The sequence below is a fragment of the Thioalkalivibrio halophilus genome, from assembly GCF_001995255.1.
Lineage (GTDB): Bacteria > Pseudomonadota > Gammaproteobacteria > Ectothiorhodospirales > Ectothiorhodospiraceae > Thioalkalivibrio > Thioalkalivibrio halophilus.
On record NZ_MUZR01000011.1, the window covers coordinates 1 to 56,641 of the forward strand.

Annotated in this window: 51 protein-coding genes (1 of these 51 cut by a window edge); 19 read left to right on the forward strand and 32 right to left on the reverse strand. The window is 68.6% G+C overall.

Annotated features, from left to right (window positions below; all coding sequences use genetic code 11):
- Positions 1-142: 142 nt before the first annotated feature.
- From B1A74_RS04325 to B1A74_RS04370, 10 genes are all read right to left on the reverse strand, one after another.
- Complete coding sequence (locus B1A74_RS04325) at positions 143-832, reverse strand: electron transport complex subunit E (protein WP_018946220.1); 690 nt, start codon at positions 830-832, stop codon at positions 143-145.
- Positions 829-1,515 carry an electron transport complex subunit RsxG gene (rsxG, locus tag B1A74_RS04330; RefSeq protein WP_077243866.1) on the reverse strand — a complete coding sequence of 229 codons (687 nt, stop codon included), beginning with the start codon at positions 1,513-1,515 and terminating at the stop codon, positions 829-831. The genes B1A74_RS04325 and rsxG overlap by 4 nt, the downstream gene beginning before the upstream one ends.
- Entirely contained in the window at positions 1,512-2,573 is a 1,062-nt protein-coding gene (rsxD, locus tag B1A74_RS04335) for an electron transport complex subunit RsxD (protein WP_077243867.1), read from the reverse strand. Before rsxD ends, rsxG begins: the two co-directional genes overlap by 4 nt.
- Positions 2,573-4,291: an electron transport complex subunit RsxC gene (gene rsxC, locus B1A74_RS04340; protein WP_077243868.1), complete on the reverse strand. Its 1,719-nt coding sequence runs from the start codon at positions 4,289-4,291 to the stop codon at positions 2,573-2,575. Before rsxC ends, rsxD begins: the two co-directional genes overlap by 1 nt.
- A gap of 10 nt (positions 4,292-4,301) precedes the next feature.
- Positions 4,302-4,874: an electron transport complex subunit RsxB gene (rsxB, locus tag B1A74_RS04345; RefSeq protein ID WP_077243869.1), complete on the reverse strand. Its 573-nt coding sequence runs from the start codon at positions 4,872-4,874 to the stop codon at positions 4,302-4,304.
- 1 nt (position 4,875) lies between these two features.
- On the reverse strand, positions 4,876-5,454 hold the full coding sequence (rsxA, locus tag B1A74_RS04350; RefSeq protein ID WP_077243870.1) for an electron transport complex subunit RsxA: 579 nt from the start codon (positions 5,452-5,454) through the stop codon (positions 4,876-4,878).
- A gap of 104 nt (positions 5,455-5,558) precedes the next feature.
- Positions 5,559-6,269, reverse strand: a complete 711-nt coding sequence (locus B1A74_RS04355) for an HAD family hydrolase (RefSeq protein WP_077243871.1) — start codon at positions 6,267-6,269, stop codon at positions 5,559-5,561.
- On the reverse strand, positions 6,266-6,889 hold the full coding sequence (mtnB, locus tag B1A74_RS04360) for a methylthioribulose 1-phosphate dehydratase (protein ID WP_018871177.1): 624 nt from the start codon (positions 6,887-6,889) through the stop codon (positions 6,266-6,268). Before mtnB ends, B1A74_RS04355 begins: the two co-directional genes overlap by 4 nt.
- Positions 6,890-6,968: 79 nt before the next feature.
- Positions 6,969-9,032 carry a methionine--tRNA ligase gene (gene metG, locus B1A74_RS04365; protein ID WP_077243872.1) on the reverse strand — a complete coding sequence of 688 codons (2,064 nt, stop codon included), beginning with the start codon at positions 9,030-9,032 and terminating at the stop codon, positions 6,969-6,971.
- Positions 9,033-9,434: 402 nt separating this feature from the next.
- Complete coding sequence (locus tag B1A74_RS04370) at positions 9,435-10,751, reverse strand: hypothetical protein (RefSeq protein WP_077243873.1); 1,317 nt, start codon at positions 10,749-10,751, stop codon at positions 9,435-9,437.
- Positions 10,752-11,299: 548 nt separating this feature from the next.
- Here B1A74_RS04370 and apbC point away from each other — a divergent pair.
- Both apbC and dcd read left to right on the forward strand, forming a co-directional pair.
- Complete coding sequence (apbC, locus tag B1A74_RS04375; RefSeq protein WP_077243874.1) at positions 11,300-12,391, forward strand: iron-sulfur cluster carrier protein ApbC; 1,092 nt, start codon at positions 11,300-11,302, stop codon at positions 12,389-12,391.
- A gap of 19 nt (positions 12,392-12,410) precedes the next feature.
- Positions 12,411-12,977, forward strand: coding sequence for a dCTP deaminase (gene dcd, locus B1A74_RS04380; protein WP_018946210.1), 567 nt, complete (start codon positions 12,411-12,413; stop codon positions 12,975-12,977).
- A 12-nt stretch (positions 12,978-12,989) separates the two neighbouring features.
- Here dcd and B1A74_RS04385 read toward each other — a convergent pair whose 3' ends face one another.
- A complete protein-coding gene (locus B1A74_RS04385; RefSeq protein WP_026288891.1) occupies positions 12,990-13,949 on the reverse strand; it encodes a patatin-like phospholipase family protein in 960 nt (319 codons plus the stop codon).
- An 11-nt stretch (positions 13,950-13,960) separates the two neighbouring features.
- Entirely contained in the window at positions 13,961-14,392 is a 432-nt protein-coding gene (locus B1A74_RS04390) for a hypothetical protein (protein ID WP_077243875.1), read from the reverse strand.
- Between the two features lie 137 nt (positions 14,393-14,529).
- Here B1A74_RS04390 and B1A74_RS04395 point away from each other — a divergent pair, with 137 nt between their 5' ends.
- Entirely contained in the window at positions 14,530-15,006 is a 477-nt protein-coding gene (locus B1A74_RS04395; protein WP_077243876.1) for a YbhB/YbcL family Raf kinase inhibitor-like protein, read from the forward strand.
- 1 nt (position 15,007) lies between these two features.
- On the opposite strand, the gene B1A74_RS04400 is transcribed toward B1A74_RS04395, so the two are convergent.
- Genes B1A74_RS04400 through B1A74_RS04415 form a run of 4 tightly spaced genes read right to left on the reverse strand, consistent with a single transcriptional unit; the run spans position 15,008 to position 20,018 of the window.
- Entirely contained in the window at positions 15,008-16,117 is a 1,110-nt protein-coding gene (locus B1A74_RS04400) for an RNA ligase (RefSeq protein WP_077243877.1), read from the reverse strand.
- On the reverse strand, positions 16,099-17,799 hold the full coding sequence (locus tag B1A74_RS04405) for a Na/Pi cotransporter family protein (protein WP_077243878.1): 1,701 nt from the start codon (positions 17,797-17,799) through the stop codon (positions 16,099-16,101). The genes B1A74_RS04400 and B1A74_RS04405 overlap by 19 nt, the downstream gene beginning before the upstream one ends.
- A 57-nt stretch (positions 17,800-17,856) precedes the next feature.
- Positions 17,857-19,254, reverse strand: coding sequence for an MBL fold metallo-hydrolase RNA specificity domain-containing protein (locus B1A74_RS04410; RefSeq protein ID WP_077243879.1), 1,398 nt, complete (start codon positions 19,252-19,254; stop codon positions 17,857-17,859).
- A gap of 41 nt (positions 19,255-19,295) precedes the next feature.
- A complete protein-coding gene (locus B1A74_RS04415) occupies positions 19,296-20,018 on the reverse strand; it encodes a hypothetical protein (protein ID WP_077243880.1) in 723 nt (240 codons plus the stop codon).
- Positions 20,019-20,088: 70 nt separating this feature from the next.
- Between B1A74_RS04415 and B1A74_RS04420 the strand changes: the two genes are divergently transcribed.
- The 5 genes from B1A74_RS04420 to B1A74_RS04440 all read left to right on the forward strand — a co-directional run bounded on the left by B1A74_RS04420 (position 20,089) and on the right by B1A74_RS04440 (position 26,744).
- On the forward strand, positions 20,089-21,354 hold the full coding sequence (locus B1A74_RS04420; RefSeq protein ID WP_077243881.1) for a methyltransferase domain-containing protein: 1,266 nt from the start codon (positions 20,089-20,091) through the stop codon (positions 21,352-21,354).
- Between the two features lie 55 nt (positions 21,355-21,409).
- On the forward strand, positions 21,410-23,818 hold the full coding sequence (locus B1A74_RS04425; RefSeq protein ID WP_018946201.1) for a DNA translocase FtsK: 2,409 nt from the start codon (positions 21,410-21,412) through the stop codon (positions 23,816-23,818).
- Positions 23,819-23,946: 128 nt separating this feature from the next.
- Entirely contained in the window at positions 23,947-24,570 is a 624-nt protein-coding gene (gene lolA / locus B1A74_RS04430; protein ID WP_077243882.1) for an outer membrane lipoprotein periplasmic chaperone LolA, read from the forward strand.
- 29 nt (positions 24,571-24,599) lie between these two features.
- A complete protein-coding gene (locus B1A74_RS04435; protein ID WP_077243883.1) occupies positions 24,600-26,015 on the forward strand; it encodes a replication-associated recombination protein A in 1,416 nt (471 codons plus the stop codon).
- Positions 26,016-26,054: 39 nt separating this feature from the next.
- Positions 26,055-26,744: a TVP38/TMEM64 family protein gene (locus B1A74_RS04440; protein ID WP_244269168.1), complete on the forward strand. Its 690-nt coding sequence runs from the start codon at positions 26,055-26,057 to the stop codon at positions 26,742-26,744.
- A 22-nt stretch (positions 26,745-26,766) separates the two neighbouring features.
- Here B1A74_RS04440 and B1A74_RS04445 read toward each other — a convergent pair whose 3' ends face one another.
- The 3 genes from B1A74_RS04445 to B1A74_RS04455 all read right to left on the reverse strand — a co-directional run bounded on the left by B1A74_RS04445 (position 26,767) and on the right by B1A74_RS04455 (position 31,329).
- On the reverse strand, positions 26,767-29,376 hold the full coding sequence (locus B1A74_RS04445) for a putative bifunctional diguanylate cyclase/phosphodiesterase (protein WP_077243885.1): 2,610 nt from the start codon (positions 29,374-29,376) through the stop codon (positions 26,767-26,769).
- A 96-nt stretch (positions 29,377-29,472) separates the two neighbouring features.
- Positions 29,473-30,498 carry an alpha/beta fold hydrolase gene (locus tag B1A74_RS04450; protein ID WP_077243886.1) on the reverse strand — a complete coding sequence of 342 codons (1,026 nt, stop codon included), beginning with the start codon at positions 30,496-30,498 and terminating at the stop codon, positions 29,473-29,475.
- A 24-nt stretch (positions 30,499-30,522) separates the two neighbouring features.
- Entirely contained in the window at positions 30,523-31,329 is an 807-nt protein-coding gene (locus tag B1A74_RS04455; protein ID WP_077243887.1) for a RibD family protein, read from the reverse strand.
- A 104-nt stretch (positions 31,330-31,433) separates the two neighbouring features.
- Here B1A74_RS04455 and ribA point away from each other — a divergent pair, with 104 nt between their 5' ends.
- On the forward strand, positions 31,434-32,579 hold the full coding sequence (ribA, locus tag B1A74_RS04460) for a GTP cyclohydrolase II RibA (protein WP_018946195.1): 1,146 nt from the start codon (positions 31,434-31,436) through the stop codon (positions 32,577-32,579).
- Between the two features lie 18 nt (positions 32,580-32,597).
- On the opposite strand, the gene B1A74_RS04465 is transcribed toward ribA, so the two are convergent.
- From B1A74_RS04465 to B1A74_RS04495, 7 genes are all read right to left on the reverse strand, one after another.
- Positions 32,598-33,857: an adenosylhomocysteinase gene (locus B1A74_RS04465; RefSeq protein ID WP_077243888.1), complete on the reverse strand. Its 1,260-nt coding sequence runs from the start codon at positions 33,855-33,857 to the stop codon at positions 32,598-32,600.
- Positions 33,858-33,921: 64 nt separating this feature from the next.
- Entirely contained in the window at positions 33,922-34,536 is a 615-nt protein-coding gene (locus B1A74_RS04470) for a hypothetical protein (protein ID WP_244269165.1), read from the reverse strand.
- Positions 34,537-34,661: 125 nt separating this feature from the next.
- On the reverse strand, positions 34,662-35,126 hold the full coding sequence (locus B1A74_RS04475; RefSeq protein ID WP_018946192.1) for a glycine zipper 2TM domain-containing protein: 465 nt from the start codon (positions 35,124-35,126) through the stop codon (positions 34,662-34,664).
- Entirely contained in the window at positions 35,123-36,973 is a 1,851-nt protein-coding gene (locus tag B1A74_RS04480; protein WP_077243890.1) for a single-stranded-DNA-specific exonuclease RecJ, read from the reverse strand. Before B1A74_RS04480 ends, B1A74_RS04475 begins: the two co-directional genes overlap by 4 nt.
- Positions 36,974-37,094: 121 nt before the next feature.
- Positions 37,095-37,769, reverse strand: coding sequence for a thioredoxin family protein (locus B1A74_RS04485; RefSeq protein ID WP_244269166.1), 675 nt, complete (start codon positions 37,767-37,769; stop codon positions 37,095-37,097).
- Positions 37,770-37,783: 14 nt separating this feature from the next.
- Positions 37,784-38,230 carry a biotin/lipoyl attachment domain-containing protein gene (locus tag B1A74_RS04490; protein ID WP_077243892.1) on the reverse strand — a complete coding sequence of 149 codons (447 nt, stop codon included), beginning with the start codon at positions 38,228-38,230 and terminating at the stop codon, positions 37,784-37,786.
- Positions 38,231-38,232: 2 nt separating this feature from the next.
- The gene (locus tag B1A74_RS04495) at positions 38,233-38,631 is read right to left on the reverse strand and encodes a hypothetical protein (RefSeq protein WP_077243893.1); all 399 of its coding nucleotides are present in this window, start codon (positions 38,629-38,631) and stop codon (positions 38,233-38,235) included.
- 182 nt (positions 38,632-38,813) lie between these two features.
- On the opposite strand from B1A74_RS04495, the gene hmpA reads away from it, so the two are divergent.
- Entirely contained in the window at positions 38,814-40,010 is a 1,197-nt protein-coding gene (gene hmpA, locus B1A74_RS04500) for an NO-inducible flavohemoprotein (protein WP_077243894.1), read from the forward strand.
- Between the two features lie 426 nt (positions 40,011-40,436).
- Positions 40,437-40,886, forward strand: a complete 450-nt coding sequence (locus B1A74_RS04510) for an Rrf2 family transcriptional regulator (RefSeq protein ID WP_077243895.1) — start codon at positions 40,437-40,439, stop codon at positions 40,884-40,886.
- A gap of 79 nt (positions 40,887-40,965) precedes the next feature.
- On the opposite strand, the gene B1A74_RS04515 is transcribed toward B1A74_RS04510, so the two are convergent.
- Positions 40,966-41,397, reverse strand: a complete 432-nt coding sequence (locus tag B1A74_RS04515; RefSeq protein ID WP_018946187.1) for a DsrE family protein — start codon at positions 41,395-41,397, stop codon at positions 40,966-40,968.
- Between the two features lie 288 nt (positions 41,398-41,685).
- On the opposite strand from B1A74_RS04515, the gene B1A74_RS04520 reads away from it, so the two are divergent.
- The 5 genes from B1A74_RS04520 (at position 41,686) to B1A74_RS04540 (ending at position 47,677) form a co-directional block, all read left to right on the forward strand.
- Positions 41,686-43,800, forward strand: a complete 2,115-nt coding sequence (locus B1A74_RS04520) for a S9 family peptidase (protein WP_077243896.1) — start codon at positions 41,686-41,688, stop codon at positions 43,798-43,800.
- A complete protein-coding gene (gene nudF / locus B1A74_RS04525; protein ID WP_077243897.1) occupies positions 43,797-44,456 on the forward strand; it encodes an ADP-ribose diphosphatase in 660 nt (219 codons plus the stop codon). Before B1A74_RS04520 ends, nudF begins: the two co-directional genes overlap by 4 nt.
- A gap of 100 nt (positions 44,457-44,556) precedes the next feature.
- On the forward strand, positions 44,557-44,856 hold the full coding sequence (locus B1A74_RS04530) for a circadian clock KaiB family protein (RefSeq protein ID WP_018946184.1): 300 nt from the start codon (positions 44,557-44,559) through the stop codon (positions 44,854-44,856).
- On the forward strand, positions 44,853-46,346 hold the full coding sequence (gene kaiC / locus B1A74_RS04535; RefSeq protein WP_077243898.1) for a circadian clock protein KaiC: 1,494 nt from the start codon (positions 44,853-44,855) through the stop codon (positions 46,344-46,346). The genes B1A74_RS04530 and kaiC overlap by 4 nt, the downstream gene beginning before the upstream one ends.
- Positions 46,343-47,677 (forward strand): diguanylate cyclase domain-containing protein, encoded by a 1,335-nt coding sequence (locus B1A74_RS04540; RefSeq protein ID WP_077243899.1) that lies wholly within the window; start codon positions 46,343-46,345, stop codon positions 47,675-47,677. The genes kaiC and B1A74_RS04540 overlap by 4 nt, the downstream gene beginning before the upstream one ends.
- 27 nt (positions 47,678-47,704) lie before the next feature.
- On the opposite strand, the gene B1A74_RS04545 is transcribed toward B1A74_RS04540, so the two are convergent.
- From B1A74_RS04545 to B1A74_RS04565, 5 genes are all read right to left on the reverse strand, one after another.
- Positions 47,705-47,905, reverse strand: a complete 201-nt coding sequence (locus B1A74_RS04545; protein WP_018946181.1) for a hypothetical protein — start codon at positions 47,903-47,905, stop codon at positions 47,705-47,707.
- Between the two features lie 98 nt (positions 47,906-48,003).
- Entirely contained in the window at positions 48,004-49,401 is a 1,398-nt protein-coding gene (locus tag B1A74_RS04550; RefSeq protein ID WP_077243900.1) for a sigma-54-dependent transcriptional regulator, read from the reverse strand.
- Positions 49,398-50,936, reverse strand: coding sequence for a sensor histidine kinase (locus B1A74_RS04555; protein ID WP_077243901.1), 1,539 nt, complete (start codon positions 50,934-50,936; stop codon positions 49,398-49,400). Before B1A74_RS04555 ends, B1A74_RS04550 begins: the two co-directional genes overlap by 4 nt.
- A complete protein-coding gene (locus tag B1A74_RS04560) occupies positions 50,920-51,765 on the reverse strand; it encodes a substrate-binding domain-containing protein (RefSeq protein WP_244269167.1) in 846 nt (281 codons plus the stop codon). The genes B1A74_RS04555 and B1A74_RS04560 overlap by 17 nt, the downstream gene beginning before the upstream one ends.
- Positions 51,766-51,904: 139 nt before the next feature.
- Positions 51,905-52,375 carry an FKBP-type peptidyl-prolyl cis-trans isomerase gene (locus B1A74_RS04565; RefSeq protein WP_077243903.1) on the reverse strand — a complete coding sequence of 157 codons (471 nt, stop codon included), beginning with the start codon at positions 52,373-52,375 and terminating at the stop codon, positions 51,905-51,907.
- 359 nt (positions 52,376-52,734) lie between these two features.
- Here B1A74_RS04565 and B1A74_RS04570 point away from each other — a divergent pair, with 359 nt between their 5' ends.
- The 3 genes from B1A74_RS04570 to B1A74_RS04580 all read left to right on the forward strand — a co-directional run.
- A complete protein-coding gene (locus B1A74_RS04570) occupies positions 52,735-53,724 on the forward strand; it encodes an MBL fold metallo-hydrolase (protein ID WP_024329953.1) in 990 nt (329 codons plus the stop codon).
- Positions 53,725-53,994: 270 nt separating this feature from the next.
- Positions 53,995-55,254, forward strand: coding sequence for a 4Fe-4S binding protein (locus tag B1A74_RS04575; protein ID WP_077243904.1), 1,260 nt, complete (start codon positions 53,995-53,997; stop codon positions 55,252-55,254).
- Positions 55,251-56,641: the 5' portion of a molybdopterin-dependent oxidoreductase gene (locus tag B1A74_RS04580; RefSeq protein WP_077243905.1), read on the forward strand. It continues 1,150 nt past the right edge of the window; only the first 1,391 of its 2,541 coding nucleotides appear in the window; its start codon is at positions 55,251-55,253; its stop codon lies beyond the right edge, outside the window. Before B1A74_RS04575 ends, B1A74_RS04580 begins: the two co-directional genes overlap by 4 nt.

The following is a 56,641-nucleotide window of genomic DNA, read 5'->3' on the forward strand; positions in this document are numbered from 1 at the left end:
CCGATCCGGCGCAGGAGCCGACCCGGCGCAGGAGATTGCCCGGACGCACAATCGGCCGGAGGGCCGGCCTCCTGCCGGGGGGCAGGGTTCCGTCCGTCGTAGGAGGCCAGCCCCTGGCCGACCCGGCGCAGCCGACCCGGCCCTAGCCGGCGGAAGGCCCGGGCTCCGCCGCGGCGTCTTCGGCGGGTTCGGGGCCGCTCTCCATGGCCGCATCGATCCAGTTCTTGACCGCGATCAGCAGGCCCATGGCGAGGAACGCACCGGGCGGCAGCAGCGCCAGCAGGAAGCCGTGTTCCTCGGGGAAGAACTCGATCCGCAGGGCATGCCCCCATTCGCCCAGCAGCAGGTGGAAGTCGGCGAACAGCGTGCCCTGACCCAGCAGCTCGCGCAGGCCGCCCAGCGCGATCAGCACGCCGGTGAAGCCCAGCCCCATCATCAGCCCGTCGAGCGCGGCGCGCGGGACCGAGTTGCGCGAGGCGAAGGCCTCGGCGCGGCCGATGATCGCGCAATTGGTCACGATCAGCGGGATGAAGATCCCGAGGATCAGGAACAGGCCGTGGAACCAGGCATTCATCGCCAGTTCGATCGCGGTCACGATGGAGGCGATGATCAGCACGTAGACCGGGATGCGGATCTCCGAGCGCACGTGCTCGCGGATCAGCGACACGATCACGTTGGAGAGCAGCAGGGTCAGGGTGGTGGCGATGCCCAGCCCCACGGCGTTGACCACCGTGCCGGAGATCGCCAGCAGCGGGCACAGCCCCAGCAGCTGCACCAGGCCCGGATTGTTGTGCCACAGACCGTCACGGATGATGTCGGCGGGCGTGCTCATGGCGTTGTCTCCTGATCATCGTCGGGCGTGAGCGGTTCGGTCACGGCCGCTCCCTCGCCGGGTTCGGTCGCCAGCAGTTCCTCGCGATGGGCTTCAAAGTACTCCAGTGACCGGCGCACCGCATGCACCACCGCGCGCGGGGTGATGGTGGCGCCGGTGAACTGGTCGAAGGCGCCGCCGTCGCGGCGCACGGTCCATTCGTCGCGTGGTGGATCGCCCAGGCGGCGGCCCTCGAACGCGTGGATCCAGTCGGAGCGTCCGGCCTCGATGGCGTCCCCCAGTCCGGGCGTCTCGCGGTGTTCCGAGACCCGCACGCCCAGCAGTTCGCCCTCGCGGTCGATTCCGACCAGCAGATGGATGTCGCCGCTGTAGCCGTCGGGGGCAATCGCGGACAGCACGATGCCGATTACCGCGTCGTCGGCATCGCGTGCGAACCAGGCCGGCAGCTTCGCGCCGCTGAGCTTTTCGTGGGACAGGACGGTGGTGTCTTTCACCGGCTCGTTGACGTAGTCCAGCTCGCCCAGCAGATCGGCGATGCGCTGGCGGTTGACCTCCATCCGGTTGGCCTCGATGCGCGCCTCGGTCCCGCTCTGCACCAGCGCGACCAGACCGGTACCGGCCCCGGCGAAGGCGGCCAGCAGCGCGGTGGTGATCGCGATGTCGCGCGGCTTGAGCCCGGTCACGGCCCGGCCCCCGGCGGTGGCCCGCCTCCGCGCGAATGGCCGTAGATGCGCGGCCGGGTAAAGTGGTCCAGGGTGGGTGCGACCATGTTCATCAGCAGCACGGCGAAGGCCACAGCGTCGGGGTAGCCGCCCCAGGTGCGGATCACGTAGATCAGCAGGCCAATGCCGGCGCCGTAGAGGATGCGCCCCAGCTTGGTGGTGGCCGCCGAGACCGGATCGGTGGCGATGAAGAACGCACCCAGGATCACCGCTCCGCTGAACACGTGGAACGCCGGCGAGGCGTGGGCGTCCGGATCCAGGATCCAGAAGAACCCGGCGGGGATGGCCACGCCGAGGATCAACGCCAGCGGTATCTCCCAACGGATCACGCGGCGGAACAGCAGGTACAGCCCGCCCAGCAGGAAGAAGTTGCCGATCCATTCCCAGCCGGTCTCGGTGAAGCTGCCGAACACCGGGCTGGCGGTGACCTCGGAGACCGTGCGCCCGGACACCAGTCCCTCGCGCAGGGCGTCCAGCGGTGTGGCGCGCGTGATGGCATCCCATTCCATGCCGGCCGGCAGGCTGCCGGTGAGCACCGTCTGCACGCTCTGCCAGAGCCCCAGCGGCATCTGCGGCAGGGTCTCCGGGGCCGGCCACAGCGCCATCTCGCGCGGGAACGAGACCAGCACCACCACATAGCCGACCATCGCCGGGTTGAACGGGTTGTAGCCCAGTCCGCCATACAGGTGCTTGGCGACCACGATGGCGAACGCGATGCCGATCAGGGTGACCCAGAACGGCGCCAGCGGCGGGATGGCCAGGGCGAACAGCCAGCCGGTCACGATCGCCGAGTTGTCCGCCAGGGTGGGCCCTACCGGGCGCCGGCGCAGGGCGACCATGGCCGCTTCCAGGGCCACCGCGAATCCCACCGCCAGGGCGACGTTGATCAGCACGCCCCAGCCGAAGAACCAGGTCATCGCGAGGGTGCCGGGGATCAGGGCCAGCAGGACCTGCTGCATGACCCCGCCCACTGAATGGCGCGGGATGATGTGCGGTGAGGATTCGGTGCGAAAGCGCATCAGCGTCCGTGCTCCTGACTGTCATCCGTGGCGTTCGTGGTATCCGCCTGACCCGTGTCTTCGGAGCGGCCGGGCTCGCCGGTCTCCGCGGGTTCGGTTCCCGTGCCGGTGTCGCCGGGGGTGGGGGAGTCGGCCTCGGGAGCCTCCCCGGTGGAGCCGGCGGAAGAATCGGTGGCGTCCGCCTGGCCCTTGCGCGCCGCCTTGCGTGCGCGCGAGCGTTCCAGCGCCGCCTGGATGGCGGCCTGCTTGTCGTCGTCCTGGCCTTCCTTGTTCTTCACCGCGGCCTTCTTCTTCGCCAGCTTCTCGGCCTTTTCGCGTTCCTCGCGTTCCAGCCGGGCCTGACGGAACTCGTAGCGCTCGCGCGCCACGTCCGACTTCTGGCGTTCCTTCTCGCGGGTCCAGATCTCGTGCTTGGCGTAGCGGTAGTACTGCACCAGCGGGATGTTGCTGGGGCAGACATGCGCGCAGCAGCCGCATTCGATGCAGTCGAACAGGCCGTAGTCCTGGATGGCGTCGAAGTCCTTGGCCTTCGCCTGCCAGTACAGCTGCTGCGGCAGCAGCCGGGCGGGGCACACCGCCGCGCATTCGCCGCAGCGGATGCAGGGCATGCGCGGGCCAGGGGAGGGCGTGTCCTGCGGACGTGTGGCCAGCAGGCAGTTGGTGCCCTTGATCACCGGCAGGGCGTCGTCGTGCACCGCGAAGCCCATCATCGGCCCGCCCATCACCAGGCGGTCGACCTCGGCGTCGTAGCCGCCGGCCGCGGCCACCAGTTCGGCAAACGGCGTGCCGATCAGCGCGTTGACGTTGCGCGGCCTGTGCACCCCGGGGCCGGTGACGGTGACCATGCGCGAGACCAGCGGCCGACCCTGGATCACCGCGTCGCAGATCGCGCGGAAGGTCCCCGGGTTGTGACAGACCATGCCCAGGTCGGCGGGCAGCCCGCCGCTGGGGACCTCGCGGCCGGTCAGGACCTGGATCAGCTGGCGCTCCCCGCCGGTGGGGTAGATGGCGGGGATGGAGACCAGCTCGAGGCGGTCGGCCAGTTCCGCCGGCGTGTTCTCGGTCAGGGCGCGCATGGCCTCCGGCATGCTGTCTTCCACCGCAAACAGGATGCGCTCCACGCCCAGCAGGTGGGCGACGATGCGGATGCCTTCGAAGACCGCCTCGGGCGCGGTGCGCATCAGCATGTCGTCGGCGCTGATCCAGGGCTCGCACTCGGCGCCGTTGACGATCAGGGTGTGGATGTTCTGCCCGGCACGCGGGTTGAGCTTGACCGCGGTGGGGAACGCCGCCCCGCCCAGGCCCACCACGCCCGCCTCGCGGATGCGCTCGCGCAACCGGCGGCTGTCGCGGGTGTCCCAGTCCAGCCATGGCTCCATGCGGGTGTCGCCCCATTCGTCGCGACCGTCGGTGCGGATCACCACGCAGGGGGCGGACAGGCCCGAGGGGTGGGGGACCGGATAGTGACCGATGTCCTCCACCACGCCCGAGGTGGGGGCGTGCACATGGGCCGCGATGTAGCCGGCGGCCTGACCGATGCGCTGGCCCTTGGTCACGCGGTCGCCGACCTGCACGCAGGGCTCGGTGGGATCGCCGATGTGCTGGCACAGTGGCACCGTCAGGCGTTCGGGCACGCCCATGGTCAGCACCGGCTCGGCAGTGCTTGCTTCCGTGTTGTCGGCCAGTTTCAGGCCGCCATGAAAACGGTGCAGCTGCATGGTTGCGGTATCAGGCGGAGGCCCGCGGTGCGTCGCGCGGCCGTTCGATGGGCGAGGGTTCGGGTTCCGACCAGCCCCATTCGCTGATGTCGGTCTCCACCGGCACCATGTAGATGCAGTCCACGGGGCAGGGTTCGATGCACAGCTCGCAGCCGGTACATTCTTCCTCGATGACGGTGTGCATCTGTTTGGCGGCGCCCACGATGGCATCCACCGGACAGGCCTGGATGCACAGGGTGCAGCCGATGCAGATGTTCTCGTCGATGACCGCGACGGCTTTTTCCTGTTCTTCCTCTTCCAGTGCCTTGGGGTCGCGGTCGAGCAGATCGGCCAGGGCCTCCACCGTGGCCTGCCCGCCGGGCGGGCAGCGGTTGATGTCGGCCTCGCCGGCGGCGATGGCCTCGGCGTAGGGCCGGCAGCCGGGGTAGGAGCACTGTCCGCACTGGGTCTGCGGCAGCAGCGCGTCGATCTGGTCCACCACCGGGTTGCTCTCCACGCGGAAGCGCTGCGCGGCATAGCCGAGCACCAGGCCGAACAGGGCGGCCAGCGCGGTGATGGCGAGTATGGCGATCAGGATGTCCATGTCAGGTGGTTACCAGCCCGGAGAAGCCCATGAAGCCCAGCGACATCAGGCCCGCGGTGATCATCGCGATCGCGCTGCCGCGAAACGCCACCGGCACGTCGGCGACCGCGATGCGTTCGCGGATCGCCGAGAACAGGATCAGCACCAGCGAGAAGCCGACCGCGGCGCCGAAGCCGTACAACGCCGATTCGACGAAGTTGTGCGCCTCCTGCACGTTCAGCAGGGCCACGCCCAGCACCGCGCAGTTGGTGGTGATCAGCGGCAGGAAGATCCCCAGCACGTTGTACAGCAGCGGCGAGGTCTTGCGCACCACCAGCTCGGTGAACTGGACCACGGCCGCGATCACCAGGATGAACGCGATGGTGCGCAGATATTCCAGGTCCAGCGGGGCGAGGACGAATTCGTTGATGACGTAGGAGGCTACTGCCGACAGCGTCAGCACGAAGGTCGTGGCCAGGCCCATGCCGGTGGCCGTCTCGACCTTGCGCGAGACCCCCATGAACGGACACAGCCCCAGGAATTTCACCAGGACAAAGTTGTTCACCAGGATCGTGCTGATGAGGATCAGGAGGTATTCCAAGTCGGCTCCCGCCCGCAATTTCCGAGTAACAGGGTCAACAACATAGTATCGACCCCCGTGGATGGCACCTCAACCCTGCCCCGGCCACGGTCATGGCCGGGTGGTCAGGCGGCGGTTCCCCAGCGTTCGGCCAGGGCGTTCAGGCTCAGGGCAGGGTGCGGCTCCCCGTCCGGATCCGCATGGCCGGCGTCGGGCTCCGGCGCCGGGCGGGCGGTCCGGAGCCAGCCCTGGCGCGCGGCATCCAGCTGCCGGCGGTCCGGCGACAGCACCAGAACCTGGTCCGCCTGCAGCCCGGTCTCGGCGACCAGGCGCCCGAAGCTGCCGGCGTCGCGGCGTCCGCCCAGGCGGGTATCGAAGTAGCCCGCCAGGCGGGCCTCGAAGTTGCGGTCCGGGCCACGCCGCAGCCACTCGCGCTGGGTGGTGACCGGGGTGGCGCCAAAGCTGTACAGCGCGATTCCGGCGTCGACCAGGCGGTTCAGTGCCGCCACCGTGTCCGCATCCAGTTCGGGGCGCAGGCCGCCCTGTTCCAGGATCTCGGTCCAGATCAGGCCCTGCAGCTGGCGCAGCGGGCTGATGTCCTGCCCTGCGCGCATCCAGCTGTCGATGCGCACGCGCAGCTCGGCGTCGTCCAGGTCGCGCCCGGCATAGGCCCGCAGGTCGGCGAGGGTACGCTTCACCAGCGGGTCATCGGCGTGCTGCTCGAGGAACGGGCCCAGTTCCTCGCGGGCGCGTGGCTCCAGGGTCTCGGCCAGGACGTCCGCCGGGGCCAGCACGCCCTCGAAGGCGAGCACGATTGCCTGGGGTGCCGGGGTCATGGGTGCAGCTGGCGCGCGAGGATCTCGCACTCGAACATGAACTCGAAGGCCTCGACCCGCTGGATCGCGGTTTCCACGGTGTGGCTCCAGGTGTACAGGCCGTGCCCGGCGATCAGATAGCCGGCCAGATCCGGCTGTCGGCTCATGCGGTCATCGACCTGCGCGGCCAGCTGCTGCACGTTCGGGTCGTTGGCAAACACCGGTACGTCGATGCCTTCGGCGGGGTACTGCACCACCGGCAGTTCACGCAGGACCTCGTAGTCGCTCAGATGCAGCCCGCCCGGCAGCTGGCGCGAGAGCACCGTGGCATTGGCCGAATGGGTATGCAGGACCGCGCCCAGGTCCTTGTCGCGGCGGTACATGATGATGTGCAGGAAGGTCTCCGGCGACGGCGTGCGCTCCGCCGGGGACAGCAGATTGCCGTCGAGATCGACGATGATGAAGTCGTTCTCGTCGAGCATGTCCTTCTGTCGCCCGGGAGCGGAGACCACGATATGGCGGTCGTCCAGGCGCGCGGAAAAGTGCCCGGCGCGGGCCGGCAGCCAGCCGCGTGCCGCGAGACGGGCACCGGCATCGGCGAGCAGGCTCACCTGGGCCTTGAATTCGAGACTGTTTTCCATGCGTCCCTTGTTGGCAAAAGGCGGGCAGCTTACGCGAGCACCGGATGCAAATCCATGACCCGCATCACCGGCATGCGGATCACTTGACACGCATGCCGGGCCGGGCCCCGTCGTCGGGGCTCAGGATCCGGAGTTCGTCGCCACCCGGTCCGGCGGCCAGCACCATCCCCTCGGAAACGCCGAAGCGCATCTTGCGCGGGGCGAGGTTGGCGACCATCACGGTGTGGCGGCCGACCAGGTCCTCGGGGGCATAGGCCGACTTGATGCCGGCGAAGACCTGGCGGCGTTCGCTGCCAATGTTCAGTTCCAGGCGCAGCAGCTTGTCCGCGCCCTCCACGTGTTCCGCGACCTCGATGCGGGCGACCCGCAGGTCGACCTGCGCGAAGGTGTCGAAGTCGATGGTGTCGGCGATCGGCTCCACCGCCGGGTCCGGTTCCGCGGCTCCGGTCGCCGCCCCGTTTGCCGCCTCGTTTGCCGCGGCCTCGCCACCGCCCAGCGACGCCTTCGAGGCCTCCAGCAGGCTCTCCACCGTGCTCCCTTCGATGCGGGTCATCAAGGGCTTGAAGCGGTCGATCGAACGGCCGGTGAAGGCCCGGGTGCGCCCGGCCCAGGAGAGGTCGTCCTCGCGCAGGAAGGCCGCCGCTTCGTCCGCCAGCTTCGGCAGCACCGGTGCGAGGTAGACGATCAGGATGCGGAACAGATCCAGCCCCTGGGTGTTGATGGCCTGCACCTCGGCCTCGCGTCCGGGTTCCTTCGCCAGCACCCAGGGCCGGGCCTCGTCGATGTACTGGTTGGCCTGGTCGGCCAGCGCCATGATGCGGCGCATGGCCTGGGCGAATTCGCGGTTCTCGTAGGCCGCGGCGATCGCCTCGCCCTCGTCGACGAACGCCTGGTGCAGGCCGGGGTGCGGCAGTTCGGCGGCCAGCTGGCCGTCGAAGCGCTTGGTGATGAAGCCCGCGCAGCGGCTGGCGATGTTGACCACCTTGCCGACCAGGTCGGAGTTTACCCGCTGGATGAAGTCGTCGAGATTGAGGTCGAGGTCGTCGACCCCGTCACCCAGCTTGGCGGCGAGGTAGTAGCGCAGGGCCTCGGGGTTCAGATGGTCGAGGTAGTCGCGGGCGCGGATGAAGGTCCCGCGCGACTTCGACATCTTGGCACCGTTGACGGTCAGAAAGCCGTGGCAGAACACCGCCGAGGGCGTGCGATAGCCCGCACCGTGCAGCATGGCCGGCCAGAACAGGGTGTGGAAGTAGGCGATGTCCTTGCCGATGAAGTGGTACAGCTCGGCATCGGAATCCGGCCGCCACCAGGCGCCGAAGTCCTCGCCGTGTTCGCGCGCCCAGGCGCGAAAGCTCGCCATGTAGCCGATGGGCGCATCCAGCCACACGTAGAAGTACTTGCCCGGCGCCTCGGGGATCTCGAAGCCGAAGTAGGGCTCGTCGCGGGAGATGTCCCAGTCGCTCAGGCCGGCCTCGAACCATTCTTCCAGCTTGTTGCGGATCGCGTCCTGCAGGCGTCCGGAGCCCGTCCATTCGCGCAGAAAGGCCTCGAAGTCGGCCAGGCGGAAGAAGAAATGTTCCGACTCGCGCGACTCGGGGGTGACCCCGCTGATGGCCGACACCGGCTCCTGCAGCTCCATCGGGCTGTAGGTCGCGCCGCAGGTCTCGCAGGAGTCGCCGTACTGGTCCTCGGCCCCACATTTCGGGCAGCGGCCCTTCACGAAGCGGTCCGGCAGGAACATCCCGGCCTCGGGGTCATAGGCCTGATCGATGGTGCGGGTGGCGATGTGGCCGGCGTCGCGCAGGGCGCGGTAGATCTCGCCGGCCAGTTCGCGGTTCTCCGCCGAATGCGTGGAATGGTAGTGGTCGAAGCCGATGTGGAACTCGGCGAAATCCGCCTCGTGCTCCTCGCGGACGCGCTCGATCAGGGTCTCGGGTTCGATGCCCTCGGCGCGCGCCTTGAGCATGATGGGCGTGCCATGGGCATCGTCCGCGCAGACGTACACCACCTCGTGGCCGCGGGCGCGCTGGAAACGGACCCAGATGTCGGTCTGGATGTACTCCACCAGATGGCCCAGGTGGATCGGCCCGTTGGCATAGGGCAGGGCACTGGTGACGAGGATCTTGCGCGGCGTGTCGGTCATGGGCCTCGGGATCTGTGGTGTCGGGTCGCGGGTGTCCGGCCACGGACGGTGCAGCCGGCGGGTGATCCGGAAACGGATATTGTCCGGTGTGGCCGGCGGGATGTCGAGCCGCCGGAACGGACGAGGAGGCCGGCTTAATCCATTTCCCGGTGCCGGTCAAGCCGGCCGTTGTCCACAGAACCTGTGGACAACTCTGTGGGAAAAACCGTGGCAGGCGAGCCAAACCCTTGTCAGTGCGTGGCTTGCATCAGATTGGGCAAATATTAACCACCCTGAATAAAATCCCGTCGAAACAAAAACTTGCAATTTTTTCGCGTGTCGTATCCGGCCGTGATGCGTGCCCGGCTGCCGACTCTGCCCGGGGCGTGCCGGTCTGTGCAAAACCGCGCAGGATACAGTGTGTCAGCGGGCGGCACGGACCTCGCGGATTTCGTCACGCTGCAGCCGAATCACGATGAACCCGCCATGCAGTCGCTGGCGCAGGCGCAGGTGATCGTCGCCCGCCTCCAGCAGTCGGCCCGGGCGACGGTGCCCGCGTTCGGTAATCACGATGGCGTATCGGTCGACATGCCCCGGCAGGGCTTCCCAGGCGAGGATTCCGCCCGTCGGGGCGCCCGGTGCGAGCGCGGTTTCAGTCCCGGAATCGGGTGCGGGGAGGGTTGCCGTCTCCGCGGCCGTCGGATCCTGCTCGGGGGCGGGTTGGTCCTCCTCGGGCAGGCCGACAAAGTTCCCCGTGTGCAGGTCCACGGGGCCGATGCGCTCGCCGTTGACCGTAAGGCGCAGGTCGAGCTGATCCAGTAGTTGCACCGGAGAATCCATGCCCCGTGTCTCCCGCAGCGGCTCGCGCACGCGCCCCACCCGGATCTCGACGGACTCGGGGTTCGCGATGAATTCGCGGTAGCCATGCGTCAGGATCGGCCCCGGCTGCAGTCCGGCATCGGCCCATACCTGCAGCCATTCGCCCATGTGGTGCTCGCGCCAGGGTTCTGCCGCCATGCCGCTTTCGCGGATACACAAGTCCTGGAGGGAGGCATAATAGCCCGCATCGCGGTATTCGAAGGTCAGCTCGCGCATCGGTGCCTCCAGCAGCGCTGGGGCCAGGCGGTCCAGATTGCGCGTGCCCGCCCGGGGTTCCAGTTCCATCCGGGTGTGGAAGATACCGAGCCCGCCGGCGTGGTGTTCGCTGCGCAGCTCCATCCGCTCGCCGCTGCCCTCGATACGGTAGGACAGCGCAAGGTCGACCGGCGGACGATCCAGGCCCAGACGGTCGAGAACGCGGGTGTGATCGCTGTCGGCAAGGGCGGCGCAGCCGGCGGTATCCAGGCGCGTGAAAAAACGGGCCAGGGGGGCGTTCGCGTTCGCGCGCGACCATGTCGCGGGGATCCGGAGCTGGTGCACCGAGACGCCCAGGGCCCGCGGCAGACGGTCACGCGCCAGGGTCCGGCGCAGGCGCAGGAGCTCCGGGATGCTTTCGCTCTCCAGGCTGATCCGCTCGGCCTGCAGCCTCCCGGGGAGGGCGTGCGGATCGAAACGGAGCCCTTCCACATGCAGGTGGCCGTTCACGCCGATGCGCACCCGGGAATAGTCCAGCTCGCCCAGGGGGCGCAGCTCGGCCGCGAGATCGTCGAGGCTGCCCTCGATCTGACCGATTTCGTACTGGTGGTAACCCAGTCCGGCAAGCACCAGGACCGCACCGCCGATGGCGACTTGCTTGAGCATTGTTTGTCCGTTTCCGTACCGCTGGCTGCCGACGTCGCATTCGGATGCGCGCCGCGCGAGATTCTACATTAAGGGCTTTGGCCGGGGGATGCACGGCGCGGCATGCACGGCGGGCGGGTTCTGCCGGCCGGGTCACATTGCTGGAGCTATCGGGTGACGGGTGTCAAGCCCCGTGACTGTCCACAGAACCTGTGGATAACTCTGTGGGAAAACCCGTGGCATTTGTCCGCAAGCCTTGTCAGACGGGGCTTTGCCTCAGATTGGTCAAAAAACGACCAACTTTTTAAAAACTATTCATAAACAGGGACTTGAAAAAGTTTTGTCGAGTGTCTTTCCGGCTGTTTTCGCTATCCTGTCCCGCCGGGGTGGCCGATCGCCGCGGATGTGCACAAATCGGACAATCTGTCGGGCTGGGGCCTTGACAGGCCTCCTCTCGGCCCGGATCCGGGGACGCCGAAAGTCGGCCGTGGCGTGCAGTCATTGGCGTCCCGGTCTGCGGGCAGTAGAATCGCGCGATCACACTCCCAATCAACGGAAACCGGGCAACCATGGCTGAACTCTCGCGCGAGCAGATCGAATCCGCCCTGAAGCAGGTGCAGGACAAGTACCTCGAAACCGACCTGGTGTCCGCCAACCAGGTGAAGGATATCCGCATCGACGGCTCGCGGGTCGTGGTGGATATCGAGCTCGGCTACGCCGCCTCGGGCTATCACGAGGAGCTGCGCGCCGCGGTGGAGCAGGCGGTGAGCGGCGTCGCCGGGAGCGCGGCGGTCGAGGTGAACGTCGGCTGCAAGGTCCTGACCCATGCGGTGCAGAAGAGCCTCAAGCCGATGTCCGGGATCAAGAACATCATCGCCGTGGCCTCGGGCAAGGGCGGGGTGGGCAAGTCCACCACCGCCGTCAACCTCGCGCTGGGCATGGCCGCCGAGGGCGCGCGGGTCGGTATCCTCGACGCCGACATCTACGGCCCCTCACAGCCGCGCATGCTGGGGATCAAGGACAAGCCCGAGTCCAAGGACGGCAAGCACATGGAACCGCTGGAGCGCCACGGGGTGCAGGCGATGTCCATCGGCTTCCTGATCGACGAGGACACGCCCATGATCTGGCGCGGTCCGATGGTGACCCAGGCGCTGGAACAGCTGCTCAACGAGACCAACTGGCAGGATCTGGACTACCTGATCATCGACCTGCCGCCGGGCACCGGCGACGTGCAGCTGACCCTGTCGCAGAAGATCCCGGTTTCGGGTTCGGTGATCGTGACCACCCCGCAGGACATCGCCCTGCTGGATGCGCGCAAGGGCCTGCGCATGTTCGAAAAGGTCGAGGTGCCGGTGCTGGGCATCATCGAGAACATGAGCATCCATATCTGCTCGAAGTGCGGTCACGAGGAGCACATCTTCGGCGAGGGCGGCGCGGAGAACATGTCCGAGGAGTACGGCGTGGACATGCTGGGCGCGCTGCCGCTGGACATCCGCATCCGCGAGCAGGCCGACGGGGGCGAGCCGACCGTGATCGCCGACCCCGACGGGCGCATCACCGAGATCTATCGCGAGATCGCGCGGCGCACCGGCGCCAAGCTGGCGGAGCAGGCACGCGACTACAGCTCCAAGTTCCCCAACATCGTCATCCAGAACAACTGATGACCGCGGGCGATCAGGGATGACCATCAAGTCCGACCGCTGGATCCGCCGCATGGCCGAGGCCGAAGGGATGATCGAACCCTTCGAGCCCGGCCAGATCCGCTACCGCGACGACGAGCGCATCGTCTCCTACGGCACATCCAGCTACGGCTACGACGTGCGCTGTTCCGATCACTTCAAGATCTTCACCAACATCAATTCTTCCATCGTCGACCCCAAGGGCTTCGACGAGGGGAGTTTTGTGGATGTGCATGCCGACGTCTGCATCATCCCTCCCAACTCGTTCGCGCTGGCGCATACGGTCGAGTACTTCCGCATCCCGCGCGACGTGCTGACCATCTGCCTGGGCAAGTCGACCTATGCCCGCTGCGGCATCATCGTCAACGTGACACCGCTGGAACCCGAGTGGGAAGGCCACGTGACCCTGGAGTTCTCCAACACCACGCCGCTGCCGGCCAAGGTGTATGCCAACGAAGGGGTGGCGCAGATGCTGTTCCTGCAGTCGGACGAGGAGTGCGAGACCTCGTATCGGGACCGCGGGGGCAAGTACCAGGGCCAGCGCGGGGTCACGCTGCCGCGCACCTGAGGCCGGCCGGCGTCAGCGCTCCAGCGCGAAACGCCGCTCGGCCAGCTCGTAACCCAGGTCGATCATCTCCCGCGCGCGGTGGAAGTCGAACACTCCGCAGGCATTCACGGGCACCTCGATCAGGTGCTCGGGGTTGTAGGCGGCCACGCGGAAACGCGCGATGCTGCCCTGCATGGCCTCGATGGAATGCGAGACCATGTCGATCATTCCCAGCGCCCGCGCCTCCTGTTCCCGGCTCAGCTGCGGGTCCGCCTCGTCCAGGCCCAGACGCCCCTGCCAGTCCTGCAGCCAGGAGCCGATGCGGTCGGGCAGCACGTCGCGCGCGCTGCGCAGGCCGTCGCGCAGGCGAGTGGCGGCGGAATCCCCCTGATGGTCTCCGGGCGAACTGCGTTTCGGACCCAGACGCTCGTCCACCCGTCCGTTGAGGCTGACCGCGATGGTGACGTCGCTGTCGTCGTACAGGGTCGGAGCGATGGGGACCGGGTTGAGCAGGCCGCCGTCCACCAGCAGCCGCCCGTTCAGGCGCACCGGGGTGAATACCGTGGGGATGGCGATGGACGCGCGAATGGCGTCGAACAGCGCCCCCTCGTTGAGCCACACCTCGCGCTCGCGTTCGATGTCCGTGGCCACCGCGGTAAAGCGGATGGGCAGATTGCGGATGTCGGTATCGCCCAGCATCTCGCGGAGCTTCTCGACCAGGCGTTCGCCGCGGAACAGACCGGCCCCGGAGAACGAGAAATCCAGCAGCCGCCAGACGTCCTGGCGCCGCAGGGTGCACACCCATTCCTCGTAGGTGTCCAGCTGCCCGGCCGCATAGATGCCGCCGACCACCGCCCCCATGGAGGAGCCGGCAATCGTCCGGATCTCGTAGTTTGCATGGTCTTCCAGCCAGCGGATGACCCCGATCTCGGCGAGACCGCGGGCTCCGCCGCTGCCGAGCACGAGCGAGACGGTCCTGGGTGGTTGTGGCACGGCGCGGTTCCTCAGTTCCGTTCGGGGTCAAGCAGATGGTCGTGCAGGGCGGTGGCCTGTTCGCCGGCCGGTTCCTCGATGCGGATCTGCCAGACCGCGGCCGGGTGGTCCGGGCTCCAGTCGCTGAAGACCACTAGTCCGGCGTAAGGGCCGGAACCGGTGATGCGGCCGTGGACCAGGCGTCCCTCGGAGTCGGCATCCAGCCGCACGGAGAACTCCGGGGTGGGCGCGGGAAGCGTCCAGGAACCGTCGCGGCCGTGTTCGCGAAAGCCCTCGCTGGAGGGCACCGCAGCATCGCCGAAATGGCGCTGCAGCAGCGGCACCGCCAGGCGGTGCGGCAGGCCCAGCACGGTTTCCACGCCGGCGCGCCCCCGGTCCACCGCGCGCGCGGCGGTGTCCAGCGGATTCCTGCGACGGAACGGATTGCGCAGCCAGCGGATCATCACGCCGGCATGATCAAACAGCCCGTCCGGTGCTGCAAATAGGCACAGGTTTCGCCCGAGCCACCCCCTGGCATCCGGCCGGCAGGGTCGCTACGGTGAAATGGCTACAGGCCACACGAACGTTCCAGGAGGTCCTTATGGGTTTTGCCCTGTCCGACATGCAGCTCATCAGCCCGGAATTCGAGTCGCGCGGGAAGATCCCGGCGCGTTACACCGGCGAGGGCGAGGATGTGTCCCCGTCGCTGGCCTGGAGCGGGGCCCCCGAGGGCACCCGCGGGTTCGCGATCATCTGTCACGATCCCGATGCCCCGCTGGTCAAGCCCGGCGCCTACGGTTTCGTTCACTGGGTGCTGTACAACCTGCCACCCGACGTCACCAACCTGGAGGCCGGCACCTCGCTGGGGACCGCCGGGCACACCGATTTCGACCGCAGCGGTTACGGCGGCCCCATGCCGCCCGGCGGGCACGGCGTGCACCACTACTTCTTCTGGGTGCTGGCGCTGGATGCCGATCTCCAGGCTCCGCCGGGGCTGACCCTGGAACAGTTCCTGGAGCGTGCCGAACCGCACGTGATCGGCATGAACCGGCTGGTGGCCACCTACACCCGCGACTGATTCAGTCGAACTGCGAGTCGCCGCGCAGGGCCGAGGCCAGGGTGCCGGTCATGCGGTCGAAACGCCGCTCCAGATCCACGCGCCAGTAGCCGGCGTGCTCGCCCGTCTCGGGCTGCGGGCTGGCGGGGTCGATGCGGACGTGGCGCCCGCCGGTGGCCCGCATGTGCTGTATGAACCGCTCGGCGTTCGCGCGTGCGCGAAAACGACAGCGGTAGGGGTGCCCGACGTGGCCCGTTTCGCGCCCGGACTGCACCGCGTCGCCTACGCCCTCGAGGAAGGCCCGGCCGAGCTCGCGCTCGATCTCCGGGTCACCGGTGCGGGCGTGCTCGGTCAGGAAGATCGCCAGGCGCATCAGGCGGTGGGTGAAGTACTCCGGGGGCAGGTCCAGCAGCTGGTTCCCGCACACCCGGATGTCGTTGATGCAGGAACGCCCGGTGACGTATTTCGCGCGTCGGTCGCCGTCTTCCTCCTTGAGCACCAACCCCTCGACACTGCGGGCATCCAGCTTCAGTACCAGCTCGCGCAGGGCGTCGACGTCCTGCGGCGAGAAGCGGCCGTGGCGCTGTGCATGCGGCAGGCGGTGCGCCCGTTCCAGGGCCTCCCGCTCGGCATGCGGCAGGAAGCCCGGCCGGTCACGTCGCATCATGTCGAATACGAACAGTTCGACGTCCCGCTCCACCTGGGCGCTCGAACCCTCGAGATAGGGGGTATCCGGGCCGGCGATCTCGGCGCACAGGATCAGGTCGGGCTCGGCCTCGAAGATCGTGGTGTCGACGAAATCGGGGACGCGATCGGTGGCGAACGGGCAGACGAAGCCCCCGCGCGAGAAGGCGTAGACCGCGTCGCCCTCGCGCAGGATGCGCACGTTGAAGCCGTCGATCTTCTCTTCCGCCCGGAACGGCGCAACGAACTGACGGTGCAGGCCGGCCTCCAGGGACTGGATGCGCGCGATGGAGGGGTAGCCCGGGAGTACGCGGCCGCCCGGCAGGACCACGCTCCCGCGCGGATGGCCGTCCACGGCCTCCAGCAGCCGGTGGTAATGCAGCCCCGCGTATTCCTGCGCGCTGGCACGACCTGCCTCCACGGCATTGTTCAGAGTGTTCTGGTCCATGCCCGATCCCCCCTCGCGTTGTTTCGCCGGCTCCCCGAAGCGCCTCCGTCGGACAGGACCCGCACTGCCTGCAGATGTGCCCGTGCCTTGGCGGCCTGGCCGGCCATCCGGCGGGCCAGACTGATGATCCGCAGCTGGCGATCCATCTCGGCCATCGACAGCGAGCCGAAAGTCCCTTCGCGCAGCAGCGCGGCCTTGAGGTCCTGGTAGGCCTCTTCCACCTCGGTCATGGCCTGGTTCATTTCCTGTTCCCCGACGTCGTCTTCGGTTTCCACGCGGCTGCGGTCCAGGGCGTGGATGACCCGACCCTGCCAGGCGCGCCGCCGCGTGCTGATCGCTGGTGTGGCATCGTTGCCAGCCTCCCGGCGCAGACCCGCGATCTCGCCGGCCTGGTCGGCGATGTCCTGGTAGTAGCGGGCGACCCGCACGGTGCCGGCTATCCCTTCCGCGGTCGCATCCGTCATGGTGGTGTGTCCGGTCTGGGTCGCGAACTCGCCGATTGCGCCCGCGAGGTCTTCGACGATGGAATGGCGCAGCTGCATTTTGCGCTCGTCCGGCGGGACCTCGCCGAGGGCCTTGCGTGCCATGCGGTGACTCAGATCGCCGACCCGTTCGGTTTCCATGATCAGCGCCTGCAGCGCCAGCTCCGGCACCCCGGCGCTGGAACGGTCCAGGTAACGGGGGCGGGCCTCGTCCAGATCGGTGCCGCGGAAGCGGCCCTGGAGATAGCGGATCAACGGGCTCGCCAGCGGCAGCATGAGCAGGATGCCCAGCAGGTTGAAGAGGGTGTGATAGAGCGCCAGCAGGACCACCGGCGGGGCGGCCAGGACGCCGTCCTCCGTGGACAGCAGCGTGGCCGAGAGAACTGGCAGCAGCGCCAGGGCGATGACCGTGCTGATGAGCTTGAAGATGACCAGGGCTGCGGCGACGCGCTTGGCGTTGGCGGTCGCACCGATGACCACGATGACGGCTTTCACCGAAGTGCCCAGATGGGCCCCGATCATGGCGGCCGCGGCGGCCTCCAGGGAAATCGCGCCGCTCATGGCCGCGGTGAGTGCCATGGCGATGGCTGCCGAGGAGCTCTGCATGAGCATGGTCAGGCCCAGGCCGGTGGCCATCATCAGCAGGATGCCGGCGAGCCCCGGGCGCGCAATATGCCCCAGGTCCATGGCCTCGCTGACCCCCACGAACGTCTCGCGCAGGACGTCGATGCCGAGAAAGAGCAGCCCGAAACCGGCCAGGGCCAGCCCCAGGTGCCGGGCGCGGGCGCCGCGGGCGAGGATGTATACCAGCCCGCCGATGCCGACGGCCGGCAGGGCCAGTGCCTGGATGGAGAATTCCAGCCCCAGCAGGGAGACCAGCCAGCCCGTCGCCGTGGTGCCCATGCTGGAACCGAAGACGACCCAGACGGACTGGCTGACCGTCAGCAGACCGGCGTTGGCGAATCCGATGATCGACAGGGTGACCGCGCTGGAGGATTGCACCAGCGCCGTGACACCGATGCCGACGCTCAGAGCACGGATGCGGGTCCGGGTCCAGTTGCCCAGAATGCTCTTCAGGGTGCGCCCGCCCGCGGTGCGCAGGCCTTCGGCCATCAGGTGCATGCCGAGCAGGAACAGGCCCAGACCGCCGAGGAAACCGGCGATCAGCGCGAGGGCGCCGGTGTCGGGGGCTCCGGTCATGGTCGTACCCCGATGCCCGTTCCCGAGCCCTTTTCCGGGCCCGGGGCCGGGCGGCGGCTACAGCTCGATGGTGTCGCCATAGTCCGGGATGCGGGCGTCCAGGTCGCGTTCGCGCATCACCTGCGCCAGGGCCTCGCGCGCGGCCGGTTCGCCGTGCACCAGATGGAAGACCGGTCGGTCGCGGAAGCCGGCGGCCCAGTCGACGAGCCGGGACTGGCCGGCGTGCGCGGAGAGCCCGCCCAGGGTATGCACATGGCCCTTCACCGCGATGTCGTCGCCGTGGATCTTGACCGAGCGGGCGCCGTCCACCAGCTGGCGGCCGAGGGTCCCGGCGGCCTGGAAACCGGCGATCACGAGATGCGTGCTGCGTCGTTCGAGGTTGTATTTGAGGTGGTGGCGGATACGGCCGCCGTTGCACATCCCGGCGCCGGCGATGATGATCGCGCCGCCGGAGATGCGGTTGATGGCCATGGATTCTTCCACCGTGCGGGTGAACTCCAGCGGCGGGAGGTATTCCCGCGGGTTCCCGTTGGCCGCCTGATGCAGCCGCTCCAGGTCTTTCGCGTTCAGGGACTGGCGGCAGCGCGCGTACAGCTCGGTGACGCGGATGCCCATCGGGCTGTCGAGGAAGATCTTCTGCTGCGGCACCCGGCCGGCGTGGTGCAGCATGCCGAGGTGGTAGAGGATTTCCTGCGTGCGGCCCACGGCGAAGGCGGGGATCAGTACGTTGCCGCCGTCGTCCCAGGCCTCCTGCAGGATCTGCGCGAACTCGTCGATGGTTTCTTCCAGCGGGCGGTGGTCGCGGTCGCCGTAGGTGCTTTCCAGCAGTACGTGGTCCGCCTGCTCCGGGCGCGCGGGGTCGTTCATCAGCACCGATTCGGGGTTGCCGAGGTCGCCGGAGAAGAGCAGCCGCCGCTCGCGGCCGCCGGACGGCACCACCAGTTCGACGATGGCGGCACCCAGGATATGCCCGGCGTCGTGGAAGGTCAGGCGCGACCCGTCTTCCAGGTGCCGGGGCTGGCCGTAGGAGACCGGCTCGCACAGTTCGAGCGTTGTCTCCACGTCCTGTTCGTCGTACAGCGGCTCCAGCAGCTCGCGGTCGTTGCGCGCGCGCCACTTGTTCTCCCATTCGATGTCCTTCGCCATCACGAAGGCCGAGTCGCGCAGCATGATGTCCAGCAGTTCCAGCGTCCCCGGCGTGCAGAAGATCGGGCCGCGGTAGCCGTCGCGCACCAGTTTCGGCAGCAGGCCCGAGTGGTCCAGATGGCCGTGCGAGAGGATCACGGCGTCGGTGTTCGCCGCCACCTCGGCCAGCGAGGCGCGATTGTGCTCGTCGGCGTCGCTGCCGCCCTGCTGCATGCCGCATTCGAGCAGGTAATGGGCGTGGTCGGTGTCGATGCGATAGCGCGAACCGGTGACCTCGCCGGTGGCGCCCTGAAAGGTAAGCTGTGCCATGCCGCGCAGTGTACCGGCTTTGGCGGGGCGGTCGCAGGGGGTCAGCGGTCGCCGTCTTCCAGCAGCCGCTCGATCTGCTCCGGTTTGAGCCCGGCCACTCCGCGCAGTGGCAGCACCAGCCCGAGGCCGCGTCCGTGCGCGGCGAGTCCCAGTTCGGTGTCCAGCGTGGTGCGCAGGCGTTCGCCGTGGCTGGTCTCCAGGATCGCCAGCAGCAGGGTGCGGGCACCCTCGTAGTGCAGGCTGAGGATGCGCGGGTGATGGTCGGTGGCGGCGTTGCGCGCATCCATGAGGGTGAGTCCGGCGCCGCCGCCCCGGCGCACGATCTCCACCGCGCGGTCGCGTTCGGTGTCGGGGAACATCACCGCCAGCAGCGACAGCGGCAGTCCGGCGGCCGGCGGGGGCGGCGCGTGTCCGGGCGAGGCCGGGGCCTGCGGGCGGGCGCTGGCCATGTCCAGCAGCGCATCGGTGTCGTCGGAGACGTCCAGGGTAAAGGCCAGGCCGTTATAGGGCTGCAGCAGGTCCAGTTCCAGGTTCAGCCGCCGCGCGATGCGTTCACCGCGTGCCGGATCGGTCTTCCAGATGCACACCGATTCGAGTCCCTGGTAGGTCACGCCGAAAAAACGCATGTGCTCCGGAAAGCCGATGCCGAAGCCCTCGTGCAGCGACGGTTTCGGCGCGCCCTCCTCGGCGGCGATATGCACGGCGCGTTCCTCCAGATCGCCGGCAATCACGGCGACGAGCAGGACGGGTGAAGGCTCGGTCATGGCTCCCTCCGGGTGGCCGCGTACGGGCGGTTCGCCGCATGATAACGCAGGGGAACGAAAGGAGAACGGCATGCTGGATCCGTTTGTACCCGAGTCGAACATTGTCGAGATCCCGGCTGCCGGGCCATTGCCGGCGGGAGGGACGGCCGATATTGGCTGGACGCTGGACTGGAACAGCGACGAGGCCCGCCATCGCGAATGCCTGTGCCTCCCGCGCCTGGATCCCGAGCGGGATGTCTGGCCCGCCGGCAATGGTTCCGGCTTGATCGGAAGTTCGCCGGGCGAGGCCTGCGAGTGGTCGGCGGCGCCCCTGGTACCCGCGGCCGATCCCGCAAGGGTGGTGGAGCTGTCGCCGGCGGCCTTCAACCGGCGGTTGCGGCGCCACCGGGTGGTCGAGCCGCGGGCCGGAAGGTTCTATCCACGGGGGTTCATTGCGGGGCACGCCGGGATCGAGAAGGGCGATCGCGCGCTGTTTCGCGTGGGGGCCCTGGAAGAGGCCCGCCTGCTGGCGGACCTGAATCACCCCCTCGCGGGGCGCGAGCTGCGTCTGACCGGTCGGGTGGTGGGCGTACATCCCGAGGGCCGCGAGGGGGCCGCGGTCGACGTGACCGGGCGGCTGACCGAACGCGGGCCGGGGATGCAGGCGCGCTGGCGCGGGGTTCCGACGGATTTCTGGAGTGGCGGTGCCTGCGAGCGGGAGGGCCCGGAGGATGATGCGACGTTCTACGCGCGGCCGCGCATGGTCCACCATCTGGATGCCACCGCGCGCGCCGGGGTCGCGGCACTGTACGCCGCGCTGGTGCCGCCGGGCGCACGGGTCCTCGATCTCATGGCGAGCTGGGCATCGCATCTGGACCGGGTTGCCGAACCGGAGGCCGTCATCGGTCTGGGCATGAATCGGGAAGAGCTGGCCGCCAACCCGGCGCTGAGCCAGGCCCTGGTGCAGGACCTGAATGCCTGTCCCCGTCTGCCATTCCCGGCGGACAGCCTGGACGTGGTGGTCTGTACCGCTTCGGTCGAATATCTGACCCGGCCCGGCGCGGTCTTTGCCTCGGTGCGGGAGGTGCTCCGCCCGGGTGGAGTGTTCGTGGTGACCTTCTCGGACCGCTGCTTCCCCACCAGGGCGATCGCGGTCTGGGAGCGGCTGTTCGACTTCGAGCGCATGGGACTGGTGCTGGACCGGTTTCTGGAGGCGGGGTTCGTGGACCTGGCCACGTTCAGCCTGCGTGGCCTGCCGCGTCCGGCGGACGATCCCTACGCCGGACGTCTGGATCATGCCGATCCCGTTTTCGCGGTCTGGGGTACAAGTCCCCACGCGGGCACTCTGAACCGGTAAACTGCACCCTGATTCGAGATGCCCGCGCTGGCGGGCCGGCACCGACGGGGAGCGCATGGCCGCAAGCAAGGCCAAATCCACAGGCAAGGGGCAGAAATCCGGCCCGAAGACGGGGTCGAAGTCCGGTCAGGGCACGGACACGAGCAAGGGGCGCGGCCGCGCTGCGCAGACCGCGGAGGCGTCGACGCCGCCCACGCTCAGCGGGCAGCTGCTGCGCGGGCTGCGCGAAGGCGCGCTGCTGATCTTCGGCATGCTGGCGCTGTACCTGCTGATGGCCCTGGTGACCTATCACCCGGGGGACGCCGCCTGGTCCACCACCGGCGACGGCGACGGGACGCGCAACCTGGGCGGAACCACCGGGGCGTGGTTCGCCGACATCGCCTTTCACCTGCTGGGCCATCTGGCCTTCCTGATCCCGCTGGCGGTCGCCGGCATCGGCTGGTGGCTGTTCCGTCACCGGCGCGATGCGCGTATGGCCAGTGCCCTGGAGATCGGCGTGCGCGGCGCGGCCCTGGTGGTGGCGCTGATCGCCGGTTCGGCGCTGGCGGCCCTGCACCTGCTGCCGGGTGGCATGCCGGTGCATGCCGGGGGAATCCTGGGCGACCTGTTCGGGGGCTGGGCGGTCGCCGGGCTGGGGCTGGTCGGCGGCACGCTGGTGCTGCTGGCGCTGTTCCTTGCCGGGGTCACGCTGTTCACCGGGCTGTCGTGGTTTGCGCTGATGGATGGCCTGGGGCGTACGCTGGTGCGCGGCTGGGAGGCCGCAAGGGCGCGGCTGGAGCTGGCGCGTGACCGGCGTATCGGCAAGCAGCAGCGGGCCGGGCGCGAAGAGCGCGTGGAGAAGGAGCGCAAGCGCACCGCGGACCGTCCGCCGAAACGGGTGGAGCCGAAGGTCGAGACCCCGCCGCCCAGTCCGCGGGTGGAGAAGGAAAAGCAGGTGCCGCTGTTCACCGCGGGCGAGGGCGCCGATCCGATCCCCCCGCTGGGCCTGCTGGACGAACCCCCGGCGGCCTCCGAGGGGCATTCGGAAGAGGCCCTGCAGGCGTTGTCGCGCCAGGTGGAGCTCAAGCTGAAGGACTTCGGCGTGGAGGTCGAGGTGGTCGCGGTGCAGCCGGGGCCGGTGATCACCCGCTTCGAGCTGCAGCCGGCCCCGGGGGTCAAGGCTTCGCGCATCTCCGGGCTGTCCACCGACCTGGCGCGCTCGCTGTCGGTGATCGCGGTGCGCATCGTCGAGGTGATCCCCGGACGCTCCACGGTGGGTCTGGAGATCCCCAACGACAACCGCGAGATCGTCGCGCTCAGCGAGATCCTGCGCTCGGAGAAGTTCGACTCCGGCAAGTCGCCGCTGACCATGGCCCTCGGCAAGGACATCGGCGGCGCGCCGGTGATGGCCGATCTGGCGAAGATGCCGCATCTGCTGGTGGCCGGGACCACCGGCTCCGGCAAGTCGGTGGGCGTCAACGCGATGCTGCTGTCGCTGCTGTACAAGGCCACCCCGGAAGAGGTGCGGCTGATCCTGATCGACCCCAAGATGCTGGAGCTGTCGGTCTACGAGGGCATCCCGCATCTGCTGTGCCCGGTGGTCACCGACATGAAGGACGCCTCCAACGCCCTGCGCTGGGCGGTGGGCGAGATGGAACGGCGCTACAAGCTGATGTCGGCCCTGGGGGTGCGCAACATCGGCGGTTACAACAAGAAGGTGCGCGACGCGCGCGCCGCCGGCGAGCCGCTGAAGGATCCGCTGTTCGATCCGGCGCAGTCGGTGACCGCGACCGAGGCCCCGGAGCTGGAGCCGCTGCCGTTCATCGTGATCGTGGTCGACGAGTTCGCCGACATGATGATGGTGGTGGGCAAGAAGGTGGAGGAGCTGATCGCGCGGCTCGCGCAGAAGGCGCGTGCCGCCGGGCTGCACCTGATCCTCGCCACCCAGCGGCCGTCGGTGGACGTGATCACCGGCCTGATCAAGGCCAACATCCCCAGCCGCATCGCCTTCCAGGTGTCGTCGCGGGTGGATTCGCGCACCATCCTTGACCAGATGGGGGCGGAGCACCTGCTGGGGCATGGCGACATGCTCTACCTGCCACCGGGCAAAGCGATGCCGGAGCGCGTGCACGGGGCCTTCGTGGGCGACAACGAGGTGCACCAGGTGGTGGAGTACCTCAAGTCCACCGGCGAACCCGACTACAACGAGGCGATCCTCGACGAGCCGGAGGCCGGCGCGGCGGCGATTCCCGGGCTGGAATCGGGTGACGGGAACGAATCGGAGTCGGATCCGCTCTATGACCAGGCGGTGCAGATCGTCACCGAGTCGCGCAAGGCCTCCATTTCCTACGTACAGCGACGGCTGAAGATCGGCTACAACCGCGCCGCGCGGATCGTGGAGGACATGGAGACCGCCGGACTGGTCAGCCCGGTGCAGTCCAACGGCAATCGCGAGGTGCTGGTGCCCGATCGCTCGAACGAGTGAGGTGCACGGCCTCGTTCACCGCGGATTAAGCTGTCGCCGCGCAATCTGTTGATCCGAGTTTCCCTGACGGAGATCGCATGAACCCGCGTCCCCCGAGTTTTGATGTTCGCCCGCTACGCGGGTCTTCCATGTTCCCCGGCCTGGTGGCGGCGTTGCTGCTCCTGTTCGCGGCTCCGGCGGGCGCGGCCGATGATGCCCGCCTGGCGCTGGAACGTTTCATGGCCGGCCTGGAGACGTTCTCCGCGGAGTTCACCCAGACGGTCAGCGACGAGACCGGTTTCACCCTGCAGGAATCCGAAGGGGTGATGCATCTGGGGCTTCCCGACCGGCTGTACTGGGAAGTGCACGAGCCGTTTCCGCAGGTGGTGGTCAGCGACGGCCGTGAGCTGTGGACGTTCGAACCGGATCTGGCGCAGGCTACGGTGCGCCCGCTGGGCGACGCGCTGGAGGCCACGCCGATCGCCGCCATCAGCCAGCCGGATCGGCTGGAAGAGCACTTTCGCACGCTGATCCTGCCGGTGCCGGATGGCGAGGCCCTGCGGCTGCTGCTGCTGCCGCGCGACGAGCATGCGGACTTTGTGCGCATGATGCTGGATCTGACCCCGGACGGCGACCTGGTGCGCATGCAGTTCGAGGACCTGTTCGGGCAGGTCACCGACGTGCGTTTCAGCGCCAGCGAGCGCAACCCGGAGCTGGATCCGGACACCTTCCGCTTCGAGGTGCCCGACGGGGCCGACGTCTACCGGCCCTGACCCGTTCCCGGCGGGGTTACAATTCCGGCATGAGTGACGACCTGTTCGACAACGACCTGTTCGGGGACGATCCCGCCGGCGGCCCGGAGGCCGACCCGCCGGCCCAGCCGTCATCGCAGTCCGCAGCTGCGGTAACGACCGTGGATCCCGCCGCCCCGCTGGCCGAGCGCATGCGCCCGGCGCGGCTGGACGAGATGGTGGGGCAGGACCACCTGGTGGGCGCGGATGCCGCGCTGCGCCGCGCGATCGAAAGCGGTCAGACCCCGTCGATGATCCTGTGGGGGCCGCCCGGCTGTGGCAAGACCACGCTGGCGCGGCTGGTGGCCGAGGCCGGTGCCCAGCGGCTGGTGACGCTGTCGGCGGTGCTGGCCGGGGTGAAAGACGTGCGCGCGGTGGTGGATGCGGCGAAGACCCGGCGGCGCAATGGCGTTGGCACGCTGCTGTTCATCGACGAGATCCACCGCTTCAACAAGGGGCAGCAGGACGCCCTGCTGCCGCATATCGAGGACGGTACGCTCACGTTCGTGGGTGCCACCACCGAGAACCCGTCGTTTGCGCTGAACAGCGCGCTGCTGTCGCGCGCCCGGGTGTACCGCATGGAATCGGTGGGGGAGGCGGCGATCGAGGACCTGATCGGGCGCGCCCTGGCGGACGCGGAGCGCGGTCTGGGCGGTCGCGGGCTGAGCCTGGCCGACGAAGAACGCCGGCGCCTGGCGGGGGCGGCCGACGGCGATGCCCGGCGCGCCCTGAACTGGCTGGAAACCGCCTCGGACCTGGCGAGTGACGGGGTGATCACCGGCGAGGCCCTGCGCGCGGTGATGGGGGCCCAGTCGCTGGCCATGGATCGCCAGGGCGATGCGTTTTACGACCAGATCTCGGCTCTGCACAAATCGGTGCGGGGTTCCGATCCCGACGGGGCGCTGTACTGGCTGGTGCGCATGCTGGATGCCGGCTGCGACCCGGACTATCTCGGCCGGCGCCTGTTGCGCATGGCCTACGAGGACATCGGCCTGGGCGCGGTGGGGCTGGGCCAGCGGGTGCTGGCGGCGTGGCAGACCATGGAGCGCCTCGGCCGCCCGGAGGGCGACCTGGCCCTGGTACAGGCGGCGGTGGAGCTGGCCGGGGCCCCCAAGAGTAACAGCACCTATGCGGCCCTCGGACAGGCGCGGGCGGCGATCGCGGAGACCGGCAGCCCGGAGGTGCCGCTGCATCTGCGCAACGCCCCCACCGAGCTGATGCGTCAGGAAGGCTTTGGTGCGGGCTATCGCTACGACCACGACGAGCCCGACGGGGTGGCCCGCGGCCAGACCTATCTGCCGGAACTGCTGCTGGACCGGCGGTTCTACACGCCGAAACGGGCCGGCACCGAACGGGTGCTGGCGGAGCGGCTGGACGCCCTGCGGGGCGACGGCCGGGATGACGGCTCCGGGGACCTCGGAGTGTAGCCGGATGCCCGGACCGCGCATGGCAACGACACCGCGATGATGAATTCGCGACCCTCGCGCCGCTGGCTGCCGGTGGCGGCGATCCTGCTCCTGCTGACCCTGGCCTGGCTGCTGTTCACCGGGGAGGTCCGTCCGCAGGATCTGCGGCTGGAGGACCTGGAGCGCTGGCTGGCGGGGTTCGGCGCGCTGGCCCCGCTGGTGTTCACACTGGCGTTCGTGGTCCTGGCCCTGCTTCCGTTGCCGAGTACCGCCTGGATTCTGCTGGCGGGGGCGTTGTTCGGGCCGCTGTACGGGGGGCTTGTGAGCCTGCTGGCGGCGACCCTGGCCGGGGTGATCGCCTTCTGGGCGTCGCGGTATTTTCTTTATCCCTGGGTGGCGCCGCGCCTGGGGCCGCGCGGACGCCGCCTGTGTGCCGACGTGCGCGAGGAAGGATGGCGTGTGGTGGCTCTGACCCGGCTGGTCCCGGTGTTTCCCTACGCGCCCACCAACGTGGTCCTGGGCGTGACCGGCATCCCGGTGGGCGTGTTTGCTCTCACCACCGTCATCACGCTGATCCCCAGCCTGTTCGCCTACGCCTGGCTGGGGCACAGTGCGCGCGAGGCGGTGAACGGGGCCGAGGGGCGGGTGCAGCTGGGCCTCGCCGTGCTGGCGGTGATCGCCATGACCCTGCTGTTGCCGCGCTTCGTGCGCCGCCTGTGGCAGGGTCAGCGGGGTGCGCCGGAGGCCTGATCCGCCCTCGGGCCGGGTGGTTTCAGTCCGTGCCGGTGGCCTCCACGCCGGGCCGCCGCGGGGTAAAACCGGTGTCGGGGTAGCCGAGGTGATGTCCCTGGGCGTAGTCGATGCCGATCTCGCGTACGGCCTCGAGGACCTCCGCGTCTTCCACGAATTCGGCGATGGTGCGCATTTGCAGGTCGCGGGCCAGCGCCGCGATGCTGTTGACGAAGGCGCGGTCGCGCGGGTCGCGGGCCATGTTGCGCACGAAGTCGCCGTCGATCTTTACGTAGTCGATGGGGAAGCGCTTGAGGTAGTGGAACGACGAGAAGCCCGAGCCGAAGTCGTCCACCGCAAACAGGAAACCCTGTTCCTTCAGTGCCTGCACGAAGGTCTCCAGCACGTTCAGGTTGGACACGGTGTCGCGCTCGGTGATCTCGAACACGATACGCGTCGGGTCGATGCGGTAATCGGTTGCCAGGGTGCGCACCTTGCCGATGAATTCGCCGATGATCAGCGCGCGCGGCGACAGGTTGATGAACAGCAGGCCGTCGTAACCGGTCTCGTGGATGTGGCGGAAGGCCTGCTCGATCAGCAGGTAATCGAGCTGGTGCATCACGCCCATGCTCTCGGCGGTCTCGATGAACTCGTTGGCCGGCAGCAGCCTGCCGCTGGATTCGATGCGCATCAGCAGCTCGTGGATGGCGGTTTCGCCGGAGCGGACATCCACGATGGGCTGGAACACCGGCACGATGCGTTTTTCCTCCAGGGCCTGCATGATCATCATCCCGGTCTCGCCGGCCTCGCGGAACACCTTCGCCACCTCGTCCTCGTCGGGCAGGCAGACTGCGTTTTTCCCTTCGCGTTTGGCCTTGTACATCATGTTGTCGGCCACCAGGAATACGTCGCGGGTGCTGTCTCCGTGCTCCGGGTAAACCGCGATGCCGATGCAGGTGGTGGCGCGCACCCGGGTGCCGTCGGGCGCGGTCAGGGCCAGCTCGTCGGTGGCCTCGGTCATCCGCACCGCCAGTTCGTGCGCGGCTTCGGCGCCCGTCTCGGGCAGGATCAGGGCGAATTCGTCGCCCCCGTAGCGCGCCAGGATGTGCTCGTTTTCCACCGCGTTGCGGATAGTGTCGGCATACGCCTGCAGGAACCGGTCGCCGAAGGAATGCCCGTAGCGGTCGTTGATGGTCTTGAAGTTGTCGAGGTCGACGACCATCACCGCGAACGGGTAGTCGTGACTGGCGGCCCGCTTGAGCTCGTAACCGAACAGTTCCCAGAACACGCGCTGGTTGTAGAGGTTGGTCAGCGGGTCACGGGTGGCGTAGTACTCGAGGTCCTGGGTGTACTTGTAGATCGCCTTCACCGAGCCGACCAGGTTCAGCAGGGTCGACAGGATGCTCTCGATCACCACGTGCCGGACCGGGTCGCGCACCAGATCGGACTGGACCCCGATGCCGACCACGCCGCCAATGCGCGGGGTTTCCAGCATCAGGGACTTGGTCGCCAGTTCGATCTCGCTGGCGTCCAGCTCGTGCAGGTCGGTGTGCGGATCCGCCACGTTGTGTTGCACGGTGATCCGAGCACCCTCGACGAAGTCGTCGTTCGCGCGGATGCGCCGGGTTGCCAGCTTCTCGAAGGTGCGGCGGGTGGCCTCCGGCGGTTCACTGCGCCAGAAGATCTCCAGTTCGTAGTGGTCCTCGTCCGCCTTGAACAGCGTGAACAGGGTGTAGGCGTCGATGATGGTGTTGATCTCGTTGAGCAGCACGCTGATGTATTCGCGCCAGTCCCGCACCACGTCGGAGGTGATAATGAACTTGTCCAGCAGCTTCAGTTCGAATTCCAGGATCTCCTTGTCTACCGCCACGCCGTGCAGCTTGTGCACCAGCTCGTCGACCTGGCGCACGACCTGATCCAGCTCGACGAATCCGGTGCTGATGGATCGCGTCTCCAGGCGGTTGAGATCGCGCACCGAATTGATGCTGCGCACCTGGTTCTGAAAGCGGCGTACCGAGCGGCTGATCGGCCCGGTCGCCCAGGCGGCCAGCAGGACCGCGGCCAGCAGCGTGCCGGCGCCGGTGGCGAGGAAGGTCCACAGGTGCTGCCCGCGGGCGTCCACCAGGGCCTCGCCCATGTCCTGGCGGACCTCCATCACGCCCAGCACGTCGCCGGTGTCGGCATTGCCGTGGCACTGCAGGCAGGCCTGGCGGGCACGCAGGGGAAAGGTGTAGCGGACCTCCTCGTTGGCCGAGGAGCTTTCGATCTCCCCGGTTTCAAACGCCCGCCGCACCCGGGCGTCGCGTTCCGGCTGTTCCACCTCGCCGTAGACCTCGGACACCTTGTCGCCGCGGAACAGGTCGAGTCGCAGCGGTGTGCCCTGGAAGGACTCCTCGATCCCGGCCGAGAATTCCTCGAGCTCCTCGCGGGTCCAGCCCTCGCTCATGATCTGGAACATGGACGCGAAGGTCTGATGGGCGATCCCGCTCGCGGTCTCTTCGGCCTGCCGGGTCATGGTCCGTTCGTAGATGAGCGAGGACGTGACGCCCGCAGTCACGAACACCAGCAGGGCGACCCCCATGATGGCGGTCACGATGAAATGGCGCAGGCGCAGGGTGCGGCGTGGCTGAACCGGCTCGGAAGGCTTCGGCATGCAGTCCTCTGAGGGAGCTTTTCGGATGAACGGGTGTGGCGATCCCGTCAAACCCTGCACTTTGCGGGGGAAGAGGCGGCCAGGTTGTGAGCTGGATCAAGGTTTTTCGGAGAGAATGCGATCGGCGATGTTCCCGGCCGGGCCGATCTCGCCGTGGGGAAGGTCGCCGTCGGGGTCGAGGATCCACGCGGTGATATCCGCGTGGGTCTGTCGTGCCCCGGAATAGCGGGTGAGCAGGTGGTAGCCCTCGGGATAGAACACCGCCCGGTGCCCGGGTCCGCCTTCGGCCAGCGTGCGCAACAGGTCCGCCACCGGTTCCGGCGGGATCAGGTCGTCGCGGCCGCCGTAGAGCACCAGGCTCGGAGGTGGCAGGTCCGGGGCGGCGGCACGTGCGCGGTCCATCAGGGTGGTGAGGCCGTCCAGGCTGTCCATCCGGGCATTGGCACGTACCCAGGGGTCGCGCCGCAGGCCGGCGGCCACCACCGGGTCGTCGGTAGGGCGAATATCGAGGTGCGCGGCGTCTTCCGGGGACAGCCGCAGGCCCGGGAACAGCCGGGTGGAGGTCCACAGGGCCATCCGCTGATACCAGGGCAGGGCATCGCGTGCCCAGACGGCCGGGGCGATCAGGACCGTTCCGGCGACCGGCGGTGCCGGCTCGCCGGTGACCGCCAGGGCCGCCACCGCCGCGCCCATGCTCTTGCCGACCATAAGCGGGCGCAGGTCCGCGTAACGTTCGTCCAGGGCGTGGAGCAGGGCGCGGGCGTCGGCGGCCAGGGCCGCGTGGCCGGCCCAGTAGCCGGCCGAGTCGGTGCGGCCGAAACCGCGCTGGTCCGGGGCGTAGACCGCAATGCCGCTGGCGGCCAGCGGCCGTGCAAGGGCGTGCATGCTGCCGCCGTAGTCATTGAAACCGTGCAGGGCCAGGATCACCCGTTCGGGCTCGCGCGGACCCCAGCGGCGCAGTGGCAGTTCGGTTCCGTCGGGCATCCGGGCCAGACCCTGTTCCAGCCGCGCGGGCTCGGGATTCTCGGTGGCCGGTGCGGGAAGGCCGGCGGGCGTGGCGGCGCAGCCACCGAGCAGCAGGCCGAACAGCAGTGCCGGGATGAGGCGGGCGAGGCGAGTCATGCGCGCTCCGGAGGCGGGCGGGGGTCAGGGCTTGCTGCGCAAGTCCAGGTCATAGAGGTTGTCGCCGCCCAGCCGGAACTCGCGAAACGGTGGCCGCAGCGCCCGCGACAGCGAGTCGATCGGGGGCAGGGTGATACCCGGGCGGCCGGAGCCGATGATCATCGGGGCGATGGTGAGATGCAGGCGATCCAGGGTGTCCGCGGCCAGGAAACGCGAGACGGTACGCCCGCCGCCCTCCACCAGCAGGCGGTTCAGGCCGCGTGCCTCGAGGTGGTCGCGCACCCGGCGGGGGGCAAAGCGTTCGCGCTGTTCGCCGTCGGCCATGATCGTCTCGACGGGCAGCTCCGCGCGTTCCACGTGGGCCGGCAGGTGATCGGGGGCATGCCCGGGCTTGTGCAGGACCAGGGTGGTCGGCCCGCCGGCCGCGAACACCTTGTGATCGGCCGCGAGGCGGCCTTCGGGGTCCAGCACCACGCGCAGCGGATTGCGGCCCTCGACGTCGCGCACCGTCAGCTGCGGGTCGTCGCTGGCCACGGTGCCGGCGCCCACCACGATGGCATCCACCAGGGCCCGCAGTCGGTGCAGGTGGCGGATGTCCTCCGGTCCGGTCACGTACTGGGAGTGCCCGGTATGCGTGGCGATCCGTCCGTCGAGGCTCTGTCCCAGCTGGCCGATGGCGATGGTGTCGGGTTCGAGGATCGGGCCGTAGAGGTCCAGGACCTCGTGCGCGGCCGGGGCCAGCGGGCCCGGCAGGGGCTGGCAGGCCGCATTGTCACAGCGGGTCAGCAGCCATCGCCAGGCCCGCGCTTCGGTGATGATTTCTTCGCTCATGGCTTCTCCCCGAGCAGGGTTTGGGGACGGCGGCGGGGCAGTTGGGGTAGTCTGACCGTTCGAGGAGCTAACTTCATCAACCCGACTCCGTATGGAAGTACCCGATGCACAACGCCGATCGCGGGATCTTTGACCTTCGCCGGGGCCATCCGATTCGTGTCAGCGGTTCCGGAACGGATGTCCTTGCAGCGGCCGTCGAGGGCCTGACACCGGGACAGCTCGATCGTCTGACCGTGATGACCGGCGGACGGCCCCGTCTGATTCTAACCCCCCACCGGGCGTCGGCAATGGGCTGGCCGCAACCGCTGGAAGAAGGCTGGGAAGGCGTGGCGCTGCAGCCGACCGGCACGGTGGATCCGGAATCGCTGTTTGTCCTCGCCAGCGCGCCCGAAGGCTCCGATGATGCCAGTTCCGCCGCCCGCCTGCTGGAAGGCGCGGTGCTCCAGCGCGCCGGCGAGAGCGAGGCCGCCGCGCTGGAGCTGGTGCGCGCCGGTCGGCTGCTGCCGGCGGTGGTGACGTCGTCCATCCCCGATCCGGAGCCCGAGGCGATCGCCTCCGCAGTGGCCGACGGCATGCTGCTGGACGTGGACGCCGCGCAGGCGCGCGAGGTGGCCGAGCATCCGCGCCTGGAGCTGGCCCATGTCAGCGAGGCCCCGGTACCGCTGGCGGACGCTCCGGTGACCCGGTTCATGCTGTTTCGCGAGGGCAACGGGATCCAGGAACACGTGGCGGTGGTGATCGGCGAGCCGAGCCGCTGGCCGGACCCGGTGCCGGTGCGCCTGCATTCGGCCTGCCTGACGGGCGACCTGTTCGGCAGCCTGCGTTGCGACTGCGGGGATCAGCTGCGTCGCGGGGTCAAGATGATCAACGACAGCGGCGGCGGGGTGCTGCTGTATCTCGCCCAGGAAGGGCGCGGGATCGGCCTGGCCAACAAGCTGCGTGCCTACACCATGCAGCACGCCGGGATGGACACCATCGACTCCGACTGCCAGCTCGGCTTCGGTGCCGACGGGCGCCGCTACGAGGCGGCGGTGGAGATGCTGGAGTTCCTCGGGATCGACCGTGTGCGCGTGCTGACCAACAATCCTGCCAAGATCGACGCCCTGCGTGCCGGCGGGATCGAAGTGGCGTCGCGCGAGCCGGTGCATGGCACCGTCAACCCGCACAACCTGCGCTATCTCAGCACCAAGGCGGACCGCGGCGGGCACTGGCTGGAAGAACTGCTCGCCGCGGAGGCCAGCCGCGGCTAGCCTCCACGCGGGACGGGCTCAGGCGCCCTTGATCTGATCGTCGCGCCAGGCGTCGAGGAAGCGCTGCTGCGACTCGGTCAGGGTGTCGAGGCCGATGCCCAGGGTCTCCAGCTTGAGTTCGGCCACCTCGCGGTCGACCTGATCGGGGACCGGATGCACGCCGGGCTCCAGCCCCGCCGCGCGCTCGACCAGATGGCAGGCGGCGACGATCTGCATGGCAAAGGTCTGATCCATCACCTCCGCCGGGTGGCCCATGGCGGTGGGCGTTGCCAGATTCACCAGCCGCCCCTCGCAGACCAGATGCAGGCGGCGGCCGTCGGCCAGGCGATACTCCATGATGCCCGGCCGCGCTTCGTGCGGCGGCTCGACGCTCAGCCCCGCCAGCGCCTCGGCGTCGATCTCCACGTTGAAGTGGCCGGCGTTGGCCAGCAGCGCGCCGTCGGCCATCGCCTCGAAGTGCTCGGCGCGGATCACGTCGCGGTTGCCGGTGGTGGTGATGAAGATCTCGCCCCAGGCGGCGGCCTCCAGCATCGGCATGACCTCGAAGCCGGCCATGTGGGCGCGCAGCGCCTGGCGCGGCTCGATCTCGGTGATCGCTACCCGGGCCCCCAGTGCCCGCGCCTTGCCGGCGATGCCGAGACCGCAGTCACCAAAGCCGGCTACCACCACCTTCTTCCCGGCCAGCAGCAGATTGGTGGTCAGCAGCAGGTTGGTGAGCGAGGACTCGCCGGTGCCGTGGATGTTGTCGAACTCGTGCTTCATCGGTGTGTTGTTCACCGCATAGGCGGGGAACGGCAGGGCGTCGGCGCGCGCCATCGCCTGCAGCCGCTGCACGCCGGTGGTGGTCTGCTCGCACATGCCGATGAAGTCGTCGAGCAGCGCCGGGCGCTGGTGGACCAGGCGCGCGGTCAGTTCGGCCGCGTCGTCGAGGATGAAGCGCGGGGCATGATCCAGGGCCTGCAGGTGCAGGGCTTCCAGCTCTTCCTCGGAGACCCCGCGCCGGGCGTAGCCGGTGATGCCGTCCTGCTCGTTGAGGGCGGCGACCACGTCGTCCTGGCTGGAGCCCGGCTCGCTGCCGGTGAACACCACCTCGGCGCCGGCGGCGGCGAGCGTCTCGACGAACACGCCCGTCTTGGCCTCCACATGGGAGCAGACACCCAGGGTAATGCCGGCCAGCGGCCGGCTCCGGCCGAGGCGTTCGCGCAGGGCGGCGTGCACCGGCATGTGCTCCCGTGCCCAGGCGAGTTTCTGGCGACCCTGTTCGATGTCCGCGGCCATGACGTCCTCCCGTGAATGCGAAAGGCGCGAGTGTGCCGCGCCCCGGTGGGGACGTCCACCGTCGTCAGAGCAGGGCCACCACGAGGATGGCCACCAGGCCCAGGGCGAGAAGGCCGAGCATGACCACGGGCGAGGCCCCCGCGGCATGCTGCGCCGGCCGGCCCGCGCGGCCCTTGAAGGTCATCGCCAGGGCATGCGAGGCGGCATCGAGATGAGCATGCAGTTCCGCGTGCAGGCGCCGCGACCGTTCTTCATCGAGGGGTTCGAGAATCCGGCCGTCGATCCGCGCCCGGCCGTTGTCGAAGCCGACGGTCACGATATCCACCGGCCAGTGGCGTTCGGCGCGGAACAGGTCGACCAGCGCGGTCTGCGCGCTGGGGCTGGTCCTGAGGGCCTCGTGATCCGCTGCAGAGGCGGCGCTAATGCGCACACGCCGGGTCAGCCGTGAATCCGGCAGGGGGCGTTCCAGCGGCCCCAGCAACGGGCGCAGCAGGCGCTGCCACCAGCGCCGGCGCCGGAGGGTCAGACGAAGGTCCGGCGGGGCGTCCTGCTCGATCCGGAGCAGGTCGCCGGACGCGGTCACCTGCGACGGGGTCCCGGGGGGCGCGCCCGGTGCGGGCCCGGGCAGGTCCGCGCGCAGGGGGTCGGGGTGCCCGGGCGGATGCATGGGTGAATGCATGGGTGAAGGTCTCTCCGATTCAGCATCTTGGCCAGACCTTGAGGGAATTCACACGGCGGAACAATACACCCAATGGGCCATTCCGTTAGCCGGGCGTGAAACCGCGCGGCCCGCGCCGCGTCGGGCTACTGCATGACCCAGTTGCCGTAGACATCGCGGCAGGCGGTGCCGGTGATGGTCTCCGCTTCGCCGTCGATGGTCGCCAGGACTTCGTATTCGCGGCACGGGCGGCCGTCGCGTTCATAGGTACGTTTCGGCGTCGCCCGGTACTGCTGTCCGGTGTTGGGATTGCGCCACTCCCGGGTTTCGCGGTCGGGGGCGGTCTCCAGGGTCTGCTGCACGCGCATGCGGTCGACCTCGTCCATGGAGCGGCCGATGGCACCGCCAATGGCCGCACCGGCCAGGGTCCCGACGATGGTGGCGGCCATCTGCCCGCGGCCGCCGCCGATCTGGCTGCCGATGACGCCCCCGGCAGCACCGCCGATGACCGCGCCAGTCTGTTCGCGGGTGGGTGGATGGGTGCAGGCGGCCAGGGCCAGGGCGGTGCCGCCGACGATGGTGACGATGAGGGACTGGCGAACGAAGTTCATGGTTTTCTCCCCACGGCCGCCGACCGCGCCGCGTGAATGCGGACCTGCAGCCTTGACGTGCCGTTGTAATGGTTCCATTCAGGAGACCCCGCAAGCTGTATCCGGGTTCCCGGCGGCCACGGATCCCGTGCATCCGGTTCCAGCGCATTGAACCAGATCCCCTGCAGGTCGCCATCGGCCGTCTCCAGGCGCAGCCGCAGATGGCGTCCGTCGCCCATCCGGCGCAGGCCGCGCAGCTCGCCTTCCCAGACGAACACCGGGCGCGGGAAACCGCGACCCCAGGGGGCGAGGGCGTCGATCTGCTCGAGGGTCCCGGCCGCCAGGGCACGCGGGGACGGGCCCTCGCCATCGATCTCCAGCACCGGGCCGGGTGTCCAGCCGTGCTCGCGCTGGCTGTCGGCACAGGCCCGTTCCCACGCATGGGCCAGGCGTTCGCGGTCGGCGCGGGCCAGCGTCAGGCCGCCCGCCTGTGCATGGCCGCCGTGTTTCTCCAGCAGGTCGGGTTCGGCGGCGGCCATGGCCGCGAATGCATCGGCGACATGGAAGCCGGGCACCCCACGCGCGGAGCCGGTCACCCGCCGGTCGCACTCCCACACCGGCGACACGCAGAGCACCGGCAGCCCCCGGGCCTCGACCATGCGCGAGGCGATGATGCCGTGTACCCCCGGGTGGCCGTCGGGCAGCCACAGGCACAGACCCGAGACCCCGCGGGCGGCGGCCCGGGCGGCCTCCTCGCGGGCACGCACGGTGAGCTCGCGCTCGATGCGGCGCCGGTTTTGGTTCTCTTCGTCCAGCAGGGACCACCAGTGTTCGGCCTCCGCCTCATCCTCGGCCAGCAGAAAACGGACCCCGGCCATCGCCTCGTCCAGGCGGCCGCGGGCGTTGATGCGCGGCCCCAGGCCGAAGGCCAGGTCGGATTCGTCCAGCGGGCGCTCCCCGCCGGTGAGCCGCCGCGCCGCGACCCGCCAGCAGGGGCGGGTGTCGTCGGCGTTCATGCGCCGCAGGCCCTGATGGACCACCACCCGGTTGTTGAGGCTGTCGCCCAGCGTCACGCAGTCGGCCACGGTGCCCGCGGCCACTTCGGCCAGCAGGTCGATCAGCAGCGTGCGTCCGGCGGGGTCCTCACGTCCGGTGTCCTGCTGGCGCAGGCGGTGGACGCGCATCAGCAGCAGCCAGGCCACCATGCAGCCGGCGATCGCGGGGTCGCCATAGCGGCTGTCGCTGCGCGCCGGACTGACGCAGGCCAGGGCCGAGGCGGGCACGCCGTCCGCCGGGATCACGTGATGATCGGTGACGATGGTGTCGATGCCGGCGGCCCGCAGGCGGGCGATGCGCGCCTCGTCGCCGGAGCCGTTGTCGGCGGTGATCACCAGATCGGGCCGGGGGCGGGCGGCGAGGATGCGCTCGGCCAGGGCGTCGGACAGGCCGTAGCCCTCGCGCAGCCGGTGGCCGATCCAGGACTGCAGACGCGCCTCCGGGTGGCCCAGTACCCGGGTCAGGCCGCGATACAAAAGCGCGTGACTGGTGACCCCGTCGACGTCGTGGTCGGTTTCCAGGGCCACGGTCTCGCCGGCCTCCAGCGACCGCAGGATGCGCCGCGCCGCCGTATCCAGATCGGGCAGGGCGTCGGGGGGTGTCAGGGCGCGCAGCGGGCGTTCGACAAAGCCGGCCCGCAGGACATCCGGGTCGGTCTCGCTCACCCGGGCGGCGATCAGGCGGGCCTGCAGCGGGGTCAGTCCGGCCGCGCGCGCCGCGGCCTCCACGTCCGGGTCCGGCCGGCGTCGGCTCCAGGCCGGCTCCGGCGGCGGCACCAGGTTCTGATCAGGCAGGGGGTCCGTGCTGGACATCGGGGCACCGCGACTGCGGGTCGTCGGGAAACGGGCGCACAGGATAGAGGGCGCGGCGCGTGCCGGGAAGTGTCCCGTCCGCGGGCAGGGCAACGCCCGTCCCGGACAGTGACCGGGTCCGTCAGCGCGCGGGTGCTGCCGCGGGCCACAGGGCCGGCCACAGGCGCAGGGTCAGCAGCGCCAGCCCGGCCGTGGCGAGGGTGATCCCGGCGGCGGCCAGTGCCGGCCCGACGACCCAGCCGCCGATGGCGGTGACGGCCGCCCCGGCGTTGAGCAGGCCCCACTGGGTCCAGGACCACGGGCCCGCGCGCACCGGCCGCTCCATGAAACGCGGGATCATGTGTTCCGCCAGTCCGGCGATGAACGGGGTGATAAACCCGAGCAGGAAGACATGCAGCACACCCGGCCATGGCCCGTCGGGTGGCAGCAGGCCGCCGTGCAGCGCCAGCAGGCCCCCGGCGATCGCCAGCCACACGACCGCGGACAGCAGATGGGCGCGGCTGGCCGGCGCCAGGGCGATGCCCACCGGCGCCGAGTGGCCGCTGCGCTCGGGCGTACCGGCCACGATTTCGCGCGCCTCCTCCGGACTCTGCACACCGACCCCGCGCAGTTCGCCGTCCACGACCAGTGCGGGGACGGTCTTCAGGCGCAGCCGCTGGACCAGTTCGCGGCCTTCGGGCGTGCCCATGTCCACCACGCTGAAGTCGAACTCGCGTTCCGCCGCGATCCGGCTCCATACGGCCTCGGCCGAATCGCAGGAGGGGCACCACTGAGAGACAAGAAGCTGTACGCGCATTCGTGCCTCGGGGATCAGTCGGCGCAGCGCATGCACTGGACGCCGTAACGTTCGATCCACTGTTCCAGCGACTCGCGGGCCCGCTCCCCGGTGTACAGGTGCTCGCGCGCGGTCTCCGGGTCGTCCGGGCGCAGGCGCAACAGCCAGGCGTCGTCGTAAGGGGCCCGGTTGACGAGATCGGGTCGGGCCGTCACCGCGGCGTTGACCTCCTCGATGGTGCCGTCGAACGGTGCCGGCACCCCGCCGGCCCATTTGCCGGATTCCAGCCGCGCCAGCGTCTTGCCGCGCCTGCGGTGGGTGCCGGGTCGCTTGAACGTGGTGTACTGCAGCCGTCCGGCCATGGTCTGTGCCGGATCGGTCAGCCCCAGGATAAAACTGCCGTCGGCGTCTTCGCGGGCCCACAGGTAATCCAGGTCGTAGTAGAGATCCTCGGGGATCTCGCAGCCGCGATATTCGCTCATGATCAGGCCTCCCCGGGACCGCGCCGGCGCACCGTGAGCAGGATGTTGAGGGTGAACAGCAGCATCGCCGCCCAGGTCAGCAGGCCCCCCGCGAGCACGATCTCGCGGCTGCCGGCCAGCCAGCCGGCGGCCATCGCCGGCAGTCCGGCGTTGGCCAGCACGAACTGGGCATCGGCGGTGCGCTCGGAAAACAGGTTGCGTCCCGAAAAGCGGGGCAGGGCATGGAGGCCGATCCCGTAGATCATCATGGTGACGAAGCCCAGCAGCATCAGGTGGGCATGCAGGCGCACCGCATCGCCGGTGATCGTGCCCGGCGCCAGCAGCCAGAGGACGGCCACCCCGCCACCGAGCAGGGCATAGACGAGGGCGATGGTGATGAACAGACGGTTGCGCGTCAGCACGCGTATCTCCATTTTAAAGATATATTTGTAAAGAATCATAAGGCGGGGCTGTGTTTCGGTCAACACGCCATAAAAAATGACTTTAAGGAATGCAATTTATCCGGTTGGCTGTTAGAACTTGCATATAGAAAGCATAGTTATGTAGCGTTCGCGGCTCCACCTGAATACCAAGGAACGTCTGCATGCTGGAATCCGGGACCCGCGAGATCGTCAAATCCACCGTGCCCGTGCTGGCGGAGCACGGCGAAACCATCACCCGGCGTTTCTATGCCCGGATGTTCGAGGCCCATCCGGAGCTCAGGAACGTTTTCAACCAGGCGCATCAGGCCGCGGGGGAACAACCGCACGCCCTGGCCCGGGCGGTGATGGCGTGGGCCGAGCACATCGACGAGCCGCAGGTGCTGGAAGACACCGTGCGCCGGATCGCCCACAAGCACGTGAGCCTGCGAGTGACCGCGGATCAGTACGCGATCGTCGGCGAACATCTGCTGGGGGCCATGGGCGAGGTTCTGGGCGAGGCGGCCACACCGGAGATCGTCGGGGCCTGGGAACAGGCGTACTGGGAGCTGGCCCGGATCCTGATCGACGCCGAACAGTCGCTGTACGATGAACAGGCCGCGCAGACCGGTGGCTGGACCGGCTGGCGGCGCTTCCGCATCCACAGCAAGATGCCCGAAAGCCGCGAGATCACCTCGTTCGAGCTGGTGCCGGAGGACGGCGGCGCGATTCCCGAGCACCGGCCGGGGCAGTATGTCTCGGTCCGCATGGATCTGCTGGAGGAGGGCATCGTTCAGCCGCGGCAGTATTCCCTGACCCACCCGCCGGGCAGCGACGCCCTGCGGATCTCGGTGAAGCGGGAAGCCGGCAACGGCGCTCCGGATGGCCGGGTGTCCGGTCGCCTGCACGACGCGCTGGGCGAGGGCGATTGCGTGGAGGTCAGCGCGCCCGCCGGCGACTTTGTCCTGCCGCCCGGCGAGCATCCGCTGGTGCTGGTCGCCGGGGGCGTCGGGATCACCCCGCTGCTGTCGATGCTGCACGAGCTGGACCGGGCGGGGATGCCGCGTCCGGTGACCCTGCTGCACGGCGTGCGGGAACGCGAAGTGCGGGCGTTCACGGGGGAAATCGAAGCCCTCCGGGCACGCCATCCGGAACGCCTGAAGGTCGCTGTGTTCCTGGAGGATGGCGATGCGCGGGAGCCGGACGAGTACGCCGGGCGCGTCGATCCCGCGCGGCTGGCACCGGACATGCTGCCGCCCGCGGCGGAGGTGCGGGTGAGCGGCCCGTTGCCGTTCATTCGTGATCAGCGCGATCGTCTGACAGATGCCGGTATCCCCCCGGAACGGATCTTCCACGAGGTGTTCGGGCCCGACGTGCTCTAGGGAAACACTGATCAATGTACACGTTCGCGCTCGAGTCGCTTTTGCGTGCGAACAAGGCGCGGCGACCGCCGTGCAGTCATTCTGCACAAGGGAGCCGCAACGCCGTGCGCGCGCCCGTTTTTGATCAACAACGGGCGGCCGAGCCCCTTCGGGGTTGGCACCCCAGGTTCCCCGATCCTGCGTTTCGGCCCTTGCCGGTAGAACCACTACCGGCTGCGCACCGCGCCTTGTCTCGGAAAACCTGGGGTGCCAACGCGAACGTGTACATTGATCAGTGTTTCCCTAGTGACACCGGTGACACGGAGGTGACGGGCGCGATGTTCGACGCGTGCCGGCGGGTGCGGGTATGCTGAATTAGTTAAAGCTAATACAAGGGCCGGCCCCGGCGTTGCGCGCGGGCCGGCCTTTCTGCAAGAGGTCGGTGCCATGCAGCTTACCCGCCATACGGACTATGCACTGCGCGTGCTTCTGTTCGTGGCCGTGCAGCCCGAGGGTGGCCGCACCACGGTCTCGGAGATCAGCGAGCGCTTCGAGGTCCCGCGCAACCACATGGTGAAGATCGTCCACCGCCTGGGGCGGCTCGGCTATCTGACCAACCGGCGTGGCAAGGGCGGCGGGATCTGGCTGGCGGTGGCGCCCGAGGAGATCAATCTGGGCGAGGTTGTGCGCAACATGGAGCCCACGCTGGACGTGATCGACTGCACCCGGCCATGGTGCCCGGTCGCGCCGGCCTGCCGCCTCAAGCCCCTGCTCGACGAGGCGCGCGACGCCTTCCTCGCCGTGCTCGACCGCTACACCCTCGCCGACATCGTGCGCAACGAAGCCCGTCTGCGAACCCTGCTGCAGATCGAACCGCACCCCCCCGACGCCGGCTGAGCCGACCCGCCCATAAAAAAGGGCCCTCCGGATGGAGGGCCCTCGGGGGTCTGCCCGGGCTGGCCGGGCAGCGTGCGGCTTAGTTGGAGAAGTAGCGCACGTTGGGGTCGGCCATGTAGGCGCCCACGTCTTCCGGGTCGGCCGGGGTGACGCCGTCGATCAGGTCTTCCTCGGTGTAGTCGGTATTCGGCAGGAAGATGGCGCAGGTCTCGACCTTCGCCCCGTTGTTGATCAGGTTCATCAGCAGCTGCTGGGCGTTGCGGTCGGCGGGCTGCATGGTCGGGCCGTCAAAGTCGTTGGTCGCCATCTTGGCGGCCGGGCCGCACAGCAGCACGCGCACTTCCTGACCCTGACCCATGGCCTGGTTGCTCAGCACCATCGACATGAACTGGGTGTGGCTGTCACCGGAGGTGAGGCTGGAGAACATCTTCGAGGGTTCGTCGGCCTGAACGGCGCTGGCGCCGGCAAAGGTCAGGACGGCGGCGGCAGCGAGGGTCTTCATGGTACGCATGGGGTACGTCTCCCGTTTGGGTGGTATGTAAGCGTTTTCGAATGTAGTTTAATGCTTATATGGAATGCAAATCAGACTGCGTCCATATGTCGATTGCGTCGCATCGGGTGATTCGTTGTTCGGGCGGATTCCCGGCGGGTGCGGCATGCGGCTCCTTTCGGGAAGCTGGCCTGTCGCCGGAATCTCTCCGGTATATGGGGGACGGGGAAAGAAGTTCCCGGGGCGGCGGCGGAACCGTGAACCGGCCGATGCTGTCATCCTGTATTCAGAGCGACTGGGGAGGACGTAATGCAGGAGACGCTGGACAGGACGAACCGGCGCGGCGTGCGCGACCGAGCAATCGGGGTGCCGGCGCGAACCGCGATCATGGGGGCGCTGCTGCTGACGCTGCCGGCCCTGGCCGGTGCGCAGATCGAGACCGCGCCGGCCGAGGAGGGCGTCGGGCCGTGGACCGAGGAGGCGCCGCCGCTGGTGAAGCTGGAGCGATTCTTCCGCGACCCGGAATACGCCTCCGCGCGGATCTCCCCGGACGGCGATCGTGTCGCCTTCCTGCGACCGTACGGGGGGGCGATGAACATCCATGTCGTGGCGCGGGGCGAGCCGGTCGAGCGGGCGCAGCCGGTCACCACCGAAGAGCGTTCCATCTCGGGCTTTTTCTGGTCGCGCGATGGCGAGTACCTGCTGTATGCGCGCGATGCCGACGGCGACGAGGACTTCGAGATCCGGGCCCTGCAGGCCCCGGTCGAGCCCGACGCCGAAGCCGGTGAATACCCCGAATCCCGTCACCTGGCCGGCGGGGACGGTGTGCGTGCACGCATCTTTCACGTGCCCCGGGAGGCCCCGGGGGAACTGTTCGTGGGGCTGAATGACCGCGATCCCCGCCTGCACGACGTCTACCGGGTCGACATCGCCTCGGGCGAGCGGGAGCTCGTGGCGGAAAACACCGCGGAGATCGAAGGCTGGCATTTCCACGAGGGCGAGCTGCGCAAGGCGACGCGCACCACCGGTGATGGCGGGAGCGAGATCCTGCGCGTGGATGGCGAGGATGATTTTCGGCAGGTCTACGCCTGCGAGTTCGGCGAGAGCTGCTCGCTGGCCGGCTTCCACGCGGACGGCGCCAGGCTCTATATGCGCACCAACGCGGGCGCGGATCGCGACCTGAGCGAGCTGGTCCTGTTCGACCCGGATTCCGGCGAGGAGACCCGGGTGCACCGCGACCCGGAAGGTGAGGTGGATCTCGGTCGCGCGCTGTTTTCCGACGATGACCACCGCCTGCTGGCCACGCAGTACACCGGCGACCGGCAGCGGATCTACGCGCACGACGAGCAATTCGAGCAGGCGCTGGACTGGCTGCGTTCGGAGCTGGGTGACGCGGAGCTGTCGTTCTCCTCGCGAACCCGTGACGAGAACGTGTGGACCGTGGGCGTGCAGCGCGACGTCGATCCCGGCAGTGCCTGGGTGGCGGATCTGCGCGAACGCGAACTCGAACGCCTGTATCGCACCCGGCCGGATCTTCCCGAGGACGTGCTGGCGTACATGGAGCCGATCCGTTATGAAGCCCGCGACGGGACCGAGATCCCGGGCTACCTGACCCTGCCGCGCGGGGCCGGGGCCGAGGATCTGCCGCTGGTGGTGATGCCGCATGGCGGCCCCTGGGTGCGCGATACCTGGGGCTACAGCGGACAGGTGCAGTTCCTCGCCAACCGTGGTTACGCCGTGCTGCAGCCGAATTTCCGCGGTTCCTCCGGTTTTGGCAAGGCGTTTCTCAATGCCGGCAACCAGGAGTGGGGCACCGGCGTGATGCAGCACGACGTGACCGACGGGGTGAAACATCTGATCGACGAGGGCATCGCCGATCCGGACCGGGTGGCGATCTACGGCGGCTCCTACGGGGGTTACGCAACCCTGGCCGGGCTGACCTGGACCCCGGAGCTCTACGCCGCCGGGGTGTCGATGGTGGGGCCGTCCAGCCTGATCACCCTGATGGAGTCCATCCCGCCGTACTGGGAAGCGGGGATCAAGCGCATGCACGGTCGTGTGGGTGACCCGGACGATCCGGAGGACCGCGAGCGGCTGAAGGAGCAGTCGCCGCTGTTCCATGTTGACCGCATCGAGTCGCCGCTGCTGGTGGCCCAGGGGGCCAACGACCCGCGCGTCAAGCAGGCCGAGTCGGACCAGATCGTGGTCGCGCTGCGCGACGCCGGGCATCCGGTGGAGTACCTGCTGGCGCTGGACGAGGGCCACGGTTTCGTCAACGAGACCAACCGCCTGGCGTTCTTCGCCGGGCTGGAGGGCTTCCTCGCCGAGCACATCGGCGGGCGTCGCCAGGCGGAATACCCCGAGCCGGTACAGGAACGCCTGGAGCTGCTGCGTCAGGACATCGACGAGGTCGAGGCCCCGTGAGCGCCGGCGATGGCCGCCGCCCGGGCCTGGGGCCCGAAGATGTCGAGGTCCTCGAACGCGAGACGCTGTTCGAGGGCTTCTTCCGCATGGCCCGCTATACGGTGCGCCACCGGCTGTTCGGCGGTGGCTGGAGCCGGCCGCTGACGCGCGAGCGCTTCGAACGCGGACATGCGGCGGTGCTGCTGCCCTACGACCCGGTGGCCGACCGTGTGGTGCTGATCGAGCAGTTCCGCATCGGCGCGCTGGAGAAACCGGCGGGCCCCTGGCTGCTGGAGTTCGTCGCCGGGGTGATCGAACCGGGCGAGGAGCCGGAAGCGGTGGTGCGGCGCGAGGCCTTCGAGGAGGCGGGGGTGAACCCGGCGCGCATCGAGTTCGTGCAGGAGGTCTATGTCAGCCCGGGCGGCAATTCCGAGTCGCTGCGGATCTATTGCGGCGAGGTGGACAGCCTCGGTGCCGGGGGCGTGCACGGACTGGATGCCGAAGACGAGGACATCCGGGTGTTCACCGTGCCCTTCGACGAGGCGATGCAGCTGCTCGGGGACGGGCGTATCGACTCGGCGGCTCCGGTGATCGCGCTGCAGTGGCTGGCACTCAATCGCGAGCGGCTGCGGTGCGAATGGGGAGCGGGCGCCCGGGTGGATGAGCCGCGTCGCTGAAGACTCCCCCGCCCGGACCGGGTTGCGTTGACGCATGGCCGGAGGCTTCCGGATAATCCCCGCTCGAGACAAGGGCGCAATCGCCGTCCGGGGAGGATACGTGGCGCAGGAATACCTGCTCCGCCTGTACGTGACGGGGCAGACGGCCCGGTCCGCACGGGCACTGGCCAATCTGCAGGCCATCTGTGAAGAGGAACTCCAGGGACGCTATCGGATCGAGGTGATCGACGTGCTCGAAAATCCCGAGCGCGGCGAGAACGAGCGCATCGTCGCCACTCCCACCCTGATCCGTGAGCTGCCTCCCCCGATCCGCCGCATCATCGGCGATCTCTCCGACCGCGACGAAGTGCTGCACGGGCTGGAGCTGGTGTCACCCGGGCAGCGGGAGTCCCTGCAATGAGCGCGGACGCACTGCCGGGGATCGACAAGCTGGCCACCGGGATCCCGGGTTTCGACGCGATTGCCCGGGGCGGTCTGCCCGAGGGGCGCACCACGCTGGTTGCCGGTACGCCGGGCAGTGCCAAGACCGTGTTTGCCGGCCAGTTCCTGGCTGCCGGTATCCAGCGCGACGACACACCCGGCGTGTTCGTGACCTGCGAGGAGGCGCCCGCGGACCTGCGGCGCAATTTCGGCGCCTTCGGCTGGTCGATGGCGGACTGGGAAGCCGACGGGCGCTGGACCTTCGTGGACGTGTCGCCGGATCCGGACGAGGAGACGGTGGAGGCCGGCAGCTACGACCTCGGGGCCCTGGTGGCGCGCATCGAGCATGCGGTGGAGCGCAGCGGGGCCCGCCGTCTGGCGATCGACTCCCTGGGCGCGATGTTTTCGCGCTTCCCGGATACGCGCCAGGTACGCCGTGACCTGTTCCGCATCGCCTCCCGGCTGAAGGCCCTGGGCGTGACGGCGGTCATGACCGCCGAACGCGAGACCGAATACGGCCCCGTTGCCCGTCACGGGGTCGAGGAGTTCGTCGCCGACAACGTGGTGATCCTGCGCAACATCCTGGAGAACGAAACCCGTCGGCGGACGCTGGAGATCCTCAAGTTCCGCGGTACGCAACACCAGAAGGGCGAGTACCCGTTCACCATCCTGCCGGAGGGCGGGCTGATCGCCATCCCGCTGTCGGCGATGGAGCTGACCCAGCATTCCACCGACGTGCGCACGACCTCCGGCAACGACGAGCTGGACCGGATGTGCGGCGGCGGTTTCTACCGCGACTCGATCGTGCTGGTGTCCGGTGCCACCGGTACCGGCAAGACCCTGATGGCGACGGAGTTCACCGCGGGCGGACTGGCCGCCGGCGAACGCTGCATGCTGTTCGCCTTCGAGGAAAGCCGCGAACAGCTGATGCGCAATGCGCGCGGGTGGAATGTGGACTATGCCCCGGCGGAGGGGGCCGGGAACCTGGCAATCCGCTGCGATTACCCCGAGGCCGCCGGGCTGGAAGACCATCTGGTCCGCATCAAGCAGGAAATCGACCGTTTCCGCCCGGACCGGGTCGCGCTGGACAGCCTGACCGCGCTGGAGCGGGTGGCCAGCCCGCGCGGTTTCCGCGAATTCGTGATCAGCCTGACCTCGTTTATCAAGGAGCGTCAGATCGCCGGACTGTTTACCGCTTCTACGCCGTCGCTGATGGGCGGCGCCTCGGTGACCGAGGCGCACATCTCCACCCTGACCGATTCCATCATCGTCCTGCGCTATGTCGAGATGCGCGGCCGGGTCCATCGCGGTCTGGCCGTGCTGAAGATGCGCGGCGCGGGCCATGATGCCGGGATCCGGTGCTTTAACATCGACGATCGCGGTATGCATATCGGCCAGCGCTTCAGCGGCGTGGAGGGCATCCTCGAAGGGCATCCCGTGCATGTGCAGCAAGGAGACGAGGACACATGATGCCGAATCCGGACCTTTCGATGCCCCCGGCCGCAGTGCCCGGCGCCGTGCTGTGGGCGGGCGACGGGGGCGGCGACTTCGCCGGCTCCGGTCCGTCGGGCGATGGCCTGCGGGCGATCCTCGAGGCCTCCGCCGATGCCATCATCGTGGTGGACTCGGCGGGCGTGCTGCGGTATGCCAACCCGGCCGCCAGCCGGCTGTTCGGGCGCGACCTGCAGGCCCTCAGGGGCACCGGGTTCGGTTTCCCGACGGCTCCCGGACGCACCGAGATCGACGTGCTGCCTCCCGGCGAGGCCCCGCGCGTCGCCGAGATGCACGTGACCGCCCTGAGCTGGGACGGGGATGACGCCAGCCTGGCGATCCTGCGCGATGTCACCGAGCGCAAGGCCATGGAAGACGAGCTGCGCCTGGCGGCCCAGGTATTCGAGAACGCCTCCGAGGGGCTGCTGATCACCGATGCGGGGCAGCGTGTGCTGAAGGTGAACCCCGCCTTCATGTCCATCACCGGGTACCAGCCCGGCGAGGTGCACGGACGGCCGATGGGCGAACTGCTGGATTCCGAGCATCAGGACCCGGCCCTGCTGGAAACCATCGAAGCCGCGGTGCGCAGCGCCGGCCGCTGGGAGGGCGAGCTGGTCAAGCGGCGGCGCGACGGCGGGCCCTGCTACACCTGGACCACGGTGGTCGCGGTTCGCGGCGAGATGGGGCAGCCGACCCATTTCATCGTGACCTTCGAGGACATCACCCGCTGGAAAGAGGCCCAGCAGCGCCTGGACCATCTGGCGCACGCCGATCCGCTGACCGACCTGCCGAACCGCACCGCCTTCCATCAGCATCTCGATCTGGCGCTGGGGCAGGCGCGGCGTCATGGAGATGTCGTGTCCGTACTGTTCGTGGATCTTGACCACTTCAAGCCCGTCAACGACGCTCTGGGCCACGCGGTGGGGGACGAGATCCTGCAGGCCGTGGCCGCACGCCTGCGCGAGACCGTGCGCGAGAGCGATCTGGTCGCGCGGCTGGGCGGGGACGAGTTCATCGTGCTGGTGCGGGACATCCGGCGCGAGGCCGATGCGGGAATCGTGGCCCAGAAGGTCATCGACGCACTACAGGCTCCGTTTTACGTGCGCGATCACGAGGTCCACATCGGGTCCAGCGTGGGCATCGCCATGTATCCGGATGATGGCCACGACTGTGACGGCCTGATCCACCAGGCCGACCAGGCCATGTATCGCGCCAAGGATCGCGGGCGCGGCCTCTTCGCATTCGCGAGCGAAGTCGGAGACAAACCGTCCCCGAAGCCGCCCCGGGGAGAGTCGACCGACTGCGCCTGAGCCCGGCCGCGGGGTTGCGGGATTCCGTCAGGCCGGGCAGGACTCGTCCGGGATCCTGCGCCGGTCGCCTTCATCGTCGCGTGCCTTGGCGGGCGTGCCGACCGTCTCCAGTGGGGTCGCCGAGCGTTCGGTATCGGCGACGGCGGAGCCCGCCCCGGTGATGAACAGGCCCAGTGCGGCCGCACCGGCGACCGTGATGGCGGTGTAGCGGGTGTAGCGATGGTTCATGACGCGCCTCCCGTGTTCCCTGCCCCGGAGATCGCTCGGCGGCGGTGACCCGGCGGCGGGAATGTTGCCTCTCGGTGGGTGACGGCCCGGCGCAGGGTTTATTCCGCCCCGGGTCCCTGCAGCCCGTGCCGGCGCATCTTCTCCCACAGGTTCTTGCGGCTGATGCCCAGGTGCTCCGCGGTCTGCGTGATGCGCCATTCGTGGTGTTCCAGCGCCTGGCGGATGTAGGCGGCCTCCTGCGCCTGTAGGTAGTCGGCCAGCGGAGGGCGGGATGCCGGGTCTGTCGCTTCGGTTGACGGGTCCCCGGAGGGCGGCAGGTGATCGGGGTCGGCCGGGTCGCACAGATCCGCCTCGCCCAGCACCGGGGCCGGGGAAAAGATGGTGGCCCGCTCCAGGCAGTGGCGCAGTTCGCGGACATTGCCCGGCCATTCGTGTTCCAGCATCGCCTGTTCCGCGTCGGCGGCCAGACGTCGGGGTTCGCCTCCTTCCCGGCGGGCCAGGTCCTCCAGGGTCTGGCGGGCCAGCCACAGGATGTCCTCGCGGCGGTCGCGCAGCGGAGGGATGCGCAGGTGCACGACGTTGATGCGGTAGAAGAGGTCCTCGCGGAAATCACCACGATCAACGTACTCGCGCAGGTTGCGATGGGTGGCACAGACCAGCCGCAGGTTCACGTCGAGCGGGTTTTCCGAGCCCAGCGGAGTGACCTGGCGCTCCTGGATGACGCGCAGCAGCTTGGCCTGCATGGCCAGCGACATGTCACCGATTTCGTCGAGGAACAAGGTCCCGCCGTCGGCCTGTTCAAAGACACCGCGACGCTGGCGCGTCGCTCCGGTGAAGGCCCCCTTCTCGTGGCCGAAGAGTTCGGCCTCCAGGAGATTCTCGGGCAGGGCGGCGCAATTGACGGCCACGAAAGGGGCATCCGGATTCGGCCCCGCGTTGTGCAGGGCATGGGCGACGAATTCCTTGCCCGCACCGGACTCGCCGGTGATCAGCACGGTGGTCGCACGGGCGGCCACGCGTGGCAGCATCGCCGCCATGCGCTGCATCGGCAGTGACTTGCCCAGGGAAAGATCCGCTGCCGCAGAAACGGCATCAGCCGTTTGCATCCGCGGGTCTTCCTCGGCGCACAGTCCGCGGATCTGCCCGATCAGCGCGTCGAGGTCGAAGGGCTTGGTGATGTAGTCGGCCGCCCCCCGCTTGAGCAGGTCCACTGCGGTTTCCACCGCGCCATACCCGGTGATGAACAGGGTTCGCGGGGTCTCCTGGGCGAGGGTCTCCTGGAGTTGCGCAAACAGGGCGTCGCCCGTCAGGTCGGGCAGGCGGATATCGCTCACCATCAGGTGAAAGTGACGGTCGCCTTCGAGTGTCTCCCGGGCCGCGCCGGCGGTCTGGCACCAGGTGACTTCGAAGCCTTCCAGTTCGAAGCGGTCGTACAGCGATTCCCCCATGATGGGATCGTCCTCGACCAGCAGGATGCGGCAGGAAGATGTGGTCATGAGCGTTCCGAACGGTTGTCAGTGGGCGGCAGTGCGGGCTCCAGGGCCTCGGCCCGGGGAAGCCGGACTCGGAATTCGGTCCAGCCGGGCCGACTGTCGACGTCGATCGTCCCCTTGAGCTGGGTGGTGATCTGCCAGGTCATCCAGAGTCCGATGCCGCGTCCCGCGGCGGCTTCGCGCGGTTCGGCCCCCGGCGGGGCATCGGGTTCGAACAGGCGGGCGACCCGGTCTTCCGGGATGTGCTGGCCGGTATTGCCGATCTGCAGTTTCAGGGCATCGTCATCGTACCGGATGCGGCACTCGATCCGCCCGCCGTTTTCCACGGCCTGGGTGGCGTTGAGCAGCAGGTTGATGAGGATCTGCCGCACCAGCGCGGCGGGCAGGGGGATTGTTTCGCGCAGATCGTCATGCCAGTCGAGGCGCGCCTTCCTGCGCTGGATGTTCGGCTGGATCAGCGTGCGCACGTCCTGCAGGTCGGTGGGCGCCAGTGGCTGGCGTTCCGGACGTGCCTCGACCAGCAGCGCGGAGACGGTGTCGCGGATCTGCAGCAGCCCGCGTTCCAGCAGGTCCAGGGTGCGTGCTGTGCGGGCGTCGGTGTCACCGTGGCGTTTCTGCGTGCTGATGGCGTTGAGCATGCCGCCCAGCGGATTGTTGATTTCGTGGGCGATGCCGCCGGTGAGCCGACCGACGGCCGCCAGACGTTCCGAGGCCATGACCTGCTGCTCCAGGAGCTCCTTCTGGCGCAGTTCGGCGAGCATCTCGCGCAGGCGGCGGGAGAGCTGTCCGATCTCGTCGTTCGACTCCTGCAGCCGGCATTCCGGTTCTTCAGGGATGCGGTCACCGACGCGTTTCATGCAGTCGGCGAGGGTGGTCAGCGGGCGGGCCATGCGCCGCCCCCACCACCAGCTCAGTGGCAGGAGGGCCAGCAGGACCAGCAGGGTCACCGTCGCCGCGCGTTCCACCATCCCCACGAAGCGCGGCCAGTGGATGTCCCGCGGATAGCGCAGGATCAGGGTGCCCATCATGACCCCGTCGGCCATGACCGGCTGGAGCATGAAATAGTGTTCTTCCCCGACCAGACGTCGTGGAGCGGGCGGGGTGGCATCCGATGTTTGCGGGCGGCTGAACATGTCCTCGATGGCTTGCGCCACCGGGGTCGGGGATGCGCCGGCCTCCTCCAGCGAGGCGAGCATGCGGGTTTCCCCGGGCTGGCTGGAGACGAAGATGCGTTGCCGGTCGTCCACCAGCAACAGCTTGTCCGCGCCGTTGTCGCCCGCGACCAGGGGTGCGCGGATGATCTCGTAGGCGCGCCAGACGTCGTCGTTGCGCATCGGCTCGACCAGGGTCTCGCTCAGTACGCCACCGAGGATCTCGGCATTGTTGAACAGATCCTGGCGGAGCTCGTCATAGACTCGGGTCACGATCGCGCTGGTCAGCGCGATGGCCGTCACCAGCATCAGGGCCGTCGCCCGGGCCGGGATCTTGTAGCGCAGACTGAGGTTGGCCGGCGAGGGCCATTCAGATAGCCATTTCATCGGCGATCCGGCGCACGCTGTCGTAGAGCTCGGGACTCGTGGGGTCGAACCCGTCGAGCCCCAGGGCCGCAAGGATCCCGCGCCCCTCGTCGTGATCGGACATCGAGTCCAGCACCTCGCGACAGTGCCGGGCGTCCTCCTCGGGAAAGGCGTCACGCGCGACGATCGGCGGGAAACCGTGGTAACGCGAGCGCGAGACGATCCGGGTACGCGCGACCACCGCGGGTTCGTGTTGCTTCAGCATGTCCCAGACATAGCCATCCACGGCGGCTCCGTCCACCAGGCGTTCGGCCACGGCCTTGATGGCGTTGCGATGGGTCCACGACATGATCGTACGGGCAAAGTAGCCATCCGGATCCGCGCCGGTGGCGAAGATCGCATGACGGGGAAGGTGGTAGCCGGACAGCGAGTCCGGGTCGCTGTAGGCAAAGAAGCGGCCCTGCAGATCGGTGATGGTGTGGGTGTCCTGATCGGAGTCAGGAACAATCAGGTACGAACGGTAGAGGGGCCGTCCGTCGTAAACCGGGGTGACCAGCAGCCGTAACCGCTCTTCCTCGATCACATAGGGGTAGCTGCACAGCCAGGCGACGTCGAGGTCACCCAGGCGCAGCAGCTCCATGATCTCGGCATAACTCCCCCGCTGGATCAAGCGAACCGGCCTGAGCAGTCGCTGTTCCAGGAAGTGCCGCCAGCGCCGCAGCAGCGCTTCGCGGTGGTCGAGAAAGACCGGCGTAAGACCGAAACGCAGCACGCGGGGTTCCGGACCGTCGGCCAGCAGCTTTCCGGCCGGCGCCGCCAGCGCCATTCCGAGAAAACCGCGTCGATTCAATATTCCCTCCAGCCGAACTCGCGGCGCGCCCCTTGGGAAACACTATTGATCAGTGTTTCCCCTGGTGAACATTCTGTAACGTGGTGAACAGACTGTACACCGGTAAACGGGGCGGCCGGAACGGTCGTCGGTTCGAGTTTCAGTCCTTGATGGCCAGGACCGTCGCACGGATACGCAGCGGATGGCCGGCCAGCGGGTGGTTGCCGTCGAGCAGCGCGCCGCGCTCGGTCAGTTCCACCACCCGCAGCTGCCATGCACGCCGGCCCGACTCGTCTCCGGTGTACAGTGGCAGTCCGGGTTCCAGGCGTACGTCGGCGGGCAGGTTGTCGCGCACCGCCTCGAAAACCAGTTCCGGACGGCGTTCGCCGAAGGCGCGGGCCGCGGGGATTTCCAGCTCTTCCGGCTGTCCCGTCGCCAGGCCGAGCACGGCTTCGTCGAGCCCCGGCAGCGGGGGTGTTTCGGTCCCGATGCGAAGGCGGATTTCGTGTTCGTCCGCATCCAGTCCGGCAGTATTCAGAGGCAGTTCACCCTCGGGTCGGATACTGTAGCGAAGGTGAACGTGATCACCGTTGCGCACGCAGCGATCGGAGGCTTCGTGATTCGGCGGCATAGGGTGTCCCGTTCAGGAAATAAAAGGGTCAGGGCCCGCACGGGGCGGGCCGCCTGACAAGGCCCACAGGAGGAGCACGCTTCACCGGCTCCGGAAGCAAGACTCGGACCATGTTGAAATACGGATATTATTCAATGGCTTGGGGTTTTCCTGTCGGCTGTCGATTACCGCGGGGTAACATCGCCCGCGGTTCGATGGCGCCGGAGGTTACACTCCGGTAACGGGTTTACGGTGCGCCATGACCCCTTGTCCCTGACAGGCATGAGGGAAGAGACCGGCCCGAACCGGCGTCCTGTCAGGGTGGGGCCCGGACGAACCGGGCTGGACCGAATTCCGCAAAGAACTGGGGAGAACGATTGATGACGATGAACAGATGGCTCGTGACGGGGTGCCTTTCCCTCGCCATGGCCACCACGGCGGCCGCCGGGGTGGAGATCCCGGCGGACAGTGAACGCCTGAGTGATGCGCGCACCTCCGATCTCGAACGGGTGGACGCGCTGCAGCCCGTGCGCGTGGCCGAAGATATCTACGCAATCATTGGTTCCGTGGAGAACCGCACCTACGAGAACGAGGCCCTGAACGTGAATCTGGGCTTCGTGGTCACCGAAGAAGGCGTGGTGCTGATCGATTCCGGCCCCTCCCGGCGTTTCGGCGGGCTTCTGGAAGAGGCGGTGTCCGAAGTGACCGAAAAACCCGTGACGCACGTGATCGGGATCGGCGCCCAGGACCACCGCTGGCTGGCCAATGGCTATTTCGAGGAGCAGGGTGCGGAGCTGATCGCGCTGGAACGGACGGTCGCGACCCGACTGGACTTTGCCGACCGTCATATGGACCGGCTCTCGGGCGTGCTGGATGATCGGTTCGAGGGTAGCGAGCCGGTGGTGACCGATGCGCCGCTGGAAGGCGACCGGCAGGTGCTGGAGATCGGTGGTACCGAATTCCATCTGGAATACTGGGCGGATGCCCACTTCCCGGGTGACGCGGTGCTGTATCTGCCCGCAACCGACGTTCTGTTCTCCGGCGACCTGGTCTACGTCGACCGTATCCTCGGTATCCATCCGTGGAGTGACCCCGTGCAGTGGGTGGAAGCCCTCGATCAGCTGGAAGAGCGCGCCCCGGCCGCCGTGGTACCGGGGCACGGCGACGTGGCCGACATGGCGCGGGTGAAGGCCGACACGATCGATTACATGCGCTACATCACCGAGGGTTCGGCCCGGCACATCGAGGACTGGTCCAGCCTGGACGAAGCCGTGAACGATCTGGCGGATGCTCCGCAGTTCGAACATCTGCTCCATTTTGATCAGTGGCACCGGACGAACGTGAACCGGACGTATCTTTTCATGGAGTGACGGCGGCCCCGCTTCGCCCGACAGAGGCCCCGGTACCGGAAACGGTGCCGGGGCTTTTTTGTGTGCTTTCGTTGAACGCTCCCGGCGTCACCGTGAGGTAACCGGCGTCCGGCCGCTCGTGTACGCCCTCGTCACCGTTAAGTAACGCCGGGCGAAAGGAAAAGATCGCATGGCGCGCCATGGAGGCATTTCGGGAACACGGCATGTCCCTTGCTTCCGATCGGGTGATTGGTGGCCCCCGGGGCCCTGACTTTCCGAGCCGGAGCGTTCATGTCATCAGCCGATACCGCCGAAATCCGGTTTCGCCGGTTGCACCCGGATATCTCCGAACTGGCCTTTCTGGCCGAGGACTGCCTGCCGGCGCGTTCGCCGCTGTCGCGCTGCGATGACTGCGCGCGCGCCTGCCCGGTGGATGTCCTGACGGCGGTCAAGGGGAAGCTGGAGCTGAGCGATGGCTGTCTGCGCTGCGGACGTTGTGCTGCCGCCTGTCCCACCGGTGCCCTGCGCGCGGCGGATTTCCCGCGCACCGAGGCCATGCAGGAGATGCCCCCGGCCCGCGACGAACCCCTGTATGTGGACTGCTGGCGGGTGCCGGAGGAGGTATCTCCGGAAGGGGCCCTGCGCGTGCCCTGTACCGGCGGACTCGACGCGGGGGCGGTGGCCGAGCTGACGAGTCTGCGTGATGGCCCGGTGGTGGTGCTGGATCGTGGCTGGTGCGAACGGTGTCCCGCCGGGGGGGGTGCCCGCCCGGCGCAGACCGCCCTGGAAACCGCGGCCGCGGCCCTCGACGCCGCGGAGGCGATGGAATCGCTGCTGCCGCGGTTCGAGGCGCGCGGGTTGCCGCGCGAACGGGCACGGGGCGACGGCCCGCCGGCGCGTTCGGCCATGACTGCCGTGAGCCGTCGCGGCCTGTTCCGGCGCATGGCCGGGGAGGTCGCCGGAGCGCTGGACGACACACCCATGGAGGCCGAAGGCGAGGGCCCGTCGCGCCCGTTGCGCGATCGCATCCCCGCGCCCCCGCGACAGCGCATGGTGCGCGCGCTCGAGCGTTTCGATGAAACGCTCCCGGCCAGCCAGCGCCCCGGACTGAACGTGGATCAGGACGCCTGCTGTAACCAGCGGGTGTGCGCCTCGCTGTGTCCCACCGGGGCGCTGGAGGCCTTCGATGCCGAGGGCGGGAGTGGACTGCACTTCCGTCCGGAGGAGTGCATCGGTTGCGAATTGTGCGTGCGCGTATGTCCCGAGCGCGCGCTCACCTCGTACCCCGAAGGGGGGCAGTCGGGAGAACTGACCCGGCATGCATTCCGCCGTTGTCCGGAATGCCGGAGACCGTTCGCGGGCGGCGAAGGACGTTTCTGTCCGTCCTGCGACAAGAAATACGGCCTGCTCGCGGGGGGTGGCTACGAGCTGCTCTTCGGGCAGGCCCCCGATTCCCGGGCGCCCGATGGCTGCGGTGCCCGGGTACAACAGGCGAGTCGCGATGCGGCCAGCGCCGATGCGAAGACGAGAGGGAGTGAGAGTCCGATATGAAGAATATCCTCGAGAGCATGTTCACGCGGAGGCGGTTTCTGCAGACCTCCGGGGCAACCGGGGCCGCGGCGTTCGGCGCCGCCGGCATGGCCAAGCTGACCGGCTTTTCCGCGGTCGGGGCGGGCGGTGCTGCACCGTCGAATGCGGCCGCGGCCTCCAATGGCAGCTGGAAGGACCTGCAGATGACCAAGAACATCTGCCACCAGTGTCCGGCCCGCTGCGGTATCAATGTCTACACCTACGAAGACCCGTCCACCGGTAACCGGCGGGTGACGAGCATCTACGGCGACCCGGGCAATCCGATCGCCAATGGCAAGCTGTGCCCGAAGGGGCATCTGGGAACGTACTTCCTCTACGACCCGGACCGCTTCAAGCAGCCCATGCGCCGGACCAACCCGAACAAGGGTCGGGACGAGGATCCGGGCTGGGAGCCCATCTCCTGGGACGAGGCCTATGACGAGATCGCGAGCCGGATCAACGAACTGCGCGAGAACGGCGAGGCCCACAAGATCGCGCATCTCTACGGCCGGGGCTGGGGACCGAGTGACGCCGGCCTGTACGGCGACTGGGGCAAACTGGTCGGTACGCCGAACGCGGCCATCGGCCACGCCTCCATCTGCGCGGAAGGCTCCAAGCACGCCAAGGCCGCAGTCGAGGGCAACGCGTCGTACAACTCCTACGACTACAAGAACACCAACTACCTGCTGATCTTCGGCGCGGGCTTTCTCGAGGCCTTCCGCCCGTACAACTACCTGATGCAGGTCTGGGGTCACATGCGCACCAAGAGCCCGAAGACCCGGGTCACCACGGTGGACGTGCGCATGAACCCCACCATGGCGGCATCGGACCGCTACCTGATGACCAAACCCGGCACCGACGGGGCCCTGGCCCTGGCCATGGCCCACGTGATCCTCACCGAAGGGCTGTGGGATCGCGAGTTCGTGGGGGACTTCGACGACGGCGAGAATCGCTTCTCCACCGGCTCCACCGTGGACGCGGAGCGCTTCGAGGAGGTCTGGACCCGGGGGCTCGTCGACTGGTGGAACGCCGAGCTCAAGGACCGCACGCCGGAATGGGCGGCCGGGATCACTGGCGTCGACGCGGACGACATCCGCCGGACGGCGGTGGAATTCGGTTCCACGCGCCCGGCCATGGCGATCTTCGAGCGCGGCCCCACCGCGCACACCAACGGGGTCTACAACGGCATGGCGATCCATGCGCTGAACGCGCTGTCGGGCTCGATGTTCGCCGAGGGCGGGCTGTTCTACCAGATGGGCCCGTCCTATGCTTCCGGGCCGGCCGACGCGGACGACTACCGCGACGGGATCTCGCGGACCATGGAAGGCCGCTATCCGCGCATCGACATGGCCGGCACCGAGCGCTGGCC

Excerpts from the sequence above, each read along its gene's own strand:
- ribA (WP_018946195.1), top strand. The coding sequence starts at position 31,434 with ATGCACAACGCCGATCGCGGGATCTTTGACCTTCGCCGGGGCCATCCG.
- B1A74_RS04455 (WP_077243887.1), bottom strand. The coding sequence starts at position 31,329 with ATGAGCGAAGAAATCATCACCGAAGCGCGGGCCTGGCGATGGCTGCTG.
- hmpA (WP_077243894.1), top strand. The coding sequence starts at position 38,814 with ATGCTGGAATCCGGGACCCGCGAGATCGTCAAATCCACCGTGCCCGTG.
- B1A74_RS04465 (WP_077243888.1), bottom strand. The coding sequence starts at position 33,857 with ATGGCCGCGGACATCGAACAGGGTCGCCAGAAACTCGCCTGGGCACGG.
- B1A74_RS04470 (WP_244269165.1), bottom strand. The coding sequence starts at position 34,536 with ATGCATTCACCCATGCATCCGCCCGGGCACCCCGACCCCCTGCGCGCG.
- B1A74_RS04395 (WP_077243876.1), top strand. The coding sequence starts at position 14,530 with ATGGGTTTTGCCCTGTCCGACATGCAGCTCATCAGCCCGGAATTCGAG.
- mtnB (WP_018871177.1), bottom strand. The coding sequence starts at position 6,889 with ATGGAAAACAGTCTCGAATTCAAGGCCCAGGTGAGCCTGCTCGCCGAT.
- rsxD (WP_077243867.1), bottom strand. The coding sequence starts at position 2,573 with ATGCGCTTTCGCACCGAATCCTCACCGCACATCATCCCGCGCCATTCA.
- B1A74_RS04475 (WP_018946192.1), bottom strand. The coding sequence starts at position 35,126 with ATGAACTTCGTTCGCCAGTCCCTCATCGTCACCATCGTCGGCGGCACC.
- B1A74_RS04510 (WP_077243895.1), top strand. The coding sequence starts at position 40,437 with ATGCAGCTTACCCGCCATACGGACTATGCACTGCGCGTGCTTCTGTTC.
- B1A74_RS04565 (WP_077243903.1), bottom strand. The coding sequence starts at position 52,375 with ATGCCGCCGAATCACGAAGCCTCCGATCGCTGCGTGCGCAACGGTGAT.
- B1A74_RS04445 (WP_077243885.1), bottom strand. The coding sequence starts at position 29,376 with ATGCCGAAGCCTTCCGAGCCGGTTCAGCCACGCCGCACCCTGCGCCTG.
- B1A74_RS04370 (WP_077243873.1), bottom strand. The coding sequence starts at position 10,751 with ATGCTCAAGCAAGTCGCCATCGGCGGTGCGGTCCTGGTGCTTGCCGGA.
- B1A74_RS04570 (WP_024329953.1), top strand. The coding sequence starts at position 52,735 with ATGACGATGAACAGATGGCTCGTGACGGGGTGCCTTTCCCTCGCCATG.
- B1A74_RS04450 (WP_077243886.1), bottom strand. The coding sequence starts at position 30,498 with ATGACTCGCCTCGCCCGCCTCATCCCGGCACTGCTGTTCGGCCTGCTG.
- kaiC (WP_077243898.1), top strand. The coding sequence starts at position 44,853 with ATGAGCGCGGACGCACTGCCGGGGATCGACAAGCTGGCCACCGGGATC.
- B1A74_RS04490 (WP_077243892.1), bottom strand. The coding sequence starts at position 38,230 with ATGAGCGAATATCGCGGCTGCGAGATCCCCGAGGATCTCTACTACGAC.
- metG (WP_077243872.1), bottom strand. The coding sequence starts at position 9,032 with ATGACCGACACGCCGCGCAAGATCCTCGTCACCAGTGCCCTGCCCTAT.
- B1A74_RS04435 (WP_077243883.1), top strand. The coding sequence starts at position 24,600 with ATGAGTGACGACCTGTTCGACAACGACCTGTTCGGGGACGATCCCGCC.
- B1A74_RS04390 (WP_077243875.1), bottom strand. The coding sequence starts at position 14,392 with ATGATCCGCTGGCTGCGCAATCCGTTCCGTCGCAGGAATCCGCTGGAC.
- B1A74_RS04540 (WP_077243899.1), top strand. The coding sequence starts at position 46,343 with ATGATGCCGAATCCGGACCTTTCGATGCCCCCGGCCGCAGTGCCCGGC.
- B1A74_RS04425 (WP_018946201.1), top strand. The coding sequence starts at position 21,410 with ATGGCCGCAAGCAAGGCCAAATCCACAGGCAAGGGGCAGAAATCCGGC.
- dcd (WP_018946210.1), top strand. The coding sequence starts at position 12,411 with ATGACCATCAAGTCCGACCGCTGGATCCGCCGCATGGCCGAGGCCGAA.
- B1A74_RS04545 (WP_018946181.1), bottom strand. The coding sequence starts at position 47,905 with ATGAACCATCGCTACACCCGCTACACCGCCATCACGGTCGCCGGTGCG.
- rsxC (WP_077243868.1), bottom strand. The coding sequence starts at position 4,291 with ATGCAGCTGCACCGTTTTCATGGCGGCCTGAAACTGGCCGACAACACG.
- B1A74_RS04520 (WP_077243896.1), top strand. The coding sequence starts at position 41,686 with ATGCAGGAGACGCTGGACAGGACGAACCGGCGCGGCGTGCGCGACCGA.
- B1A74_RS04480 (WP_077243890.1), bottom strand. The coding sequence starts at position 36,973 with ATGTCCAGCACGGACCCCCTGCCTGATCAGAACCTGGTGCCGCCGCCG.
- rsxB (WP_077243869.1), bottom strand. The coding sequence starts at position 4,874 with ATGGACATCCTGATCGCCATACTCGCCATCACCGCGCTGGCCGCCCTG.
- B1A74_RS04355 (WP_077243871.1), bottom strand. The coding sequence starts at position 6,269 with ATGACCCCGGCACCCCAGGCAATCGTGCTCGCCTTCGAGGGCGTGCTG.
- B1A74_RS04485 (WP_244269166.1), bottom strand. The coding sequence starts at position 37,769 with ATGCGCGTACAGCTTCTTGTCTCTCAGTGGTGCCCCTCCTGCGATTCG.
- B1A74_RS04400 (WP_077243877.1), bottom strand. The coding sequence starts at position 16,117 with ATGGACCAGAACACTCTGAACAATGCCGTGGAGGCAGGTCGTGCCAGC.
- B1A74_RS04410 (WP_077243879.1), bottom strand. The coding sequence starts at position 19,254 with ATGGCACAGCTTACCTTTCAGGGCGCCACCGGCGAGGTCACCGGTTCG.
- B1A74_RS04415 (WP_077243880.1), bottom strand. The coding sequence starts at position 20,018 with ATGACCGAGCCTTCACCCGTCCTGCTCGTCGCCGTGATTGCCGGCGAT.
- B1A74_RS04575 (WP_077243904.1), top strand. The coding sequence starts at position 53,995 with ATGTCATCAGCCGATACCGCCGAAATCCGGTTTCGCCGGTTGCACCCG.
- B1A74_RS04420 (WP_077243881.1), top strand. The coding sequence starts at position 20,089 with ATGCTGGATCCGTTTGTACCCGAGTCGAACATTGTCGAGATCCCGGCT.
- B1A74_RS04515 (WP_018946187.1), bottom strand. The coding sequence starts at position 41,397 with ATGCGTACCATGAAGACCCTCGCTGCCGCCGCCGTCCTGACCTTTGCC.
- lolA (WP_077243882.1), top strand. The coding sequence starts at position 23,947 with ATGTTCCCCGGCCTGGTGGCGGCGTTGCTGCTCCTGTTCGCGGCTCCG.
- B1A74_RS04405 (WP_077243878.1), bottom strand. The coding sequence starts at position 17,799 with ATGACCGGAGCCCCCGACACCGGCGCCCTCGCGCTGATCGCCGGTTTC.
- B1A74_RS04555 (WP_077243901.1), bottom strand. The coding sequence starts at position 50,936 with ATGAAATGGCTATCTGAATGGCCCTCGCCGGCCAACCTCAGTCTGCGC.
- B1A74_RS04550 (WP_077243900.1), bottom strand. The coding sequence starts at position 49,401 with ATGACCACATCTTCCTGCCGCATCCTGCTGGTCGAGGACGATCCCATC.
- B1A74_RS04440 (WP_244269168.1), top strand. The coding sequence starts at position 26,055 with ATGAATTCGCGACCCTCGCGCCGCTGGCTGCCGGTGGCGGCGATCCTG.
- B1A74_RS04325 (WP_018946220.1), bottom strand. The coding sequence starts at position 832 with ATGAGCACGCCCGCCGACATCATCCGTGACGGTCTGTGGCACAACAAT.
- apbC (WP_077243874.1), top strand. The coding sequence starts at position 11,300 with ATGGCTGAACTCTCGCGCGAGCAGATCGAATCCGCCCTGAAGCAGGTG.